Source organism: Vibrio sp. 10N.222.49.A3 (assembly GCF_041475145.1).
GTDB classification, from domain to species: domain Bacteria; phylum Pseudomonadota; class Gammaproteobacteria; order Enterobacterales; family Vibrionaceae; genus Vibrio; species Vibrio tasmaniensis_A.
In genome coordinates this window covers 1-52,650 of the sequence record NZ_JBFRVM010000062.1, presented here as the reverse complement: position 1 = coordinate 52,650, position 52,650 = coordinate 1, and the positions used below count along the sequence as shown (strand labels likewise).

The 52,650-nt window shown below is 43.7% G+C and carries 50 protein-coding genes, 1 riboswitch and 1 other annotated feature; of the genes, 27 read left to right on the top strand and 23 right to left on the bottom strand.

The window, feature by feature from the left end; genetic code table 11:
* Positions 1-280: 280 nt before the first annotated feature.
* From purB to mnmA, 3 genes are all read right to left on the bottom strand, one after another.
* Positions 281-1,651: an adenylosuccinate lyase gene (gene purB, locus AB4589_RS12625; protein ID WP_371707367.1), complete on the bottom strand. Its 1,371-nt coding sequence runs from the start codon at positions 1,649-1,651 to the stop codon at positions 281-283.
* Positions 1,652-1,794: 143 nt separating this feature from the next.
* Positions 1,795-2,412 (bottom strand): high frequency lysogenization protein HflD, encoded by a 618-nt coding sequence (gene hflD / locus AB4589_RS12620; protein ID WP_009848813.1) that lies wholly within the window; start codon positions 2,410-2,412, stop codon positions 1,795-1,797.
* 46 nt (positions 2,413-2,458) lie between these two features.
* Positions 2,459-3,595 carry a tRNA 2-thiouridine(34) synthase MnmA gene (gene mnmA, locus AB4589_RS12615; protein WP_009848812.1) on the bottom strand — a complete coding sequence of 379 codons (1,137 nt, stop codon included), beginning with the start codon at positions 3,593-3,595 and terminating at the stop codon, positions 2,459-2,461.
* 203 nt (positions 3,596-3,798) lie between these two features.
* On the opposite strand from mnmA, the gene AB4589_RS12610 reads away from it, so the two are divergent.
* A complete protein-coding gene (locus tag AB4589_RS12610; protein WP_004734567.1) occupies positions 3,799-4,068 on the top strand; it encodes a hypothetical protein in 270 nt (89 codons plus the stop codon).
* Positions 4,069-4,170: 102 nt separating this feature from the next.
* Positions 4,171-5,475 carry an inosine/guanosine kinase gene (locus tag AB4589_RS12605; protein WP_009848810.1) on the top strand — a complete coding sequence of 435 codons (1,305 nt, stop codon included), beginning with the start codon at positions 4,171-4,173 and terminating at the stop codon, positions 5,473-5,475.
* Positions 5,476-5,642: 167 nt separating this feature from the next.
* Here AB4589_RS12605 and AB4589_RS12600 read toward each other — a convergent pair whose 3' ends face one another.
* On the bottom strand, positions 5,643-6,053 hold the full coding sequence (locus AB4589_RS12600) for an H-NS family nucleoid-associated regulatory protein (protein WP_012604381.1): 411 nt from the start codon (positions 6,051-6,053) through the stop codon (positions 5,643-5,645).
* Positions 6,054-6,431: 378 nt separating this feature from the next.
* Positions 6,432-6,609, top strand: a riboswitch (Lysine riboswitch).
* Between the two features lie 112 nt (positions 6,610-6,721).
* Between AB4589_RS12600 and AB4589_RS12595 the strand changes: the two genes are divergently transcribed.
* The 9 genes from AB4589_RS12595 (at position 6,722) to hisIE (ending at position 15,999) form a co-directional block, all read left to right on the top strand.
* Positions 6,722-8,314, top strand: coding sequence for a Na+/H+ antiporter NhaC family protein (locus AB4589_RS12595; RefSeq protein ID WP_029223134.1), 1,593 nt, complete (start codon positions 6,722-6,724; stop codon positions 8,312-8,314).
* A gap of 189 nt (positions 8,315-8,503) precedes the next feature.
* Positions 8,504-8,639 (top strand) — a sequence feature (His leader region).
* Positions 8,640-8,692: 53 nt separating this feature from the next.
* Positions 8,693-9,589, top strand: a complete 897-nt coding sequence (gene hisG, locus AB4589_RS12590; RefSeq protein ID WP_029223133.1) for an ATP phosphoribosyltransferase — start codon at positions 8,693-8,695, stop codon at positions 9,587-9,589.
* A complete protein-coding gene (gene hisD / locus AB4589_RS12585) occupies positions 9,589-10,908 on the top strand; it encodes a histidinol dehydrogenase (RefSeq protein ID WP_017098157.1) in 1,320 nt (439 codons plus the stop codon). The genes hisG and hisD overlap by 1 nt, the downstream gene beginning before the upstream one ends.
* A gap of 9 nt (positions 10,909-10,917) precedes the next feature.
* Positions 10,918-11,958, top strand: a complete 1,041-nt coding sequence (gene hisC, locus AB4589_RS12580; protein WP_372100686.1) for a histidinol-phosphate transaminase — start codon at positions 10,918-10,920, stop codon at positions 11,956-11,958.
* 130 nt (positions 11,959-12,088) lie between these two features.
* Entirely contained in the window at positions 12,089-13,177 is a 1,089-nt protein-coding gene (gene hisB, locus AB4589_RS12575; RefSeq protein ID WP_372100685.1) for a bifunctional histidinol-phosphatase/imidazoleglycerol-phosphate dehydratase HisB, read from the top strand.
* A 24-nt stretch (positions 13,178-13,201) separates the two neighbouring features.
* Entirely contained in the window at positions 13,202-13,816 is a 615-nt protein-coding gene (gene hisH, locus AB4589_RS12570; RefSeq protein ID WP_008223538.1) for an imidazole glycerol phosphate synthase subunit HisH, read from the top strand.
* A gap of 43 nt (positions 13,817-13,859) precedes the next feature.
* On the top strand, positions 13,860-14,597 hold the full coding sequence (gene hisA, locus AB4589_RS12565) for a 1-(5-phosphoribosyl)-5-[(5-phosphoribosylamino)methylideneamino]imidazole-4-carboxamide isomerase (protein ID WP_012604374.1): 738 nt from the start codon (positions 13,860-13,862) through the stop codon (positions 14,595-14,597).
* On the top strand, positions 14,579-15,352 hold the full coding sequence (gene hisF, locus AB4589_RS12560; protein WP_004734577.1) for an imidazole glycerol phosphate synthase subunit HisF: 774 nt from the start codon (positions 14,579-14,581) through the stop codon (positions 15,350-15,352). Before hisA ends, hisF begins: the two co-directional genes overlap by 19 nt.
* The gene (hisIE, locus tag AB4589_RS12555; protein WP_017094419.1) at positions 15,349-15,999 is read left to right on the top strand and encodes a bifunctional phosphoribosyl-AMP cyclohydrolase/phosphoribosyl-ATP diphosphatase HisIE; all 651 of its coding nucleotides are present in this window, start codon (positions 15,349-15,351) and stop codon (positions 15,997-15,999) included. Before hisF ends, hisIE begins: the two co-directional genes overlap by 4 nt.
* Positions 16,000-16,249: 250 nt before the next feature.
* Here the strand turns inward: hisIE and AB4589_RS12550 are convergent, their stop codons facing one another.
* The 4 genes from AB4589_RS12550 to AB4589_RS12535 all read right to left on the bottom strand — a co-directional run bounded on the left by AB4589_RS12550 (position 16,250) and on the right by AB4589_RS12535 (position 19,534).
* Positions 16,250-16,762 (bottom strand): YchJ family protein, encoded by a 513-nt coding sequence (locus tag AB4589_RS12550; protein WP_371727305.1) that lies wholly within the window; start codon positions 16,760-16,762, stop codon positions 16,250-16,252.
* A 117-nt stretch (positions 16,763-16,879) separates the two neighbouring features.
* Positions 16,880-18,097 (bottom strand): EAL and HDOD domain-containing protein, encoded by a 1,218-nt coding sequence (locus AB4589_RS12545; RefSeq protein WP_017098162.1) that lies wholly within the window; start codon positions 18,095-18,097, stop codon positions 16,880-16,882.
* 123 nt (positions 18,098-18,220) lie between these two features.
* Positions 18,221-18,955, bottom strand: coding sequence for a UDP-2,3-diacylglucosamine diphosphatase (gene lpxH, locus AB4589_RS12540; protein WP_017098163.1), 735 nt, complete (start codon positions 18,953-18,955; stop codon positions 18,221-18,223).
* An 84-nt stretch (positions 18,956-19,039) separates the two neighbouring features.
* On the bottom strand, positions 19,040-19,534 hold the full coding sequence (locus AB4589_RS12535; protein ID WP_004734582.1) for a peptidylprolyl isomerase: 495 nt from the start codon (positions 19,532-19,534) through the stop codon (positions 19,040-19,042).
* 190 nt (positions 19,535-19,724) lie between these two features.
* Between AB4589_RS12535 and cysS the strand changes: the two genes are divergently transcribed.
* Together cysS and AB4589_RS12525 are read left to right on the top strand one after the other, a co-directional pair.
* The gene (cysS, locus tag AB4589_RS12530) at positions 19,725-21,110 is read left to right on the top strand and encodes a cysteine--tRNA ligase (protein ID WP_009848796.1); all 1,386 of its coding nucleotides are present in this window, start codon (positions 19,725-19,727) and stop codon (positions 21,108-21,110) included.
* Between the two features lie 97 nt (positions 21,111-21,207).
* The gene (locus AB4589_RS12525) at positions 21,208-21,786 is read left to right on the top strand and encodes a thymidine kinase (protein ID WP_009848795.1); all 579 of its coding nucleotides are present in this window, start codon (positions 21,208-21,210) and stop codon (positions 21,784-21,786) included.
* Between the two features lie 143 nt (positions 21,787-21,929).
* On the opposite strand, the gene AB4589_RS12520 is transcribed toward AB4589_RS12525, so the two are convergent.
* The 3 genes from AB4589_RS12520 to AB4589_RS12510 all read right to left on the bottom strand — a co-directional run bounded on the left by AB4589_RS12520 (position 21,930) and on the right by AB4589_RS12510 (position 23,787).
* Positions 21,930-22,595 carry a YdcF family protein gene (locus tag AB4589_RS12520; protein WP_371709138.1) on the bottom strand — a complete coding sequence of 222 codons (666 nt, stop codon included), beginning with the start codon at positions 22,593-22,595 and terminating at the stop codon, positions 21,930-21,932.
* Positions 22,588-23,442: an NAD(P)H-binding protein gene (locus AB4589_RS12515; protein ID WP_372100682.1), complete on the bottom strand. Its 855-nt coding sequence runs from the start codon at positions 23,440-23,442 to the stop codon at positions 22,588-22,590. Before AB4589_RS12515 ends, AB4589_RS12520 begins: the two co-directional genes overlap by 8 nt.
* A 114-nt stretch (positions 23,443-23,556) precedes the next feature.
* Entirely contained in the window at positions 23,557-23,787 is a 231-nt protein-coding gene (locus AB4589_RS12510; RefSeq protein ID WP_009848792.1) for a TIGR02647 family protein, read from the bottom strand.
* Between the two features lie 259 nt (positions 23,788-24,046).
* Here AB4589_RS12510 and AB4589_RS12505 point away from each other — a divergent pair, with 259 nt between their 5' ends.
* A complete protein-coding gene (locus tag AB4589_RS12505) occupies positions 24,047-25,351 on the top strand; it encodes an ATPase (RefSeq protein ID WP_371709140.1) in 1,305 nt (434 codons plus the stop codon).
* 362 nt (positions 25,352-25,713) lie between these two features.
* The gene (gene focA / locus AB4589_RS12500) at positions 25,714-26,556 is read left to right on the top strand and encodes a formate transporter FocA (protein WP_009848790.1); all 843 of its coding nucleotides are present in this window, start codon (positions 25,714-25,716) and stop codon (positions 26,554-26,556) included.
* A 380-nt stretch (positions 26,557-26,936) separates the two neighbouring features.
* On the opposite strand, the gene AB4589_RS12495 is transcribed toward focA, so the two are convergent.
* The gene (locus AB4589_RS12495) at positions 26,937-27,731 is read right to left on the bottom strand and encodes an ABC transporter permease (RefSeq protein ID WP_012604364.1); all 795 of its coding nucleotides are present in this window, start codon (positions 27,729-27,731) and stop codon (positions 26,937-26,939) included.
* A 436-nt stretch (positions 27,732-28,167) separates the two neighbouring features.
* Here AB4589_RS12495 and torE point away from each other — a divergent pair, with 436 nt between their 5' ends.
* From torE to torA, 3 genes are read left to right on the top strand one after another with little or no spacing between them, the layout of a single operon-like run.
* Entirely contained in the window at positions 28,168-28,350 is a 183-nt protein-coding gene (torE, locus tag AB4589_RS12490) for a trimethylamine N-oxide reductase system protein TorE (RefSeq protein ID WP_008222628.1), read from the top strand.
* A gap of 50 nt (positions 28,351-28,400) precedes the next feature.
* Positions 28,401-29,582 (top strand): pentaheme c-type cytochrome TorC, encoded by a 1,182-nt coding sequence (gene torC, locus AB4589_RS12485; RefSeq protein ID WP_009848788.1) that lies wholly within the window; start codon positions 28,401-28,403, stop codon positions 29,580-29,582.
* A gap of 24 nt (positions 29,583-29,606) precedes the next feature.
* Entirely contained in the window at positions 29,607-32,069 is a 2,463-nt protein-coding gene (gene torA, locus AB4589_RS12480; protein ID WP_017100089.1) for a trimethylamine-N-oxide reductase TorA, read from the top strand.
* A gap of 326 nt (positions 32,070-32,395) precedes the next feature.
* On the opposite strand, the gene AB4589_RS12475 is transcribed toward torA, so the two are convergent.
* Positions 32,396-33,610, bottom strand: a complete 1,215-nt coding sequence (locus tag AB4589_RS12475; protein ID WP_372100679.1) for a putative manganese transporter — start codon at positions 33,608-33,610, stop codon at positions 32,396-32,398.
* A 201-nt stretch (positions 33,611-33,811) separates the two neighbouring features.
* Between AB4589_RS12475 and AB4589_RS12470 the strand changes: the two genes are divergently transcribed.
* Both AB4589_RS12470 and AB4589_RS12465 read left to right on the top strand, forming a co-directional pair.
* Positions 33,812-34,717 (top strand): manganese-dependent inorganic pyrophosphatase, encoded by a 906-nt coding sequence (locus tag AB4589_RS12470; protein ID WP_009848785.1) that lies wholly within the window; start codon positions 33,812-33,814, stop codon positions 34,715-34,717.
* 149 nt (positions 34,718-34,866) lie between these two features.
* Entirely contained in the window at positions 34,867-35,256 is a 390-nt protein-coding gene (locus AB4589_RS12465) for a DUF2750 domain-containing protein (RefSeq protein ID WP_004734596.1), read from the top strand.
* A 93-nt stretch (positions 35,257-35,349) separates the two neighbouring features.
* Here the strand turns inward: AB4589_RS12465 and AB4589_RS12460 are convergent, their stop codons facing one another.
* The 7 genes from AB4589_RS12460 to pspF form a co-directional block, all read right to left on the bottom strand.
* Positions 35,350-36,129 carry a DUF2927 domain-containing protein gene (locus AB4589_RS12460; protein ID WP_017098171.1) on the bottom strand — a complete coding sequence of 260 codons (780 nt, stop codon included), beginning with the start codon at positions 36,127-36,129 and terminating at the stop codon, positions 35,350-35,352.
* A 36-nt stretch (positions 36,130-36,165) separates the two neighbouring features.
* The gene (locus tag AB4589_RS12455) at positions 36,166-36,948 is read right to left on the bottom strand and encodes an ATP-binding cassette domain-containing protein (protein WP_009848782.1); all 783 of its coding nucleotides are present in this window, start codon (positions 36,946-36,948) and stop codon (positions 36,166-36,168) included.
* Complete coding sequence (locus AB4589_RS12450) at positions 36,945-37,946, bottom strand: oligopeptide/dipeptide ABC transporter ATP-binding protein (protein WP_371709141.1); 1,002 nt, start codon at positions 37,944-37,946, stop codon at positions 36,945-36,947. The genes AB4589_RS12455 and AB4589_RS12450 overlap by 4 nt, the downstream gene beginning before the upstream one ends.
* Entirely contained in the window at positions 37,946-38,833 is an 888-nt protein-coding gene (gene sapC, locus AB4589_RS12445; RefSeq protein WP_009848780.1) for a putrescine export ABC transporter permease SapC, read from the bottom strand. The genes AB4589_RS12450 and sapC overlap by 1 nt, the downstream gene beginning before the upstream one ends.
* Positions 38,820-39,782 (bottom strand): ABC transporter permease subunit, encoded by a 963-nt coding sequence (locus AB4589_RS12440; protein WP_009848779.1) that lies wholly within the window; start codon positions 39,780-39,782, stop codon positions 38,820-38,822. The genes sapC and AB4589_RS12440 overlap by 14 nt, the downstream gene beginning before the upstream one ends.
* On the bottom strand, positions 39,782-41,404 hold the full coding sequence (gene sapA, locus AB4589_RS12435; protein WP_371700905.1) for an ABC transporter substrate-binding protein SapA: 1,623 nt from the start codon (positions 41,402-41,404) through the stop codon (positions 39,782-39,784). Before sapA ends, AB4589_RS12440 begins: the two co-directional genes overlap by 1 nt.
* 102 nt (positions 41,405-41,506) lie before the next feature.
* The gene (pspF, locus tag AB4589_RS12430) at positions 41,507-42,529 is read right to left on the bottom strand and encodes a phage shock protein operon transcriptional activator (protein WP_304564505.1); all 1,023 of its coding nucleotides are present in this window, start codon (positions 42,527-42,529) and stop codon (positions 41,507-41,509) included.
* A 316-nt stretch (positions 42,530-42,845) separates the two neighbouring features.
* Here pspF and pspA point away from each other — a divergent pair, with 316 nt between their 5' ends.
* From pspA to AB4589_RS12395, 7 genes are all read left to right on the top strand, one after another.
* Positions 42,846-43,517 (top strand): phage shock protein PspA, encoded by a 672-nt coding sequence (pspA, locus tag AB4589_RS12425; RefSeq protein WP_010440091.1) that lies wholly within the window; start codon positions 42,846-42,848, stop codon positions 43,515-43,517.
* 15 nt (positions 43,518-43,532) lie between these two features.
* The gene (pspB, locus tag AB4589_RS12420; RefSeq protein WP_009848775.1) at positions 43,533-43,766 is read left to right on the top strand and encodes an envelope stress response membrane protein PspB; all 234 of its coding nucleotides are present in this window, start codon (positions 43,533-43,535) and stop codon (positions 43,764-43,766) included.
* Positions 43,759-44,145, top strand: a complete 387-nt coding sequence (gene pspC, locus AB4589_RS12415) for an envelope stress response membrane protein PspC (protein WP_032499058.1) — start codon at positions 43,759-43,761, stop codon at positions 44,143-44,145. The genes pspB and pspC overlap by 8 nt, the downstream gene beginning before the upstream one ends.
* A gap of 157 nt (positions 44,146-44,302) precedes the next feature.
* Positions 44,303-45,337 (top strand): efflux RND transporter periplasmic adaptor subunit, encoded by a 1,035-nt coding sequence (locus AB4589_RS12410; RefSeq protein ID WP_372100676.1) that lies wholly within the window; start codon positions 44,303-44,305, stop codon positions 45,335-45,337.
* A 1-nt stretch (position 45,338) separates the two neighbouring features.
* On the top strand, positions 45,339-46,424 hold the full coding sequence (locus tag AB4589_RS12405; RefSeq protein WP_372100674.1) for an efflux RND transporter periplasmic adaptor subunit: 1,086 nt from the start codon (positions 45,339-45,341) through the stop codon (positions 46,422-46,424).
* Complete coding sequence (locus AB4589_RS12400; protein WP_372100672.1) at positions 46,417-49,527, top strand: efflux RND transporter permease subunit; 3,111 nt, start codon at positions 46,417-46,419, stop codon at positions 49,525-49,527. The genes AB4589_RS12405 and AB4589_RS12400 overlap by 8 nt, the downstream gene beginning before the upstream one ends.
* Before the next feature lie 78 nt (positions 49,528-49,605).
* On the top strand, positions 49,606-50,217 hold the full coding sequence (locus tag AB4589_RS12395) for a DNA-3-methyladenine glycosylase I (RefSeq protein ID WP_372100670.1): 612 nt from the start codon (positions 49,606-49,608) through the stop codon (positions 50,215-50,217).
* On the opposite strand, the gene AB4589_RS12390 is transcribed toward AB4589_RS12395, so the two are convergent.
* The 3 genes from AB4589_RS12390 to AB4589_RS12380 all read right to left on the bottom strand — a co-directional run bounded on the left by AB4589_RS12390 (position 50,154) and on the right by AB4589_RS12380 (position 52,280).
* Entirely contained in the window at positions 50,154-50,705 is a 552-nt protein-coding gene (locus tag AB4589_RS12390) for a DNA-3-methyladenine glycosylase I (protein WP_372100669.1), read from the bottom strand. The two genes, AB4589_RS12395 and AB4589_RS12390, sit on opposite strands and share 64 nt — an antisense overlap.
* A gap of 382 nt (positions 50,706-51,087) precedes the next feature.
* Complete coding sequence (locus tag AB4589_RS12385) at positions 51,088-51,624, bottom strand: toll/interleukin-1 receptor domain-containing protein (protein ID WP_372100667.1); 537 nt, start codon at positions 51,622-51,624, stop codon at positions 51,088-51,090.
* A gap of 119 nt (positions 51,625-51,743) precedes the next feature.
* On the bottom strand, positions 51,744-52,280 hold the full coding sequence (locus AB4589_RS12380) for a recombinase family protein (RefSeq protein ID WP_372100665.1): 537 nt from the start codon (positions 52,278-52,280) through the stop codon (positions 51,744-51,746).
* Positions 52,281-52,650 lie beyond the last annotated feature (370 nt).

Sequence of the window (52,650 nt, the reverse complement as noted above, 5' to 3'; positions counted from 1 at the left end):
AAGTGAACGGCATTATTCCTTCGGGAGGCCTTTTTTGATCTTGGTGTTCAAGACAGTAAGTATCCGAGGGATATGTGTCTGGTGATAGAGGGTTACTGGTGATGAAGCGTTGCGATATTTATTGGTTGATATCGCACAGACTGACATGTGTATGGCAATAAGTAGGGAGTGCTTTGTGTCTTTTGTTGATGGCTCTTGTGCTGAATACACTTTGTTCTACGCAACAAAAAGGCTTCCACATGGGAAGCCTTAGTCTATTCTGTGATTCGAAATTCGAATCTTATAGCTTGTCAGTTAGCTCGATTGCTTGACCGATGTAGTTCGCTGGTGTCATCTCTTTCAGACGAACTTTCTCGTCTGCAGGGATTTCAAGGCCGTCGATGAATGCACGCATGCCTTCGCCATCTACACGTTTACCACGAGTTAGCTCTTTTAGCTTCTCGTATGGCTTCTCGATGCCGTAACGGCGCATTACTGTTTGTACTGGTTCTGCTAGTACTTCCCAGTTCTTGTCTAGTTCAGCAAGTAGCGCTTCACGGTTAACTTCTAGCTTGCTAATACCTTTCAGAGTTGAAGTGTATGCAATGATAGCGTAGCCAACACCAACACCTAGGTTACGAAGAACCGTAGAGTCAGTAAGGTCACGCTGCCAGCGAGAAACTGGAAGCTTTTGTGCAAGGTGGCTGAATACTGCGTTTGCTAGACCAAGGTTGCCTTCAGAGTTTTCGAAGTCAATTGGGTTAACTTTATGCGGCATTGTAGAAGAACCGATTTCGCCAGCAATAGTCTTCTGCTTGAAATGACCAAGAGCGATGTAGCCCCAAACGTCACGGTCGAAGTCTAGAAGGATAGTGTTGAAACGTGCAACTGCATCAAAAAGCTCAGCGATGTAATCGTGAGGTTCGATTTGAGTTGTGTACGGGTTCCAAGTTACGCCAAGAGATTCAGTGATGAACTCTTCGCTGAACTGGTGCCATTCAACTTCTGGGTATGCAGAAAGGTGTGCGTTGTAGTTACCTACAGCACCGTTGATTTTCGCTAGGATCTCAACGTTTTCGATTTGCTTGTATTGACGTTCCATACGGTACGCAACGTTAGCCATCTCTTTACCCATAGTAGAAGGAGAAGCAGGCTGACCGTGCGTACGAGACAGTAATGGAATGTCACGGTACTCGTTCGCAAGCGCTTTGATAGCATCAATTACGTTACGGATTTCTGGAAGAATCACTGTGTCACGAGCTTCTTTAAGCATAAGCGCGTGAGATGTGTTGTTGATGTCTTCAGAAGTACATGCAAAGTGAATAAATTCGTTTACAGCGTGAAGTTCAGGAACGCCAGCAACTTTCTCTTTCAAGAAGTACTCAACCGCTTTAACGTCGTGGTTAGTCGTGCGCTCGATCTCTTTGATACGTAGAGCATCTTCTTCACTGAAGTTAGCAGCTAGTTCATCAAGAAACTGGTTAGCTTCTGCACTGAACGCTGGTACTTCTTTGATTGCATCTGTAACTGCAAGCTTTTGTAACCAACGAACTTCAACGATAGAGCGGTACTTTAGTAGGCCAAACTCACTAAAGATGCTGCGTAATGCAACAGTCTTGCTTCCGTAACGGCCGTCTACTGGTGAAACAGCAGTCAATGCTGACAGTTCCATGGTGTTCTCCTGAATTGAATTTTCTAAATTTTGAGAGGTTTATACCAGTAACAATCTCAATTGTCACGCATATTGCGCAATCGTTTGCGTGAGAGTTGTGTTGGTACAAAAAACAAGCTCGCGACGAGGCGCGAGCTAATAAATCACATGCGAGCTAGCAGGATTTGAGCCTGCTCGATCATCTTCTTGCGACCGAAGATAAGGTGGCGACGTTTACCGCCAACTTGACGCCATAACACAGCGCTTCGAATTCCTGATAACAGCAGGGCACGAACCTTATGCTGGCTCGACGTCTGTTGAAGTACAGCTGGCGTACCAGAAACCTGAATACGCGGGCCGATAGGGCTCACAACATCAAGGTAGATACTGGCTAGGTTGCTGATCATTTGCTCGTCAAACAGATCAAAGTGTTCAGTTTGACGTTCTGCAGTTTGAATACGATCGCCAAGCTGAGACATAGAGTCGTTACGAGAAGATAGCTTACGCTCAAGTGCCATCAAGCTGATGATGTAGCGAGTAATATCGCTACCAGCGGGAGTACTATCGATACCTTTTACTAAGCACTCAAGGCCAAGCTTTAGGTTCGCTTCACGTCCAAAGACACCCACGGTGTTCGCTGGATTGGTATTTAAAATGGCACTGAGTGAAGCTTCGAAGGCATCTTTATCACAATGGCCGTCTTTCGCTACTTGTTGAACCAAAGCCACAGCTTGGCAAATTCCAGCGAAAGCAATAGTACGGTCATAAAGTGTATTAGCCACGTAGTAACTCCTAGTTGTCTTCTATTGTTTGTCGTTCGATTATTGGTTAGATGCGCTTTTCAATGATACCACCACCAAGACATACGTTGTCTAGGTAGAACACTGCTGATTGACCTGGGGTCACCGCAATTTGTGGTTCGTCAAAAATAACCTTAATGTTCTCATCATCAATTGGGATGATTGTACAAGGAATATCGGTCTGACGGTAACGTGTTTTTACCGTGCACGTCATAACTTCAGTAATTGGTGTGCGATTAACCCAATGAAGCTGAGAAGCGATCAAACCTTCTGATTTTAAAAGAGGGTGGTCTTTACCTTGTACCGCGATCAGAACATTACGTTTAAGATCTTTTTCACCAACAAACCATGGTTCTTCATTACCGCCGCCACCTTTGGTGCCACCGATATGCAGGCCTTTACGTTGGCCTAGTGTGTGGTACATCAAGCCTTGGTGTTGCCCAATAACTTGGCCTTCTGGTGTCTCGATGTTTCCCGGTTGAGCGGGTAGGTATTTGCCTAAGAACTCAGTGAACTTGCGCTCACCAATAAAGCAGATGCCTGTTGAATCTTTCTTTTTCGCAGTGATCAAGTCTTGCTCTTCAGCAATACGTCGTACTTCTGGCTTCTCTAATTCACCCACAGGGAATAGGCTGCGTGCCACTTGATCTGAGCTTAGCGTATAAAGGAAATAACTTTGGTCTTTATTGCCGTCTAGGCCGCGTAGCATTTCTGGCTTCGCACCAGCGTCTAGCTCTTCTTGTGTTGGGAAAGTACGACGAACATAGTGACCCATCGCGATGTAGTCTGCGTCTAATACTTCATCCGCAAACTCTAAGAATGCTTTGAATTTGATTTCTTTGTTACAAAGGATATCTGGGTTCGGTGTACGACCCGCTTTGTATTCTTCCAGAAAGTACTCGAATACATTATCCCAGTACTCTGCTGCAAAGTTGATAGTGTGAAGGTGGATACCTAACTTGTCACATACCGCTTGAGCATCAGCAAGGTCTTCAGCTGCCGTGCAGTATTCTTCGTTATCGTCTTCTTCCCAGTTTTTCATGAAAAGGCCTTCTACCTGATAGCCTTGTTGCTGAAGAAGATACGCCGATACTGACGAATCTACACCGCCGGACATACCGACAATTACTTTCTTTTCGCTGTTTCCAGAGCTGATATCTGACATGTCTAAACACCGTTACTATTACTTGGTCGCAGATTCTAACAGAAAGAGAAACACCGTGACAGATCCGAGACCGGAATCACAGTTTCATTTGCACAAATAATGCGCTGACTTCGTTAGAGAATCGCATGAACGCGAGGAGACTCGCTAGGATGTCAGATCTATATGTGGCATAGTCGCTCAAAATCCAAGAGCTGAGATAAAAAATGTCTGAACAAAATGAGTTTATGCAAGAAGAACAGTTGATCGAGATTATCGAGAACCAACTTGAAGATGGACAACCAGTAAAAGTTAAAGAGACGCTAATGCGTTTAATGATGACAGGTACACCTCGTGAAGAGGCAATTGCAGCGATGGCATGTGCACTGGCAATTGAAGTATTTGATGTAATGAAAAACGGCGCAGAGTTTAATCAGAAACGTTACGCCGAGCATTTGGGCATGCTGCCTGATCTTAGCTTTATGGAAGGCGAATAAAAAAATAGCCTAGCAAACGTTTGCTATAGTTTGAAAGATTGCCGCGTTAAATATAGCGCGGTAGAATCCGCCACCTATTTCCCCTTGACTTAGACTAGCCCTATGAAATTCCCTGGACAACGTAAATCAAAGCACTATTTTCCGGTTCACGCTCGTGACCCTTTAGTAAGCCAAGCTCAAACGAGCAAAAGAATGTCACGTACCCATATTATCGGTATTGACCAAACTTTGGTGGATATTGAAGCAAAGGTGAGTTCTGAGCTAATCGAGAAATATGGCTTAAGTAAGGGACACTCTTTGGTTATTGGTGATGAAGCTGCTGAATCTTTGTATCAAGAATTAAAAGAACAGTGCCTGATCACTAATGAATACGCAGGTGGCACGATCGGTAACACATTACACAATTACTCAGTATTGGCGGATGACCGTTCAACACTATTGGGTGTAATGAGCCAAGATATTAAAATTGGTAGCTACGGTTACCGCTATTTATGTAATACATCAAGCAGAATGGATCTGAACCATTTACAAGGGGTAGATGGCGCAATTGGTCGCTGCTTTGCATTAATTACAGAAGATGGTGAACGTACTTTCGCAATTAGCGAAGGACAAATGAACCAATTAAAACCAGAAAGCATTCCTGAGAAAATTTTCAAAAGTGCTTCTGCTTTAGTATTAACGGCGTATTTAGTTCGTTGTAAACCAGGTGACCCTATGCCTGAAGCAACAATGAAAGCTATTGAGTACGCGAAGAAATACGATGTACCTGTTGTTTTAACGCTTGGTACTAAATTCGTTATTCAAGATGATCCAGAGTTTTGGAAAGATTTCCTTGAACAACATGTAACCGTTGTTGCAATGAATGAAGACGAAGCTGAAGCATTAACGGGTGAAAGCGATCCTCTAGCTGCTTCAGACAAAGCACTAGATTGGGTAGACTTAGTTCTATGTACAGCAGGCCCTGTGGGCTTGTTTATGGCGGGTTACACAGAAGATGCAGTGAAGCGTGAAACATCATTACCGTTGTTACCAGGCTCGATTGCTGAATTTAACCGTTATGAGTTTAGTCGTCCCGCACATAAAGATTTATGTGAAAATCCAACGAAAATCTATTCGCATATCGCACCTTACATGGGCGGCCCAGAAAAGATTAAGAATACGAATGGTGCCGGTGATGCTGCGTTGTCTGCTCTATTACATGATATGGCCGCTAATAAGTACCATAAAGAAAATGTGCCTAACTCAAGTAAGCATCAGCATTCATTCTTGACGTATTCTTCGTTCTCACAAGTTTGTAAATATTCAAACCGCGCAAGTTATGAAGTATTAGTTCAGCACTCGCCACGATTATCTCGAGGCCTTCCTGAAAGAGAAGATAGTCTAGAAGAAGCGTACTGGGAAAGATAAGGCATTTTTTTGATTTATATTTCACTATTAGAAATATAAAAAAGGCTCCGAAAGGAGCCTTTTTTGTTTCTGAATATATTGAAGCCGTAAATAATACTTTAGTCGACTTAAATATTAATTCTATTGCTTAGTGGGTTATTGATTATTCACTTAGCAAACTCGATGCCTTAAAGAGCAAACTCTTCTAGAGATTTACCAGCATCTAGTTGTTCTTGGATAGCTGAAGGCGTACGGCCTTGACCTGTCCAAGTTTTCTCGTCGCCATTCGCGTCTACGTATTTGTATTTCGCAGGGCGAGGAGCACGTTTAGATTTTGTTGTTTTAGATTTTGCTTCACCAGAAAGTGCAGCAATAAGATCGGCAACATCGATTCCGTCTTTTGCAATTTGTTCTGCGATAGCAGAAAGTTTAGCTTCTTGCTCTGCTTTTGCTGCGCGTTCTTCAGCTTCAGACTCTTGACGTTCTTGTACAACAATAGTCAGCTTGTCTAGCGCTTCTTCAAGTTGCTCAAGAGTTAATTCACGTGAGAACGCACGAAGGCTACGGATATTTAATAGAGTTTTTGTTAATTCAGACATGATATTTCCCATCAAGGTAAACTAAATAATCCTCCTAATAATAAACAGAGGCTAAGAATAAAACAAATAGTATTTCTTCTATTAGTTATTTAAATAAAAAAATGAGACGAGTGCTTTAAGATGAAAAGATAGACCTCTAATGAACTTATAATAACTATTAAGAATATCTTAAAAAAAAACAGGTGAGATCTGATATGTGTTAAGTGGAGTAATCCGTAAAAGTTGACTATTCTTCTATTGATTACTTCATTAACAAAAAACTATTTTTCTCGGAATGATATGTTGCATTGTTGCTCTTGATGGGTACAATTGCGGCTACCTGATGCGGTGCTTTGGTTAATCTGTTGTTAAACTCTGGTTTACACGGTTAATAATGTTACCGCACGTAGAGGTGCAATTATAAAGAGTAGTTTTCGTTGGGGTGATGCCAATGAACGGGAATGAAAGGTGTAATTGCCGAAGTAAATTGTATATCTAAGCAATTTGCTGGGGTTGTGCTCAATAGGTACAACACTGCCATAGTCTTAATTTTAAACTATGGAGCGCTACTGTAGGGTTGGGTGAAGTGTTCACTTCCCTTTCGCTTAGTTCAACATGAGCTTGATAAGCCGTATCAAGTTTATCTGCAGTAGATCTCTAGCCAAATAAAAAACTGGTTTTTGAAGATCATGAATTTAATAGATTTTGCAACATCGCCTTTATCGCTGCTTCCTCCCTTGGTTGCCTTGACTCTTGCTATTGTTACCCGTCGTGTATTAGTTTCCTTGGGTGTCGGTATCGTCATGGGTGCGATTCTACTTGCTGACTACTCAGTAGGTAACGCAGCTAGCTACGTCTTTACTAAAGTATCTGGTGTTTTCATCGAAGATGGTGGTATTAACACTTGGAACATGAGCATCGTTGCTTTCCTAATTATCCTTGGAATGACAACGGCATTATTAACACTATCTGGCGGTACTCGCGCATTCGCTGAGTGGGCACAGTCTCGTGTTAAGAGCAAACGTGGTTCAAAACTACTTGCTGCATTTTTAGGTGTATTCATCTTTGTTGATGATTACTTCAACAGCTTAGCGGTAGGTGCCATCTCTCGCCCTGTAACTGACCGCTTCTACGTATCTCGCGCTAAGCTAGCTTATATCCTAGATTCAACTGCTGCTCCTATGTGTGTGATCATGCCGGCTTCTAGCTGGGGTGCTTACATAATCACTATCATTGGTGGCATCTTAGTGACACACGGTGTGACAGAGTATTCTGCACTGGGTGCTTACGTTCGCCTTATCCCAATGAACTTCTACGCTGTGTTCGCACTATTAATGGTGTTTGCCGTTGCGTGGTTTGGTTTAGATGTTGGCAAAATGCGCGAGCATGAGATTGAAGCCTCTCAAGGCCGTGGTTTTGAAGGTGATAATGATCAAAAGCAAGCGCACGATCTAAACGAAGAGCTAGATATTCAAGAGAGCGAAAACGGTTCTGTTTCTGATCTCGTTATGCCAATCGTAGCGTTAATCGTCGCGACGGTTGCAGCAATGCTTTACACCGGTGGCCAAGCGCTTACTGCTGATGGTCAAGCATTCAACTTGCTTGGTGCATTTGAAAATACAGATGTAGGTAAGTCTCTGGTTTACGGTGGTGTTATTGGTTTACTCGTTGCGCTAGCAACGGTATTCAAACAGAAACTGCCTATGGCTGATATCACAAGAACAATGTGGATTGGTGCAAGCTCAATGTTTGGCGCTATCCTTATCCTTGTATTTGCATGGACGATTGGTTCTGTTATTGGCGACATGAAAACAGGTTCGTACCTATCCTCTCTAGCAACAGGTAACATCGATTACCACTGGCTACCGGTTATCTTGTTCCTTCTTGCTGGCCTAATGGCGTTCTCGACAGGTACATCTTGGGGTACGTTCGGTATCATGTTACCGATTGCGGGTGACATGGCTGCTGCCTCTGACATCGCGCTAATTCTTCCTATGCTAAGTGCGGTTCTTGCGGGTTCTGTATTTGGGGATCACTGTTCTCCAATCTCGGATACAACGATTCTGTCTTCTACAGGTGCGCGTTGTAACCACATTGACCACGTATCGACTCAACTCCCTTACGCGCTGTCTGTGGCGTTCGTATCGTGTATTGGTTTTATCACCCTAGGAATGACATCATCAACTGGCATTGCATTTGGCGCAGCGTCTCTAACGTTTGTTGCGGTATGTTTTGCATTGGCTTATTTCTCTCGTTGCAAGATAGCAACATGTAAAAGCTAATCATCATTTGATTGAATAATGAGAAGGGAGGCGTTTGCCTCCCTTTTTTTGTGTTCGTTAATTTAATTTTAAATTTCGTGAAAAAAGTTCGAATAAATGGTTGAAAAAGGGTGTCAGCTTAGTTAGTGTGGAGACAAGACAGCAAACAACCTAAGAGCTGATAAGTATGCGTAAATTAGTAATGAACATTCATCACCATCATCACCCTATCTAGTCTTTCGGGGAGATTTACGTATACCCGGGAGCAAGAATTCTCCCGGAGGTTAAGTCAAAGAATTTAGATTTAAACCCTCGGGACGACAAAGTCTTCCGAGGGTTTTTTAGTTTTAGCACTTTTAAATAATCAATAAATTCAAATATTTGCACAGGGATACAGCAATGCAGACACAACGCCTAAGAATCGCAATTCAAAAGAAAGGTCGCTTAAGTAAAGAGTGCCAAGATCTACTTAAAAAATGTGGTGTGAAATTTAACATCATGGGTGAGCGCCTAGTTGTTCATTCACTAAATATGCCAATTGACTTGTTACTCGTTCGTGATGATGACATCCCAGGCCTTATCATGGATGGTGTGGTTGACCTTGGTTTTATCGGTGAGAATGAACTAGAAGAAGTTCGCCTAGACCGTGTCGCTCTAAAGGAGCCTTCAGAGTTTCGTACACTACGTCGTTTAGACTTCGGTGGTTGCCGCCTTTCTATCGCAATCAACAAAGATGAAGAATACAACGGCCCACAAGACCTAGCGGGTAAACGTATTGCGACAACTTACCCACAATTACTAAAAGCCTACATGGACGAGCAGGGTGTTGAATTCAGCGCTTGTATGCTAACTGGCTCAGTTGAAGTTGCCCCTCGCGCAGGTCTAGCAGACGCTATCGCAGATTTAGTTTCTACAGGTGCAACGCTAGAAGCAAACGGTCTAAAGGAAGCAGAGGCTATCTTCCAATCTAAAGCAACACTGATTCAACGTGTTGGTGATTTCGATGCAGACAAAACGGCATTGATTGAAAAACTACTGACTCGTATGCAGGGTGTTCAACAAGCGAAAGAGTCGAAGTACATCATGCTTCACGCACCAACGTCTCAGCTAGAGCAAATCAAAGCTCTACTACCTGGGGCTGAAGATCCTACGGTTCTTCCTCTATCTACAGACAAAGACAAAGTTGCCGTTCACCTCGTAAGTACAGAGAACTTGTTCTGGGAAACTATGGAACAGCTGAAAGAGTTGGGTGCAAGCTCGATTCTAGTATTACCAATCGAAAAAATGATGGGGTAGTGACGATGAGAACCGTTGTTTGGCAATCTTTAAGTGAATCACAGCAAGACTCGGTATTAGAGCGTCCAGCTATTACTGAAGGTGCAAACATCACTGCGACTGTTTCTGATGTTATTGCAAAAGTACGAAATGAAGGCGATGCCGCACTTAAGGAACTGACTGAAAAGTTCGATGGTGTGACTCCAGAATCTATCCGAGTTAGTTCGGGTGAGATCGAAGAGGCATGTGCTCGTCTAACACCAGAGATGAAGCAAGCGTTGGAGCAAGCTTACAGCAACATTGCTAAGTTTCACGAAGCTCAAAAGCCACAGCCAATTAAGGTTGAAACACAGCCTGGTGTTGTGTGTGAGCAGGTGACGCGCGCGATTAATACTGTTGGACTTTATATTCCGGGTGGCAGCGCGCCACTTCCGTCAACGGTTCTTATGTTAGGTGTGCCTGCTCAAATTGCGGGTTGTCGTAAGGTTGTGCTTTGCTCACCTCCGCCAATTGCTGATGAAATCTTGTATGTCGCTAATCTTTGTAAAATCGATGAGGTTTACAATGTTGGTGGTGGTCAAGCGGTTGCTGCGATGGCGTACGGGACCGAGAGCGTGGCTAAGGTTGATAAGATCTTCGGCCCAGGTAACGCTTACGTAACGGAAGCTAAACGCCAAGTAAGTAACGACTTCCGTGGCGCTGCAATTGATATGCCTGCTGGCCCGTCTGAAGTGTTAGTGATTGCAGACGAAACTGCGGATGCTGACTTCATTGCTGCTGATCTACTGAGCCAAGCTGAACACGGGCCAGATTCACAGGTTGTATTAGTAACACCATCACCAGTTATTGCCGACCAAGTAACCGATGCGGTTCAGAAGCAATTGAAAGAGCTGTCTCGTGCGAACATCGCTCAGCAAGCATTGGCTTCAAGTCTAATCATCATTGCTGAATCGATCACTCAAGCGATTGCGATTTCGAATTTCTATGGTCCTGAGCACTTGATTGTTCAGACCAAGAGTCCACGAGAATTACTGCCGTTACTAGACAATGCTGGTTCAATCTTCTTGGGTGACTGGTCTCCAGAATCTGCAGGTGACTACGCATCAGGCACAAACCACGTTCTTCCGACTTACGGCTATACCAAGACTTATTCAAGCCTAGGTTTGGCGGATTTCTCTAAGCGTATGACGGTACAAGAGTTAACAGCTGATGGCTTACAAGGCCTAGCGCCAACGGTAGTCACAATGGCGGAAGCCGAAGGTTTGGACGCACACAAACGTGCGGTGACCATCCGAGTTGAAAAATTAAATCGATTTGAACAGCTAAATAAAGCGAAATAAGGGTAGGGCATGGAAAAGTTAGCAAGAAAACAAGTTCAGGCTCTAACACCTTACTTGTCTGCAAGACGCATTGGTGGCAGCGGAGATGTATGGTTGAACGCCAACGAATCTCCGTTTGATAACGAGTACACCTTAAATCTGACTCGACTTAATCGCTACAGCGAGTGTCAGCCTAAAGAGCTAATCGATGCTTACGCTCAATATGCGGGTGTTGCACCAGAGCAAACGTTGACTACTCGTGGTGCTGACGAAGGCATTGAACTACTGATTCGTGCTTTCTGTGAGCCGAACGAAGACGCTATTCTTTACTGTCCACCCACTTACGGTATGTACGCAATCAGTGCAGAGACGATTGGTGTTGAGCGTAAAGTGGTGCCTCTGACTTCTGAATGGCAATTGGATCTTCCAGCTATTGAAGCTCAACTTGACAACGTAAAAGTGGTGTTTGTTTGTAGTCCAAATAACCCAACAGGTAACTTAGTTAACCGTAAAGACATCGTTAAACTGCTTGAAATGACACAAGACAAAGCGATTGTTGTGATGGATGAAGCGTATATCGATTTCTGCCCTGAAGCATCAACGGTGGATTTGCTTGCTCAGTATCCGAATCTAGCGATTCTTCGAACTCTCTCGAAAGCATTTGCTTTAGCGGGTTTACGTTGTGGCTTTACGCTAGCGAACAAAGAGCTTATCGATGTATTGTTAAAAGTGATTGCTCCTTATCCTGTGCCAATCCCTGTTGCTGACATTGCCGTTCAAGCACTTTCAGAGCAAGGACTAGCGCGTGCTAAGTTCCAAGTTCTGGATTTAAGTGCTAACCGAGCATATTTACAAGCAGGTCTATTAGGCATGCCTCAAGTGACGGTATTTGATGGTTGGGGTAACTACCTACTGGTTAAATTCGCGAACGGCGATGAGTTATTTAAAGCGGCTTGGGATACGGGCATCATTTTGCGTAATTCACCAATTGAAGACTGTGTTCGTATTAGTATTGGTAATCGCGAAGAGTGCGAAAAGACACTTGGATTCATTCGTAACTTTTATCAGTAACGAAAGGTTTACCAGTAATAACATTTGCCAGTTTGAGTGGATTAATTGCAGGCTGGCAAGTGAAACCAATATTTTGGGTTAGCGTTGATTTTAGCTAGGCCAGCAGATTTAAAATTAAAAGGAAGTTCAAGTGAGTAAACAACAGAAAATACTTTTTATAGACCGTGACGGCACCTTAATTGTTGAGCCGCCAGTTGACTTTCAAGTAGACCGTTTAGACAAACTAAAATTCGAACCGCTAGTGATCCCTAGCCTACTGGCATTGCAAGATGCGGGTTACTGTTTAGTGATGGTGACTAACCAAGATGGTCTAGGCACAGATAGCTACCCACAAGAAGAGTTCGATGCTCCGCACAATATGATGATGGAGTTCTTTGAGTCTCAAGGCGTTAAGTTTGACGATGTGCTTATTTGCCCTCACTTTGACGAAGACAACTGTTCTTGCCGTAAGCCTAAACTGGGTATGGTTAAAGAATACCTACAAGGCGGCAAAGTCGACTTCCAACATTCTGTTGTCATTGGCGATCGAATGACGGATCTTCAACTTGCAGAAAACATGGCAATCCGCGGCATTCAATATGGCCCGGATGCAGAAACGGAAGGCACACTCAACTGGCCACAGATCGTTAAAGATTTAACGGTTAATACTCGTGTTGCTGAAGTGGTTCGTACAACGAAAGAAACGGACATTAAGGTAGCCGTAAACCTTGATGAAACCGGTGGTAACAAGATCGATACTGGCATGGGTTTCTTCGATCACATGCTTGATCAAATCGCGACACACGGCGGTTTCCAAATGAACCTGACTGTGAAGGGCGACCTACACATTGATGATCACCACACAATCGAAGACACCGCTCTCGCTTTAGGCCAAGCGCTTAAAGATGCATTAGGCGACAAACGTGGTATTGGCCGCTTTGGTTTCAGCCTACCAATGGATGAGTGTTTGGCTCAGTGTGCGCTAGACCTTTCTGGCCGTCCATACCTGAAGTTCGATGCTAAATTCAGCCGCGAGCAAGTGGGTGACCTTTCAACAGAGATGGTGGTTCACTTCTTCCGTTCTCTAACCGATACATTGGCTTGTACGCTACACCTTTCTTCTGACGGTAATAATGATCACCACATCATTGAGAGCCTATTCAAAGCGTTTGGCCGTACTCTTCGCCAAGCAATCAAAGTTGAAGGTAACGAGTTACCAAGCAGCAAAGGCGTTCTGTAAGGCTAACGTTAGCAAGGAAAAACAATGAAAGATCAAAAAGTCGTTATTATTGATACTGGTTGTGCCAATGTTTCCTCGGTGAAGTTTGCGATTGAACGTCTAGGCTACGCAGTTGAAATTTCAAAAGAACCAGAAGTTGTTCTTGCTGCGGACAAGCTGTTCCTACCGGGTGTAGGTACAGCAAGTGAGGCAATGAAGAACTTGCAAGAGCGCGACCTTGTTTCTCTTGTGAAGCAAGTAGAGAAGCCTTTGCTAGGTATTTGTTTAGGTATGCAGTTGTTAGGCAAATTGTCTCAAGAGAAAGGCCAAAAAGCTGACGAGTTAGTTGAATGCCTAGGATTGTGTGATGGCGAAGTTCGTTTACTTGAAACGGGTGATTTGCCATTACCACACATGGGTTGGAACACAGTAACCGCGACACCTAACCACCCTCTATTCAAAGATATTGAAGAGGGCGAGTACTTCTACTTTGTACACAGCTTCGCAATGCCAGTGGGTGACTACACAATCGCACAATGTGATTACGGCAATCCGTTTACTGCCGCAGTGCAAAGTGGCAACTATTATGGTGTTCAGTTCCACCCAGAACGTTCGTCAAAAGCTGGCTCTAAGCTGATTCAGAACTTCTTGGAATTGTAATAAGGATTTGGCAGCGGCTAACGTTGCCCTATAAGGAATGTAAATGATTATTCCCGCGTTAGATTTAATTGAAGGCCAAGTAGTTCGCTTATTCCAAGGGGACTACGGGCAAGTAACAGAATACAAAGTAGACCCAGCAGAGCAGTTTAATCTGTATCACCAAGCTGGCGCTGGCTGGCTGCACCTTGTTGACTTAACGGGCGCAAAAGACACAACGGCTCGTCAGTTAGACTTGATTGCTAAGCTCCTTGCTAGCACGCCTGCGAACATCCAGATTGGTGGTGGCGTGCGTAACGAACAAGATGTCGTTGATCTACTAGAAGCTGGCGCACAGCGCGTTGTGGTTGGTTCTACGGCAGTTAAGCAACCTGAGTTGGTTAAAGGTTGGATGGAGAAGTACGGTGCGGAAAAAATCGTGCTGGCTCTGGACATCAATATTGACGAAAGCGGCACACGTAAAGTCGCGATTTCAGGTTGGCAAGAAGATTCAGGCGTGACCATTGAAGCGCTAATTGAAGATTACCTCACGGTTGGCCTTAAACACGTTCTGTGTACTGATATTTCACGTGATGGCACGCTAGAAGGATCAAACGTAGAGCTCTATGTTGATCTTTGTAAGCAGTACCCACAAGTACAATTCCAATCATCGGGCGGCATTGGCAGCTTAGCTGATATCGAAGCGCTTAAAGGCAGCGGTGTTGCTGGTGTGATTGTTGGTCGTGCGTTACTTGACGGCAAGTTTACCGCAGAGGAGGCATTTGCATGTTGGCAAAGCGAATAATCCCTTGTTTGGATGTCCGTGATGGACAGGTGGTTAAGGGCGTTCAGTTCCGTAACCACGAAATTATTGGTGACATCGTTCCGTTAGCGCAACGTTATGCGGAAGAGGGCGCTGATGAATTAGTATTTTACGATATCACTGCATCAAGCGATGGGCGTGTAGTCGACAAGAGCTGGGTGAAACGTGTAGCAGAAGTGATTGATATTCCTTTCTGTGTGGCTGGTGGTATTAAGTCTGCGGAAGATGCAGCACGCATTCTTGAGTTTGGTGCAGATAAAGTATCCATCAACTCGCCTGCATTGGCTAACCCACAGCTAATCACTGACCTAGCTGATAAGTTCGGCGTACAGTGTATCGTTGTCGGTATCGATTCATACTTCGATAAAGAGACGGGTAAATATCAGGTTTACCAATTCACAGGCGATGAAGCGCGTACCAAAGCAACCAAGTGGGAAACCAAAGATTGGGTGCAGGAAGTACAGAAGCGTGGCGCCGGTGAGATCGTGTTAAACATGATGAACCAAGATGGCGTTCGCAACGGCTATGATATCGACCAGTTAAATATGGTACGTTCGGTGTGTAATGTACCCCTGATTGCATCAGGTGGCGCAGGTGCAATGGAACACTTTGCTGAAGCTTATAAAAAGACCAACGTGGATGGAGCACTTGCGGCTTCGGTATTCCACAAACAAGTCATCAATATTGGTGAACTTAAACAGTATTTAAAACAACAAGATGTAGAGGTGCGACTATGAGTTTTGAACCCGTAAGCTTATCAAAAACAGAAGTAGGCGCATTGTCAGAGCGTATTGATTGGGAAAAAGTCGATGGCTTAGTGCCAGCGATTGTTCAAGATTACCAATCGAGCCAAGTGCTGATGATGGGATACATGAACCCAGCAGCGCTCGAGAAAACAGGTGAAACTGGCCAAGTGACGTTTTTCTCTCGCACTAAAGAGCGCCTTTGGACCAAAGGTGAAACGTCGGGTAACGTATTGCAACTGCAAAACATGTCATTGGATTGTGACAACGACACCTTGCTGGTTAAGGTTAATCCCATTGGCCCAACGTGCCACACAGGTACAACAACGTGTTGGGATGGAGACAAGCAAGAAGAGTCTCAGATGGTGTGGCTTCATCAGCTTGAGCAGCTACTGGCTGCCCGCAAGGACGCAGACCCTGAGTCTTCTTATACTGCCAGTTTATATGCCCGTGGCACCAAGCGTATTTCGCAAAAAGTGGGCGAAGAAGGCGTTGAAGTCGCGCTTGCGGCGACGTCGGGCGATAAGGCGGAATTAGTGTGTGAATCAGCAGATTTGATTTACCACCTAATGGTTCTTCTTCAAGACCAAGGCTTATCGATGAACGATGTGGTGAACAAATTAAAAGAGCGCCATAAATAAGCCCTCTTTAGATTAATAGAACCGCGTAAAAGACAGGCAAAAGCCCCGCAAACAAACATGTTTACGGGGCTTTTTAGTTTTTTAATTTTCAAGATTTCAAGATTTCAAGATTTCAAGATTTCAAGATTTCAAGATTTCAAGATTTCTAAGCCCTACGTCACTTTTCTAACCTCTGACTTTGCGTCATTCCGAGGAGCCTAAACGACATCAGGAATCTCTTCTCTTAATCTGACTTTTTTGGTCGAACGAGTTACCCGCAGCACTTCTTGTATTTCTTACCACTGCCACAAATACACGGATCATTACGGCCGATTTTAAAGCTCTCAACGGTTTGATTTAAGCGTGGGTCAATTTCTGGTTGTGTAGTTTGTTCCTGCTCTGGGAAGGTACCATCAATGTAGTACCAAAGGCCGTCTTCACGTATAAAGCGAGAGCGTTCTTGCATGCAGTATTGTGCGCCTTCTTCATTGAAGTAAGCTTTAAACTCAACAAAGCCTTCGTCTTGGTGCGAGCCTACCGTAGTATCGATGACTTCTAGTCCTGCCCAATCACTGTTGATAGATTCGGCAATACCTTCTCTTTGCGCTTCTGCGTTGCAGCTAGGGTGGTAAGTCGCAACAACATAGTCAACCAAACCCAACACGTGCGCTGAATAACGAGAGCGCATCAACTGTTCAGGCGTTTCAACAGCACTGTGGTGAAGGTGCGCTGATTCACAGCACTGTTGGTAAGAATTTTTGCTACCGCATGGGCATAAAGACATGGTCAAATCCTGTAAAAATGGCCTCTGTAAGAGGCCATAAATGAATGTGTTGGAGTTTATCGAGAAACGACTGCTCACCAAAGCTGAGTTTCGATTGAAGTTGCTGTGTGACGTGAACTATTTCAAAGTAGGAGACAGCAGGTCTTGGGCCCAAGAAGTTGCTTCGTCATAAGCTTGACCTAGCTCTGCTTCGTTGAGTTTGAGCAGTTTACGAATGCGCGTTGCTTCATCCCAGCGAGCTTGTTCATAAGCTATGACCATCGCCAAAATGGCACCTAATACGCCTTTACGTTGAATCAAGGCTTGTTTAATCTCATCATCGATCGGCACCGAGTCCAGTACTTTTACTAACGGCAGATCGAATAGGGAGTCGAGCAGCGAGAACATGCCAGTTAAAAAGGCTTGCCCGGGCTCAACCTTAACGTTCATTTTCTCGACCAACAGTTCACATTGGCGCGCGCGTATCACGGCTAAACCATAAAGTGAGTCTGGTTTATCTTCTTTCGCGGATGCGATAGCAACCAGTGACACTAGCTTACGTAGTTTTTGTTCACCAAGATAAACAAGCGCTTGGTGGAATGAACGAATCGGTGTTGATGAGCCACCAGCGGAGTTTACGTAAGAGAGCAGCTTATACGACATAGTCATATCAAGGGTAATCAAACGCTCTACTTCGGCAAAGTTGATAGGATCGTTGGCAATCTCTTTCAACAGTTGAACAATGGTTAAAAAAGCAGGGTTTAATGCGCGAGTTTGGATCATCTCCGGCTTACTGAAAAAGTAGCCTTGAAAGTAGTTAAACCCGGCTTGGATTGCTTCTTGGTATTCTTCGTGAGTTTCTACTTTCTCCGCTAGAAACTCGATATTCAAGTCTTTCAGAGTGTTCATGAACATCGCAGCTTTAGCGATTGAGATCAAACGTATGTCGAATTTGATAATTGATACGTAAGGTAAGAAGCGTTTCCATGCTTTGCTAGGCACAAAGTCATCTAACGCGATCGTGTAACCTGCATCATAAATTGTGATGATGGCTTCTAGCAGTTCGTCTGTTGGCTCACAGTCTTCCAGTACCTCGACAACTAAGCTCTCTTTCGGAAATAGAGTCGGGACTAGGTTAACCAAGCTTGCATATGGAAAATTAACGAATCCAAGCTTATCGCCCAATGTATTATAGTGGGTAGATAAGAAGTGGTCGGAAAGCAAACGGCTAGTAGCGAGCTCCGGCTCTACTTCAGGGAAAGTGTTCTTAGGACCATCCCTAAATAGCAACTCGTAACCTATGGTCTTCTTGTCTGCATCGAGTATTGGTTGACGCGCTACGTATGAATATTTCAACTTGGTACTGTGTTCGGTTTATTTTTGATAGACAAATAATAGCTAATTCAGGAGAAATTACCATATACAAGTGAAGAAAATCTGACCGATGATAATAATAAAAGTGAAAGTTTAAGCGTGATGCTAAAAGCGATTGCTAAACTCGCGATTCTGTAGTTCAAAACTTTGCGGAGTGAACACCAGAACTGATCCTTGGGTATACCAATCACCCAGTACGATACGGGTTTTAGTGCAATTGTTAGCACTGAAGGAGTGTATGTCTGGACGGTGAGTATGACCGTGGATCATCAAATCGACGTTGTGTTGTTTCATCACATTTTCGACTTCTTGCTGTGTTACATCCATGATGTCGAGTGACTTTGTCTGCTTATCATCTTTGATATCAGACTGAACCTTGGAGACAATTTTCTTTTTGATAAAAAATGGAATTCTATTAAAGACCCATTGTAACCAGGGCTGATGAACTTTTTCACGAAAGGCGAGGTACTTTATATCTTCGGTACACAGAGTATCACCATGCAATACCACTGCTTTTTGTCCGTAGATATCGATAGTAGAAACTTCATCTAGAAGCTGTACACCTGTTTGTTTCGCAAATTTTTTGCCAACTAAAAAGTCCCGATTGCCTTGTGTGAAATAACAAGGTACGCCAGTGTTAACTAAGTCTATAAACGTTTGGCGAATTGAATTCGCGAACTCGCTTGTATCGTCGTCACCAATCCAGAATTCGAAAAGATCACCCAACACGTAGAGTGCATCCGCTTCTACGGCCTCGTTCTTCATGAAGGTTAAGAAGCAGTCTGTGATGTCTTGTCGCGACGGAGCAAGGTGTAGATCTGATATAAAATATGTTTTCATAGGTCTAAAAAAAGGGAGCGATTCGCTCCCTATATCCTGATTTTATCGGCTCATCAATTATTAATACTAACCGAAAGCAAGTGATTAAGCTTCGATTGTAGTACCAGTGATGATCACTTCTTCTAGAGGTACGTCTTGGTGCATACCCATAGAACCAGTGCTAACACCTTTGATCTTGTTTACGATGTCCATGCCTTCAACAACTTCTGCGAATACACAGTAGCCCCAACCGTCTAGGCTTTCGCTACGGAAGTTTAGGAAAGAGTTGTCGTTAACGTTGATGAAGAACTGAGAGCTCGCTGAATGCGGTTCCATAGTACGAGCCATTGCTAGCGTACCCACTTTGTTCGCTAGGCCGTTGTTTGCTTCGTTCTTGATAGTCGCGCGAGTTGTTTTTTCTTTAAGGCCAGAAGTCATGCCGCCGCCTTGAACCATGAAACCATCGATAACACGGTGGAATAGCGTGTTGTCGTAAAAACCGTCACGGCAATACTGTAGGAAGTTTGCGCTTGTTTCTGGTGCTTTTTCTTCGTTAAGTTGAACTTTGATGTCACCAAAATTTGTGTGAAGGATGATCATGATTGTTACCTTACTGTCTTTTTAATATGAAGTTCGAATTCTAGCGCATGTTGGCGGACTTTCAAATCACCAAATCATTAACTTAACTCGGATGTTTGAGGTAATTCCTGCTTTTGGGGATTACCTATTAAGGTATGACTTGTTATACTGCGATCTTATTTTTGATTAATCCATAAAATAGATAGAGATCATGCTGAAGATATATAACACGCTCACAAGACAGAAAGAGGAATTCAAACCAATTACAGCTGGCAAAGTCGGTATGTATGTCTGTGGGGTAACCATATACGATCTCTGTCATATTGGTCATGGCCGTACGTTCGTTTCATTTGACGTGGTAACTCGTTACCTGCGTTACCTTGGTTACGATTTGAATTTCGTTCGTAATATCACTGATATCGATGACAAAATCATCAAGCGCGCTAATGAAAACGGCGAGTCTTGTGACTCTCTGACTGAGCGTCTGATCGGTGAAATGCACGCGGACTTCGATGCATTGAACATGAAACGCCCAGATGTCGAGCCTCGTGCGACTGAATTCATCACAGAGATCATTGAGTTAGTAGAAAAGCTAATTCAACGTGGCTTTGCTTACGTTGCAAGCAACGGTGACGTGATGTTCGAAGTTAAGAAGTTTGACGAATACGGTAAGCTTTCTAAGCAAGATCTTGAGCAGCTTCAAGCTGGCGCCCGTGTTGACATCGATTCTGCAAAACGTAGCCCGTTAGACTTTGTTCTTTGGAAGATGTCTAAGCCTGGTGAGCCGACGTGGGAATCGCCATGGGGGCCAGGTCGTCCAGGTTGGCACATCGAATGTTCAGCAATGAACTCGTCTATTCTTGGCAATCACTTCGATATTCATGGTGGTGGTTCGGATCTACAGTTCCCGCACCACGAGAACGAAATCGCACAATCTTGCTGCGCACATGGCACCCAGTATGTGAATACTTGGATGCACAGTGGCATGGTGATGGTAGACAGAGAAAAAATGTCTAAGTCACTGGGTAACTTCTTCACTATCCGTGACGTACTTCAGCATTACGATGCAGAGACAGTTCGTTACTTCCTAATGTCTGGTCACTACCGTAGCCAACTAAACTACAGCGAAGATAACCTAAATCAGGCTCGTGCATCACTTGAACGTCTCTATACATCACTTCGTGGTCTAGACGTTACCGCAGCCCCTGCTGGTGGTGAAGAGTATGTGACTCGTTTCTCTACAGCGATGAACGATGATTTCAACACACCTGAAGCTTATTCAGTGTTGTTTGAAATGGCTCGTGAAATCAACCGTATCAAGACTGAAAGCATCGAAAAAGCAAGTGCACTAGGTGCGTTGATGCGTGAACTGGCAGACATCATCGGTATTCTTCACCAAGATCCAGAAGCTTTCTTGCAAGGTGATGCAGCAGGTAACGATGACGAAGTCGCTGAAATCGAAGGCCTAATTAAGCTACGTAATGACTCTCGCGCTTCGAAGGATTGGGCAAATGCCGATCTTGCACGTGATAAGCTGAACGAGCTAGGTATTGTTCTGGAAGATGGTCCAGAAGGTACGACTTGGCGTCGTAAGTAAATCTTATAAAAAGGGCTGATTTTCAGCCCTTTTTTCTAGCAAAAATTCTCTAATTTCACCTTTTTATCTTCAACTTTTAATTAACAGGAATATTTCTGTGGCTCAGATGTATTTTTATTACTCGGCAATGAACGCGGGTAAATCAACAACGCTTCTTCAATCTTCATTCAACTACCAAGAACGTGGTATGACACCAGTGATCTTTACGGCTGCATTAGATGATCGCTATGGTATCGGTAAAGTGAGTTCACGAATTGGTCTTCAATCTGAAGCTCAATTGTTTAAAAACGACACCAATATGTTTGAGGCAATTCAAAAACTCAACGAAGAAGAAAAGCGTCATTGTGTATTGATCGATGAGTGTCAGTTTTTGTCGAAAGAGCAGGTTTACCAACTAACAGAAGTGGTTGATAAGCTGCACATCCCTGTACTTTGCTACGGTTTGCGCACTGACTTCTTGGGTGAACTGTTTGAAGGTAGCCGCTACTTGTTGTCTTGGGCTGACAAATTAGTAGAACTTAAAACAATTTGCCACTGTGGCCGTAAGGCCAATATGGTAATTCGTACAGATGAGCACGGTGTGGCAATTGCTGAAGGTGACCAAGTCGCTATTGGTGGCAATGACCAATATGTTTCGGCTTGCCGTTTACATTATAAAGAAGCGTTAGGTAAATAAGCAGCCTACAAGTCGGCATTGCTAAAACCAATAGCGTTCAAATTAGAAAACGGTGACCTAGTGTCACCGTTTTTGTTTATTGAGCCGAGCTTTTGTTTTATTCCAAGCCGAGCTTCTATTTTATTCTTAGTCGATCTTTTGCTTTATTCGAAACCGAGCCTCTTTAATGCTTGATAGGCATGGTCAACGTCGTCAGGGATGGGCATCTCAATTTGAAAGCCCTGAGCGGGGTAGGATTTGATTCGCTCATAATCAGCAATCAATGCACCTAACACCATGTCTAATGGTAACTCTTCGTTAAAGTAATCAATCCAGTCTTGCCATTGTGAAGTGACTTGAATCTCGGTAACTTCGTCAGGCCACTGTTTAGCAAACGTGGCGTAAGTGCGTTTCTCCATAAAGGGCTTCTGAACTAGGGTCAGCCGTTTAGGTGATAATCCTCGCTGAGCCAGTAGCTCGTAGGTAAACCGTACATTTTCCCCAGTGTTTGTCGCGTGCTTCTCAATGATAATGTCTAAGTCAGGCACACCACAGTCTCGTGCGATAGAAGCGAACGTTTCTGCTTCTGAACGCTCAAAGCTTCCTTCTGTAAAACGTCCCATACCACCAGAAAAAACGATGTATGGCGCTATCTTTTGGTGATAAAGCTCGGCTGCATATTCAGCGACGCGAGTATCGTTGCTACACAATACAAAAATACAGTCTGAAGGCGTAACCTTGTGGCCCATAGACATAAAGTTCCAAAGGGTGTCGACTGAGCGATGCAGTTTTATATTGGGATTTCTCTTAGCTGTAGATTGCTCAGTCATGAAGTGCGTCCAGTGTGGATTCGAATTTAAACGAGTAACCTAAGTCGAGAATCTTTTTCGAAGAGATCAGTTTGTCTGGCGTATCGACAAGAGGGGGAAGTGGTTCGCTGCTATTGGTACTTTTTAGTGCTGCGGCATAGAACTCTGCTTTGCTCACAGTATTCGGTGTGGTGACGTTGACCACTTCGTTGTGCAGTTGACTGATAGCGAAATCGACTGCGCCAATCGCGTCGTTAAGGTGAAGCATGTTGGCAGGAGCTTGAGTACTAACCTGCTTCAATTTACTTGCAAACCTCGATGGGTGACGGTTCGGGCCAATTAATCCACTGAAGCGAAGAATGGTGTAGTCGATGCCTGAATCAATCACTGATTGTTCCGCTCGCAGCATCACTCTCGCGCTATCGGTGAATGAAGACGCGAGCTCGTTGCCTGAGGTTGAAAGGGGGAGTGAAGCATCCAGTTCGTTCAATACGCCAGGTTTAGTTGGGTATACGGTTGTTGAACTGACCATGATGAGCTTCTTAACGTTGGCCTTTTGACACGCATTGGTGAGTTGCTGCCAGTAGTCGGCGTACTCTTGTCCTGCTCCCTTTCTAAAGCCTGGAGGGAAGCTACCAATCACTATCTCAGTGTTGTTTTCGAGTAACAACGAATAGAGTTCACCGATTGTCTCATCTGGCTTTGATGAGTCAAAACTAAACACTTCACATGGAACTCGTTTGTTCCCAACAGCGTCTGCACCTGCTTGGGTCGTTTTCGTGACCACAACTTGGTTACCATGTTTTTCTAAATGTTCAGATAAAGGTGCACCGACCCATCCTGCACCAACAATAAATATAGAAGCCATGTGTTCCTCACAACTGCAAATGACGAATTTACAATAAGCCTAACAAACCTTTGGCCAAAAATGAAAAAACTCCACGGCCGAAGCGAGTGGAGTTTTTACTAGAACCGTGGAGTTTTAGTTCAGTACGCGAAGTAACTTGTCTGCGCGCTCTGCCATCTGGATACCTTCATCTGTTAGGTAACCACCGTCTGGCTGAGTGCAAAGATTCTTTTCGAATAGGCGCTTAACAGCGTCTTGAGTTTCTTGAGCAGCCTCTTGATGAACTTTAATTCCAGTAGCGGCGCTACTTACATCAAATTGAAGAAGGAGGTTTAAATCAGCAATATGTTCAGCGTTGTACTTCATAATTAACCTATATATTCATAACGTTCTCTACCTTCACCTTAGTGCGCATTCACGGCTCAAGCAATAGCAAATAAATAGAATTGATAAGTGATACCAAATTGAATGATTAATCGTCGTATGGTGGGTTTATTTTAGTTAGATTGCGTGATTTGCAGCCACTTAAATTCTGAACGATGTTTATTGGGAAGTGGTTGTAATATATTGTGTTACTAGAAATATATTGCATCCAGCTAATATTGTATAAAAAGGAAACGCATCAGTGAGAGTGAACAAAGTAGCATTAACGATCAGTATGCTATTTGCTATCTCAGGTTGTCAAAGTACACCCTCAGAGCAGACAGGCGCGAACCAAACCACAAATGACAATGAATCAACAGTAGAGGTCCGTTCATTTCAGTCTGTCCAAAGTGTTTACTCCGAGTGGGAGGCTAAGCTTGAAGAACACGCTCAATTGTCTCTCTATGCTCCAGAGAATTACAATGAACTACTAGACGCTTGGGATGATGCTGAAAGCATTTATGCGGACTTAGTGAAAGATCAAACACGGTTAACCAAGAGTTACTCGATTTTTTCTACACTAACTTACGCTGAAGCCTTTGATGAAAAAATTGCGTTGATTCGATCAAATTATGACTCGATCTTAGTGCTAAAGGAAAAGGCTGACAGAGTATTAGCCGACTCGATAGTGCAAATGGATTACTTAAAGTTTCTTGGTGCCGACACTATGTTTGCATCGAGCTACAAGCGCTTGTATTCAGAATACAGCGAGCTGTTTGAGTATGTGCTGGTTGACGAACTTGAAGATGCTCAGGAAGCACAGGTAGAGTTTCTTAATAACGCGAGTTTGTTAGAAGTTAAAGTGGCCCACAAGAAGTACATCGAACCTTTGAAGGATGAGTTGGAGTTCTTGGAAGATGAAGATTTCGACGACGTTGTTCCACTGACGTTTGCTAAAGCGGCATCTCAAATTGCTTTGGCAGAAAGCCAAGTGAAAGCCAGTCCCCGTGAAAAGTCGATCATTGAAGACGCAGTTCACGCTGCAGAGTTCGAATTAAACCACGTGCGCAGTGTTGCTCATGAAGTTAAAGTGCTCGCAAGTATTAAAGGTGACAAATTTGAACAATCGGTTTTAAATGCCGAGAACCAGTTATTGAGCATTTCACGAGTGGTTAATGATGAAGATCACCGTGATGTTGTATTGCGTCTTCAGTCTCAAAAAATTGTAGCGAGTGTTAAAGCGCTGAAAGGCTCAGACATGACGGCGTCATTAAAGTCAGAGATTAAAACTTTGACTGAGCGACTCGCTAAGTTAGAAAGTGAGAATCAGAAACAAACACAGAAATTGGTTGAAGCGACCAAGCACAACCAATTGTTAGATGATCAGGTTGCCAAGAGTGATGCTCATATAAAGAGCCTAGAAGAGTTAGTGGATAGTTTGAAAAGCTTAGGTGGTAAAGTTGCCAGCGAAAGTGGCTCTGATGTGATTCTTCCTAGTATTGAATCTAGCCTAGAGGATGCATCTAACGAACAATCATTAGAAGAAATGGTTGAACCTTCGGTTTAGTAAGACTAATTTCTTTATTTGTGATTGAGTTAAAAGCGCCTAAGGGCGCTTTTTTACGTTCTGTTGATCTATGTCAAAATCTGGAAACAAAACTGTCCATTGAGTCATTATAGTGTACGTTATTCTTTGAGTTTTAACGTAACTTGTTGATATTTATAAATGTGTTGCTTTCTATGCTGATAACTAATCATTCAGCAGAGTTTTATTTTTACTACTAAAGTCGTATGAATTTGGAATAACTTGGACTAATTTCTTTCAACAGGATTGTGAGAGGCATTTCGAGCTTAAAATAGCTCTTGAATTCAGAAATGAAAGAGAGGATTATCGCGCTCCCGACGACATGTTTCAAAATGTAAATCATCATGAATCTAAACCAATTCGACTCATTATTACCGCCACAAATGGCTGAGCGCGCTGCAGATATTGGCGTAGGTAAAGCAACCAAAGATCCAATCAAATCTTTTCTCCTAGCGATTTCTGCTGGCATACATATTGGTATCGCGTTTGTGTTCTACACAATCGTGACTACCGGCGCTGGTGATTTACCGTGGGGTATTACTCGCTTATTGGGTGGTCTAGCTTTTAGCTTAGGATTAATCCTTGTTGTTGTTACTGGTGGTGAACTGTTTACCAGCTCGGTGTTGACGCTTGTTGCTCGCGCAAGTGGCAAGATTACCTGGCGTACATTAGTTAAGAACTGGACCACGGTTTATGTCGGTAACTTAATTGGTGCATTGCTGCTGGTGGCCTGTATGCTTCTGACTAAACAGTACATGTTCGATCATGGGCAAGTGGGTTTGAATGCCATGGCGATTTCCCAACACAAAATGCACCATGATTTTATCCAAGCTATCGCGCTTGGCATCATGTGTAATGTGTTGGTTTGTATCGCGGTATGGATGACGTTTAGTGGACGTACACTGACTGACAAAATCGCAGTTATGATTTTACCTGTTGCGATGTTCGTATCAGCCGGTTTTGAGCACTGTATTGCCAACATGTTCCAAGTCCCTTTAGCTATCGGTATCAAAACATTTGCTCCCGCAGAATTTTGGACAATGACAGGCGCTAACCCTGCGGACTATGTTGATCTGAACATGATGGACTTTTTGATGAACAACTTGCTGCCCGTTACCATTGGTAACATCATTGGCGGTGGTATCTTTGTTGGTATGTGGTACTGGTTGATCTACCTACGTGACTAATAAAGGTAGCGTGATCCACCAAGCGGTTTCGTGATTAATTCCGATTACGCGGTTAATCCAGTTTACGAGTTAACAGGGTAACTTGGACTCAGTGAAAACACTGAACTGACTTATGACATTTACAAGACGGCCTGCATTGCAAGCCGTTTTTATTTGTGGAAAACCTACTTATTCATGTCTTAAATTATCATGTGAACGCTCAATAGCGATGCTCACCGTGTGTGTATATGTCTTTGAAAACGACCAAAGATCAAAGGTAATGATCTTTCCCTAGGTGGGAATGGACAAAAAAGGATCTATATTGATTTGGTTATCCACAATTTCTGTGGATAACCTGTCTCAAATTCAGTGAGTAACCAGATCTAAGTGGAGTGGGGTGGCTATTTCGAAGGCTGTATTTGCACGAGAACTCGGCCTTCTTTAGTTAGAGATGTCTTCAATGAGAGGTGAAGTGCAAGTGCTAAAGAGCAGCTCATCATCACGAAGATAGCTAACATGATCATCAACTGATACTTAATCGCAATCATCGGTGATGCACCTCCTAAGATCTGTCCTGTCATCATTCCCGGTAGCGTGACTAAGCCTGTAGTTGCCATAGAGGCCATAATTGGTGACATCGCCTTCTGTATCGCATTACGAACAAAAGGCGCGGCTGCATAGGAAGGAGATGCGCCCAAAGCGATAGCCGCTTCGTACTCTGATTTCTGCGTTTCAAAAGCCCCAAACAAGTTCTGCAATGCCACGATATTACTGCTTAAGCTATTACCTAACAGCATCCCTGCAATAGGGATAAGGTACTGTGCGTTAAAAACAGGTGTCGGTTTAATGATGAAAAAGCAGATAAACAAGACAATAGGTACACAAGTTACAGCAAGGCTAACGGCTATAGGACCTAAAAGTAGGTTTTTGGAGAGCCTAGATTTTTCAACAATTGAGCTTGCCCCAACGATGATCATTGCAAATAGCCACAGTAAATTGACCCATAAGCTATTTAAGGTGAACAAGTATTCTAGGTAAAGTCCCACTAGAAATAGCTGAACAACCATACGGATTATGCTGACAGAAGCCTCTTTGCCAAGGCCGAGTTTTAACTTGTAGTTGATGGTAATGGGTAGCAAGAGAAGTGAGCTGAAGAACAATAACTGCCACCAAGATATATCAATAACGTCTTGCATAATGATTCCTTTTAAGTGGTCTCCATCATATCTGAAAGTGCCAAATGATGCATTTCAACTGTAAAGTCACCAATTCTAAAAATGATCAATCATTTAACAAACAAAACACAAAATAGTGGTTGTTTGAGGCTTTTTTAGCTACTACTTAGTAGGTAAAAAGTTAAAATTGGTTGTCATATGGTTGCGTATATGTTGGTTTTTAACATTTGTGAAATATACTTAATTCTTCACATTTGTTAATACTTTTTAATAACTTTGTTTAACTGAAAACAAGTTTGGATGACCTCAAAAAAGTATTGATTAGCAAGGGTTATAACGGGGGATTTGATTGAACCCTACTTTGTGTATGGTCTAAAATTTGTTGTTAGATACTCAAGAACTTTAGCCCCATAGAATGGGTTACTCGAAATTACTAAATACAAAATAGGCAAAATGTATGAGTGATGTTAATAAAATTGAAACTGGCGAAAAACGCTCGTTGGAGTGGAAGTCTTTCCTCTTCATCGCGGTGGTTCTCTTTCCAATATTAAGTGTGGCTTTTGTAGGCGGTTACGGCTTCCTAGTTTGGGCACTGCAAGTGTTTGTATTCGGACCTCCTGGTGCTCACGGCGGCATGTAATGCCCTCTAGTAACAACATTTTTTAAAATCAATATTTAAGAGAGCTAAACATGAAATCATTTTTAGTTAAATTATGGCGCACAATGACTCGCCCTGCAGTACACATCAGTCTTGGTGTACTAACTATGGGTGGCTTTATCGCCGGTGTTATTTTCTGGGGCGGTTTTAACACAGCTCTAGAGCACACAAATACAGAAGAGTTCTGTGTAAGTTGTCACACCATGCGTGACAACGTGTACGTAGAACTACAAGAAACGGTTCACTGGAAAAACACTTCTGGTGTACGTGCTACTTGTCCTGACTGTCACGTTCCACATGAATGGACAGCAAAAATCGCTCGTAAGATGCAAGCATCTAAAGAAGTATTCGCTCAAGTATTTGGTGACCTAGATACACCTGAGAAATTCGAAGCTCGTCGTATCGAACTGGCTAAACACGAATGGGATCGTTTCTCTTCGAACAAATCTCTAGAGTGTAAAAACTGTCACAACTACGATTCAATGGACTTCGAGAACATGCGCCCAACAGCGCGTATCCAGATGAAGAATGCAGCAGAACGTGATCAAAGCTGTGTTGACTGTCACAAAGGTATTGCTCACAACCTTCCAATGGATATGGCATCAGCAAGTGGTATTGTTGGCGAGCTAGAAAATGTAGCAAGCAGCACATCTTACGCAAATGGTTCTGACGTGATCTCTATTCGTCACCTCCCAATGTACACGGATGAAACAGCAACAGTTGAAGCGGGTCTACTCAGCCCTGCAAGTAAAGTTGCGGTTATCGACGAAAAAGGCGACATGATCAAGATTCAAATCGATGGTTGGCGTAAAGCGAAAGGCTTCGGACGTGTAATCCAAGAAGACTTCGGTATGAATATCTCAACTGCAATCTTGACCAAAGAAGTATCTCAAAGTGACGTTATCACTGTTGGTGAGAAGAAAGAAGATGAGCTTACTGGCCTTCCATGGGAAGAAGTTAACCTAGCACTTTGGATGAAGAAAGAGTCTATGGTTGATAACTTCGATCCAATCTGGAACGCAGCGGGTCAAGCGTACCAATCTAACTGTTCAACGTGTCACTCACAGCCAGATGAAGCTCACTTCAGCGCTAACGGTTGGGTAGGCATGTTAGATGGTATGATTGCATTCGTTAACTTCGATACAGATACAGAAGCACTTGTTCTTAAGTATCTACAGAAGCACTCATCAGATTTTTCTGAAGGCCATCACTAATAAGACGTCAATTGGAGTAACACAATGGCAATTACAAGAAGAAGTTTTCTGAAAGGTGTCGCGACTACAAGTGCGGCATCGGTTATCGGTCCAAGCTTATTGGCGTCGGCATCAGTGTCTGCAGCAGAAACAGACGGCGCGTGGAAAGTCTCTGGTTCTCACTGGGGTGCATTCCGAGCTCGCGTTTATGCGGGTAAAGTACAAGAGATTAAACCTCTAGAAATCGATCAACACCCAACTGAGATGTTGAAAGGTATTAAAGGTATTATCTACAGCCCATCACGTGTGCGTTACCCAATGGTTCGCCTAGATTGGTTGAAGAAGCATAAATACAGCGCAGACACGCGTGGTAACAACCGTTTTATTCGTGTGACTTGGGATGAGGCACTAGACCTTGTTTACCGCGAACTAGAGCGCGTACAGAAAGATTACGGTCCATGGGCGCTTCACACAGGTCAAACTGGTTGGAGACAAACGGGTCAGTTCCACAGCTGTACTAACCATATGCAACGTGCAATGGCACTTCACGGTTACTCTGTGAAGAAAATCGGTGACTACTCAACAGGTGCTGGTCAAACGATCATGCCTTACGTGCTAGGTTCTACTGAAGTTTACGCACAAGGTACATCTTGGGAACTTATCCTAGAAAACAGTGACAACATTGTTCTTTGGGGTAACGATCCAGTTAAAAACCTGCAAGTAGGTTGGACATGTGAGACTCACGAGTCATTCGCATACTTAGAACAGCTGAAAGAAAAAGTTGCTAAGAAAGAGATCAACGTTGTTTCTGTTGACCCTGTTAAAAACAAAACAGGCCGTTACCTAGAAAACGAGCAAATGTACATCAACCCACAAACTGATGTGGCGTTCATGCTTGGTGTTGCTCACGTTCTTTACAACGAAGATCTATACGACAAGAAGTTCATCGAAACTTACTGTCTAGGTTTTGAAGACTTTATCAAGTACGTTCAAGGTGAAACGAAAGATAAAGTTGAGAAGACACCTGAGTGGGCTTCGGCTATCTGTGGTGCAAGCGCGGACTCTATCCGTGAATTCGCTAAGATGCTGGTTAACGGTCGTACGCAGATTCTTGTCGGTTGGAGTATCCAACGTCAACAACACGGTGAGCAGCCTTACTGGATGTGTGCCGTTATCGCAGCAATGGTTGGCCAAATCGGTCTACCTGGCGGTGGTATCTCTTACGGTCACCATTACTCTGGTATCGGTGTTTCTTCAACTGGCTTCGCTGCTCCGGGTTCATTCCCGTTGAACATCGACCAAGGTCAATCGCCTAAGCACACTAACACTGATTACAACGGTTACAGCCGTGTAATCCCTGTTGCTCGTTGGGTAGATAGCTTGCTAGAGCCAGGTAAGAAGATCAAAGCGAACGGTTCAACGGTTACACTACCGGATATCAAGATGATGGTATTCAGTGGTAATAACCCGTGGCACCACCACCAAGATCGCAACAAGATGCGTAAAGCATTCAAGAGCCTACAAACTGTAGTGGCTGTTGATTTCGCTTGGACTGCAACTTGTCGTCACTCTGATATCGTGCTTCCTGCATGTACTCAGTGGGAACGTAACGATATTGATGGTTACGGCGCGTACTCTGGTCGTGGTTTGATCGCGATGCACAAACTAGTCGATCCTCTGTTCCAGTCTAAAACTGACTTCGAGATTATGTCTAGCCTAACTAAGCGTTGGGGTCGTTACGACGATTATACGCGTGGTATGGACGAAATGCAGTGGGTTAAATCTCTGTATGACGAATGTCGTGCATCAAACGAAGGCAGTTTCGAAATGCCTGAGTTTGCTGAGTTCTGGGAGAAAGGTTTCCTAGACTTCGGTAAAGGTAAGCCATGGACTCGTCACGCTTCATTCCGTGAAGATCCAGAGATCAACGCACTAGGTACGCCTTCTGGTTTCATCGAAATCACAAGCCGTACTGTTGGCAACATGGGTTACGAGCACTGTCAAGAACACCCAATGTGGTTTGAGAAATCTGAACGTTCACACGGTGGTCCAGGCTCTGACAAACACCCGTACTGGCTACAATCTTGTCACCCAGACAAGCGTCTTCACTCTCAGATGTGTGAATCTGAAGAGTGGCGTGCGACTTACGCGGTACAAGGCCGTGAGCCAATCTACATCAACCCAATCGATGCTAAGAAGAAAGGCATCAAAGATGGCGACGTAGTACGTGTGTTCAATGACCGTGGTCAACTACTAGCAGGTGCTGTTCTAATGGATAGCTACGCACCTGGTGTTGTTCGTATCGAAGAAGGAGCTTGGTATGGCCCGATCAACGAGAAAGTGGGGGCGCTAGATACATACGGCGATCCAAACACACTAACTCAAGACATCGGTACGTCTGAACTTGCTCAAGCAACGTCAGCAAACACATGTTTGGTTAACTTCGAGAAGTTCCAAGGCAAACTGCCTCCAGTAACTTCATTCGGTGGTCCAATCGAAGTTTCTTAAGTCTTGTACTTAAGAACCAAGATTAAAGCTTGAATTAAAGCCCCTGTAAGCACTCTTACAGGGGCTTTTTGTTTTTCTAGCCTGTGTGCGGGATTTGTAATTAAGCATTGTCATAGCGCCAACAGGGGGCGTTTTTGAGACCGGCTATAACGACGTGCCGTTTGAGATAGGCTGTAGAACTATGAACTATGAACAATGAACAATGAACTATGAAGCAGGAAGGGAGTGTAAAAAGAATCTGTTGTAAGGACTTAGGCAGACGGAAACAAAAAGGCCGATACAAAGTATCGACCTAATAGAGACCTATGGAATTGAATCAGCTTGAGTTAAATTTCGAACATAAACCAATAACCGTATGCACAGATTAATGCGGGTATGCCTGAATATAATGTGGCCACAAGAGCCGCTTTCGGTGCCATTGCGATAGCAGGGAATAAAGCATCACCATCATTTGAAATTGCGTTACCGACCTGAGCTGAAAGTGGCAGTGCACCTGAAAGGTAAAGGCTAGTGACCAACAATTGTGGACCACACCCCGGCAGTAAGCCCATCAACACACCCGCCAGGGGGAGCATCATCCCCCAGCTTGAGAATAGCGTCGCAAAATCGACATTTGCAAGCACAGAGCCAAACTCGAAGAAAAGAAAAGCCACCACCACCCATGCAGTGACAAAGTTTGTATCTTGAGCTGTTTTTTGTAGTGGGTGAGAACCTATACATTTTTCATCTTCACTTACGGCCGATTTGTAATCATCAATTTCACGAGTAAGCCCCCACAAAAACATCGAGCTGATCAGTAAAATCGTTCCCGTCCATTCCATAGACATCTCAGGCAGTGTCAGCAACTGGTTTACATCGATTTGAAAAGAGCCAAGCAGGGCAACAGCGGCTCCCGGAATAATAAGCACAGACCATAGGTAACCCTGAAGGTTTATCGCTTTTTTAGAGACAGGGCTTTGACCTTGAGGTTGTGAGGTACAGCTGTTTTCCGCTTCATTTCTCTCTGCCTGTTTCGGGCGTAAAAAGTCGTCTGCGTGAAACAAGTTTATGATTCGTCCTGAGGCGGTACCCACGATTACACCCATCGCCATCATGGCTAAACCTGTTTTGGGTTCGCTAGCAATTAACAGGAAGGCCGCGTCACCCATGGTTGAGACGAGTACAGCCACAACCGCACCAAATCCGAGTTTGCCTGAAATAAATTGTGTGGTGACCACAATCGCTCCCCCACAGCCTGGCAATGCGCCCATTAGCGCGGCGAATACAACTTGGTTTGAACGAGATTGATGGACGAGCTTATTGAAGACGTTATCTTTGTTGATGTATAGACTTAACCAGTGGTAAATCGCTAGGGTTAGCGCAACGTAACATGACACTGCCCAGAAGGCGTCAGACAAGGTAGTGACCGTCAATTCTCGCGTAGCAGGAGCTGCAACTAACGCCGCAAGTGAAATAGGTAAAAGCAGGCGCTTAAAAGACAGTGAAAACTGAGTTGTTTTCGCAGCGCTGCTGCTTGGCAAAAAAGAGATTAGTCGATCCATAAGTGTCACTCAAAATTTGTGTATTAAGATAATCATATACGAATGATAATAATTATCAATTGCATTCGTTGTTTTTTTATCTTTTGTTACCATTGGCCAAACCCACGAAACATGACCAATCTAAAAAAATGAGGTAAAGTATGCCTAATAAAGAGAGACTCTAAAGGTAGAGTCATAATTGTTAGTGTAATAGGAAGAAACATGATTTTAGTTGTTGGTCACAAAAACCCTGATAGTGACAGTATTTGTAGTGCGTTAGTTGCAACTGAGCTTCTTAAAGCTCGTGGCGAGGAAGCGACACCAATTCGCCAAGGCGAGATCAACCGCGAAACTCAACACATTCTAGAAGTCGCTGGTGCTGAAAAGCCAGAACTTCGTACTTCTGTTGCTGGTGAGAAAATCTGGCTAGTAGACTACTCAGATCTTGCACAAGCACCAGACGATGTAGCTGATGCTGAGATCGTAGGCATTGTCGATCACCACCGTCTAGGTGACGTGATGACAGTTAACCCTATGGAAGCTTGGATCTGGCCTGTTGGCTGTACAAATACAGTACTTTTCAACATGTTTAAGATTGAAGGTCACGCTATCTCTCAACAAATCGCTAAACTGATGATGTCTGCAATTCTTTCAGACACAGTTGGTTTTGCTTCTCCAACATGTACTCAAAAAGACAAAGACGCGGTTGCTGAGCTTGCTGAAATCGCTGGCGTAACAGACGTTGATGCATTTATCAAAGCGCTTCTAATCGCTAAGACAAACATCGAAGGCCTATCTGCTGCACAGTTAGTAGAAAAAGACCTTAAAGGCTACCCATTCAACGGTCGTGATGTTGTTGTTGGTCAAGTTGAGCTTGCGACTCTTGAGCAAGTAGACGGCATGATCGAAGCTCTAGAAGCTGATCTTGAAGCGCGTTGTGAGAAAGATGGTCTAGCGTTCGCGGCAGTAATGCTGACAGATATCACTACAGCTCAAACTCGTCTTCTATACAAAGGTGAGTGGGCTGATAAGCTGGTTAAATTCGAGAAAGACGGTGTATTGATGATGGAAAATACATTGAGCCGTAAGAAGCAAGGTTGGCCTTGGCTTCAAGGCGAGCTTGTTTAACCAAGTCGCTTAATTATAAACGCCTGCTAATTTAGCAGGCGTTTTTCTTTGAAGTAGGCTTTCTTCTTCATCGATAGTGTTTGAAGTTAAAAACACTCGGCATAAAATAGCTTTAAGAACATAGTTACTGACTAAAGTAGGAAATTGAGATGACTACACAGCTAGACGATAAAAAAATCGCTGAAATCAATAAGTATACGGGTGAGCAACGCCTGAAGTACTGTGTGAAAGAAATCGTAGCGAACCGTGAAGTATGGATCTTAACCGATGAACACGGTTGTGTAATGCTGAACACAGAAGATGAAGACTGTGTTCCTGTATGGCCAAATCAAGAGTTTGCGGAGTCTTGGGCGACGGGTGATTGGTCTGAGTGTAAAGCTGAGTCTATTTCACTAAACAAATGGCATAGCCGTTGGACTAACGGTCTAGAAGACGACGAGCTTGCAGTTGTTGTGTTCCCGAACGAACAGGAAGAAGGTGTTATCTTGTTCCCGGATGAGTTCGACTTCGAGCTGAAGAAGCAGGCTGCTAAGCGCTAATTCTCTCGTCAAATTGTAAGCCAGCGTTGTCTTACCTCGGGCAACGCTGTTGTTCTATTCTTCCCTTCTAAGCTACTTTCCAACGTATTTTCGTCAATACCCAATAAGTTGATACAAAGGCGCTTGCTGTGCTGCTTTAGAAGCTTGCTGAAGTACACCTGTTTTGCTGTATCTTTTCAGTATTTTTCGCACAACTGGTTTTGCCTGTTCTTTTGTCATTCCCACTTTCAATTGAGGCTCATACAGTAGCTTTAGCAGCACTACATCTAAGGGGGATAACAAGTCTTCTGGCGTGTGATCATTGAAAATAGAAGGGTAGGCTTTATCTGAGTCATTGGGTAACCCAAGTACCTGTGTGATCTCTTCAACAATACATGCGACCAGCTTTCCTCTTGCTCTCGCTTGATCTACTGGGATCACAATTCCTGCATATACAATCTCCCCTTTGGAATTAGTTCGATAACCTGCAGTGCAGATAGCGCTGTTTAGATGCTGTGTCGATTTCAGTTTGAGTACAGTTTTGGCTTCAGCTATCCACTGACTCTGCCTTGTGTATATCCATTTAACGTTTGCATCCGATTCTCGTGTGACGATTTTAATCGGATGTTGGGTGACTTGCGATAGGTGCTGGACGTGTAATTCGGTGAGTTCTTGATGAAGCTCTTCGTCGCCGACTCGGTGATCGATCCATATCTTAATAGGTTGTTTCCATTTAGCGAGGAGCTTGTCGCCTTGTGAATATTCGTGTTGAAGTGCGACGTGATAAAAGGCAGTTTCGACGAAGGTTCTATCTAGCCATGTGAGTGGTGTGCTTGCTGCATTAAAGGACAGCAGCGCCAACAAGAGGGAAAGCATTGAAGCTCTTGGTAACATATCTTTCCCCTTTGCGGAATATAGCGCGATCACCGATTAATGGCTTGGTGCTTTATAGAAGTGGCTCTCAACTAACCTTTGTGTGATTTGGTGAGTTGGGTTAGTCAGTACTTCATGTGTTTCGCCACTTTCAACCACATTGCCTTCGTGCATGACGATGATCTTATCTGTGATGTGTTTAACAATGCCGATGTGTTGAGAAACATAAACGAACGATACGCCCATCTCTTCTTGAAGTTCTAGGAACAGATTGATGATTTGCGAACGCATCGCCATATCCAAACCATTCAACGCTTCATCAGCAACAATGATGGAAGGCTGAAGTATCAAAGCGCGAGCCAAACAAACCCTCTGCTTCTGGCCTGCAGCAAGCATCTGAGGATAGAAGTAAGCATGTTCTGGTAGAAGCCCAACACGTAATAATGTGTCCTTTACGCGGCGCATGCGGGCTTCTGGTGGCATGTTGGTATTTCGCTTCAATGGTCCTTCAAGGATTCGACCAATCTGGATGCGTGGGTTTAGCGAGGTGTTCGGATCTTGGAAGATCATTCGAATCAGTTTGCAGCGAGTTGAGTAGTCTTTGTGCTCTAGCTTTTCACCGTTCACTCGGATCTCACCTGCTGTTGGTTCCACCATACCCGCTAGCATTCTTGCTAATGTCGATTTCCCCGACCCATTCTGACCGATAAAACCAATAGTCTGTCCCGCTTCAAGGGAAAAGCTGACTGGCTTCACTGCCTGATGAATCTTTTTGCGGAAAAGACCAGAGCGAGTCGTAAAGTCTTTAGATAAATCACTGACCTCTAATAATGCACTCATGATTTCTTTTTCTTCTCCATATTCAGAGGGAAATGACAGTTAAATTTGTGGGTCTTTATACGTTTAGTATGCGGGATCTCGACACACTGTCTTTGCGCGTATGGACAACGTGGTCCAAGTCGACAACCAATCGGAAGGTGCTGCAGCGGCGGAATTGACCCTGGTAAAGATTGCAGTTTTTCTTTATGGGGAATCCAGTCGTTAAAATCGGGCATCGCTTTTAGCAGTGCAACGGTGTAAGGATGCTTTGGTACATCCAACAGTTTTGTCGTATCTGCAGACTCAACGGACTGACCGCAGTACATCACGGTTATTCGTGTCGCCCATTGAGTGATAGTCGTTAAATCGTGCCCAATGAGGAGAATTGTCGTGTTATGAAGTTGATTCATTCGGCTCAATAAGCGCAATATTTGAGACTGCGTAATCGGGTCTAAATCGTTGGTTGGCTCATCGGCAATTAGCACTTTTGGCTTGGCAGCGATCGCCATGGCGATCATGACTTTTTGACACTCACCATCGGTCAACTCATAAGAATAACTGTCCATTAGGTTAGAGTGATTTTTGATCCCCACTTTATGCAGTAATGCTATTGCTTGCTTTTTTCGCCACTTAAACCGTTGCCACCATCGACCTTCAAATGAACGCGAAGGAATCGCCTCTATTAGCTGGCGTCCCACTTTTTCGGAAGGGTCAAGACATGTCGATGGTTCTTGGAAGATCATCGCGATATCGCGAGCGATCACACGGCGTCGTTCTTTGGGCGTTAGTTGTAGCAGGTCGATATTGCCAAGGCGCATTCGGTCGGCAGACACTTTCCAGTTTTCTTTGCAAACACCAACGATCGCTTTTGCAACCAAGCTCTTACCAGAACCTGATTCACCTACTAAGCCACGAATTTCTCCCTCATTGAGGGTAATACTCATTCGATCTACTGCTTTAACCATCCCTTGAGGGGTCTCAATCTCGATGGTTAGATGTCGAATATCAAGTAACGGCATTATTCGATTCCTGCATTTAGCGCTTGGCGAACACCTTCACCGACAAGGTTAATCACGATCACTGTAAACATAATGGCTAAGCCGGGTAGAGTTACTGTCCATGGCGCAAGGTAAATCAGCTCTACAGAATCACCCAAAATTGAGCCCCATTCGGTACTGGGTGCTTGAGCGCCAAGCCCTAAGAAACCCAAGGCCGTGATATCAAGAATGGCGACTGACAATGCCAGTGTAATTTCAAGTGCCACTACAGTAAGAATATTAGGAAGGATTGAATTCCATAACAGGTAGAAGTCATTCGCACCATCAAGGCGAGAAGCCAAAATATAGTCTTTTTCTACTTCTGCATGCACGGCAATGTATACCGAACGAATAAAGCGTGGAATCAATGCCAAACATAAGGCTAGCAAGATATTAAACTCGCCAAAGCCAAGAAATGCCACGAAGATAATCGCAAGTAGCAACGACGGAATAGACATTACCGTGTCAAGCAAGTGGTTTAGCGTGCTTGATAGCAACCCACGAGTCATACCTGCAAGTACGCCAATCAGACAACCGATGACTGCTGCGATAAAGGTAATCACTACTGCGGCACCAAATGTCAGCTGAGAGCCAATAATCAGACGGGATAGAATATCTCGCCCTAAATCATCAGTGCCTAGAAAATACTCAACTGTTCCAGCCGGATCCCAAGAAGGAGGTGTTAGTAGGTGCCCCGTCTGCTCTTGAGCATCATGTGGTGCTAGCCATGGTGAAGTGATGGTGATCAAAATGATCAAGACCAAACACCATAGTCCAAACATTGCGAGATTATTGCCACGGAAGCTGCGCCAGAAACGCTCGAATTGGGTTGGAATCTGTTCTTCTTGGTAGACGTTATTTGTTAGCATACCATTCCTTCCTTACCAGAGGATTGACCATCGCGCCCAGTAGATCGGACAGTATATTCGCGGTCAAAACCAAGGTTGCTACCACAATTACACCAGCTTGAATTGAAACGTAATCTTGATTGGATAATGCATCCAGCAACCAGCGGCCAATACCCGGCCAGTTAAAGATAGACTCGGTGATGATAGCGAGCGTTAACATACTGGAGAGTTGAACGCCGACCTTAGGAATAATCGGTGGTATTGCATTTCTTAATACGTGTTGAGTGACGATCTCTCTTGTTGAAAGACCTTTGATTCGTGCGGCACGGATGTAGTTTTGAGCCATCACTTCAGCCACTGACGCTCTCATTAGTCGGATAACCTGGGTTGTTGGAGCGAGCGCCAAAACAAGACAAGGTAACGCCATATGGTCTATTACGCTCTGTAGGGCGTGTGCTCGATAGTTACCTTCGGCAAAGAAGGCATCAATCATTGCAAAGCCAGTCACGTGTTCAATTTCGTAAAGTAGATCGTATCGCCCCCCAACAGGGAACATCTCGAAGTGCAGTGAAAACACCATGATCATTAGCAATGCGACCCAAAAAATAGGTGCTGAGTAGCCTGCCATTGAAGTAAACGATATGGTGGTATCAACAAATTTTCCTTGTCTCATACCGGCTATTGTGCCGAAAGGGATGCCGATAAACAGTGCGAGTAAAAAAGCAAAGAAGCACAATTCTAACGTCGCAGGGAATACCACGACAAGCTCTTCGATGATAGGAACACCGTGTTTGCTCAGGCCGAAATTCAGCGTCGATAATTCGGTGACGTAGCTAAGCCAGCCGGGCCAAAAATCTTGAATTGCCCAAGGTGAGGTTTGGTCTAATCGAAGTAGAGCAAAGCCCACTAAAGTCAGAATTCCAAGTGTAATAATGAATAAGTTTACACGTCTTAATGTATACCAAAACATCAGTTCACCTCCCTTCTGACTTGATCAAAAGGTTGAGCATTAAAAGGACTGCGTTTAAAACCTGTTAGCGAACGATCGTGCACACGGAATTGCACGCCATGAGCGAGAGGTATCACAGGAACTTCTTCATTAAGAATGTTTTGGGCTTGTCGATACAAGTTCACGCGATGCCTTTGTTGATTAATCTCTAATGCCAAGTCGAGAAGGAAATCAAAGTCTGAGTTGCACCACATAGAGACGTTTAATCCCGCGCGTTCCGAACTACATGAGAGAAGTGGACGCAAGAAGTTGTCTGGGTCGCCCGTACTGCCAATCCAACCTGTGAGTAACAAATCTGTTGAGGAAATTGAAGACAGCTGTGTTCGGTCAAATCGGTCGTCGGTATAGAGTTTCAATTCAATACCAATATCAGCCAAGTTTGCTTGGATCAGTTCTGCCGTTTTTCTTGGACTTGGATTGTATGCGCGTGGCTCTAGTGGCACCCACATTGAAAGCTCTAACCCTGGTTCTACACCGGCCTCTCTAAGAAGTGCGATCGCATAGTTTCGATCATAGCGAACTTGAACGCTGTCTTTTTGATAAGCCCAAGAAGTAGGGGGAAGTAACGTGTAGGCTTTTGTACCTGTACCGTAGTACACAGAATCAAGAATGTTCTGACGGTTAATAGCCAAGTTCAATGCTTTACGTACTCGTGAGTCACGCAATGCAGGGTGTTCTGTGTTTAGCGCGATGAAAGAGACATTTACGGCAGGTGTGGCAGAAATCTTCAACTCTTCATGAGCTTGAATAATAGGGATCTGGCTAGAAATTGGTGAGTTCAACACGTCACACTCACTGCGGAGAAGCTTGGCAAGTGTGCCTGTCCCGCGTTGTGAAGTATCAAATACAACTTGGTCCATTTGTACTTCACCCTTCCAGTAATGCTTGTTCTTTTTCAAGCGTACAAGATCATTAATTTGATATTCATCCAAGTAGAAAGGGCCTGTGCCTACGGGCTTGGAGTCTATTTCATTTTTTTCATCTGTGGTAATCAGCTTGTTGGCATACTCTTTGGAGTGAATGACCGCATAGCTGGTGGCGATATTGTTAAGAAATGAATTATCTGGGCGACTTAACTGGAACTTCACCGTTAGGTCATCCACCGCTGTGATTTCAACAATCAGGTTTTGAAAGTCGATGCCAGCGAACCATGGATATAAACCGCCACCCACATAATGAAATGGGTTTGAACTATCAATGATACGTTCAAAACTAAAGACCACATCCTGTGCATTCATGCTGCGGGTTGGGGTAAACCAATCTGTGGTTTGAAACGCAACATTTGGGCGCAGCTTGAAAGTGTACTCTGTACCTGATTTATCGACAGACCAGCTTGTTGCCAAGTTCTGTTTTGGTCGGTAAGTCATAGGATCAAGAGTGAGCAGGGTATCGAAAATTTGAGGGCTCAGCGATTCTGAGGTAATGCCACTATCAACCAATTGTGGATTGAAGGTACTAGGATTACCTTGGCCGCAATAAATGAAGCCTTTTTCACGGATTTGCTCGTGAGTGACACTTTCACCACATCCAGCTAAAAAGCCAAGCGTGCAGATGCTAAGTGATAGTCTTATTAGTGCTTTCATAAAAAGAAATACTTTTCGAAACGAGGCGTTAGAGGAGCCTCAAGATCCCGACAATTTAACATTTTATTTATTCGGCTCCAAATAATAATCAAGTGTGGACAGCTATTTATCGTTCGCTTGTCCTACAATCGCGTACTTCCTCACCATTCCACGTAATTGGTTGTAGGTTAACCCAAGTAATTCTGCTGCTTGCTTCTGGTTGTACTTGCTCTGTTTTAGAGCTTGATTGAGTAATTTAATGTCTTGCTGCTCTTGCCATGCTTTATAATCAAGCGGCAAAGAAAATGAGTGCTCTAATGGAGTATGGCTGTTGGACAGATCATTGCCAGTTTCGTGCGTGGAATCTTGATCTATTTTCCATGTTGGTTTGAAGGGGTTAAACACCAAAGATTCAATAGGATATGGATCTTTACCGTGCTGGTAGATAGCTCGTTCAACGACGTTTTTGAGTTCTCTCACATTTCCCGGCCAAGAATAATCCAATAGTGCCTCAACAGCAGATGGAGCAAAACCGACAAACAGCTCCAATTCTAACTCTCGACACATCTTAATGGCGTAGTATTCTGCTAGCAGCGTGATGTCTTCTTTTCGTTCGCGAAGAGGTGGGATAGTAATGACATCAAACGCCAGTCTATCTAATAAATCGGGTCTGAATTCGCCTTTTAACGCCATGTCTGGTAAGTCAGCATTGGTCGCACACACCAGTCTTACATTGGCACTTAGCGCCTTTTGTCCGCCAACACGCTCATATTGCCCGTATTCAATAACACGCAATAGCTTCTCTTGAACGGCAAGGGGGGTGGTCGCTAGTTCATCTAAGAACAGAGTTCCACCTTCAGCCCTTTCAAAACGACCTTGATGACGACCTTTTGAACCGGTAAAAGAACCTGATTCATGACCAAACAACTCTGAATCAATCAACCCTTCGCTAAGGGTTGAGCAGTTCAGTGAGATCAATGGCTGGTCCCAGCGCCTTGAAAGGTAATGCAGCCTTTGAGCGATTAACTCTTTACCTGTACCACGCTCCCCGATGATCAGAATCGGTCTTTCGATTGGTGCGAGTTGAGACACTTTATCCAAAACAGAGAGAAAACTAGGGGATTCACCAATGAGATTCTGCTGCATAAATGGGTCCTTGTATGGTCTGATTTCCAATGGGCATGATATAGAGAGCTTTATTTACATCACTTGATGTAAATAGCATTAATCACAAAGTTGTAGTGGTGAAAAATACCAACACTTGGCTAAATTCATCATAGCATGGTTCGGGTTAATCAACATTTTATTGTAAGTATTTGATAAACAATGGCTTAAAAGTTGGCACGCTACTTGGATTACTTATGGTAGGTTTAACAACAGACGTAGATTTTTGAGCAAGTGGATTGAGAAATCGAAAACGATTTAAAACCTATTTGCCATTATTGCAATTAAGGAGTTTCTTATGGGTATTTTTTCTCGCTTTGCAGACATTGTAAATTCAAACATCAGTGCACTATTAGATAAGGCTGAAGATCCTGAAAAGATGATTCGCCTCATTATTCAAGAAATGGAAGACACGCTGGTTGAGGTTCGTACTAACTCAGCAAAAGCCATTGCAGACAAGAAAGAGCTAGCACGTAAAGTTGAAGCTATCGAAACTCAGATTCTAGATTGGCAGAATAAAGCGACATTAGCCCTGACTAAACAACGTGAAGATCTGGCTAGAGCGGCACTAATCGAAAAGCAAAAACTTGAAGATATCATCAAGAGTCTTCATACCGAGCAAACCTTGGTTCATGAAACCATCGAAAAACTAACCAGTGAGATCGGTAAGCTTGAAACTAAAATTGCAGAAACTCGTGCAAAACAGCAAGCACTAATGATTCGTAATAATGCAGCAAGCAATCGTCGCGATGTTCAAAAACATCTGCATTCAAGCAAAACCAACGAAGCAATGGCGAAGTTTGAGCAATTCTCACGTAAAGTGGATGAATTAGAAGCTGAAGCTGACGTTTACGCAAAAACCGGTAACGCAAAATCTTTAGACCAAGAGTTTGCAGAGCTACAAGCTCAAGACGAGATTGAAAAAGAGCTGGCGAAACTGAAGCAACAAGTTGAAAACCGCGATAAATAATTTTAGGAGTTGTCTATGTCAACATTTCTAATTGCAGGTCCACTGATTGTCTTTTTGATCTTCGTGGCACCGCTATGGTTATTCTTACACTACCGCAGCAAGAAGAAATCCAGCAATGGTCTTTCAGAAACGGATCTTCAGCGTCTGCATAAGCTTTCTGAGCAAGCTGAGTCGATGCAAGACCGAGTGAAAACGTTAGAAAAAATACTGGATGCGGAGTCACCTAATTGGAGACGAAACTATGAGTAGAGAACTGTATCGCGATCCGATTAACGGTAAATTGTCTGGCGTGTGTGCCGGATTAGCGAACTATTTTGGCCTTGAAGTTTGGTTGGTTCGTATCTTAGTGATCTCAGCCGCACTGCTAGGTGGTAGCTTTTTGGTGTTATTAGCGTATTTAGCTTTGACATTTATGCTGGAAAAACAACCACCTCAATATGTCGATCAGATGAAAGCCAAACAAGAGCACACACTCAAGCAAAAACCCTGGGAAAAAGGGCAAACAGCAGAGTCTTTGTTGGGCACTTTAGAGGGTGATTTTCAGACGTTAGAGACCAGTGTACGCAATATGGAAGCTTATGTGACTTCGGACACTTTTAAAGTCGACCGTGCATTTAAGAACATGTAGTGGTCAAGCCTCAAAAAGATTAGATAACGGTTTAGGAAAGTTTATCCCAAGCCGTTATTTTTTTTAATAATTTTGTCTAAATAAATCTTACGATAACTGGTAAGTTACATGTGATTAATCTATGTTAATAAAATATTTATAGATATGGATGATCGCAATGTACAAAGCCTCCCTAGTCCTATTGGTGACCTTATCCGGGTTGTCTGGGTGTGGTAAGGAGCTCCCTCCGGTTCCAGAACCCGAATCACGACCAGCCAAACTCTTCACCGTCTCGGTCGGTAACAATGCCTTCGAACGAAATTTTCCTGCGACTACTGAAGCGGGCGATAAAGCCGTATTGGCATTTCGAGTCCCCGGTTTACTAAAAACGATTGACGTCACTGCGGGGCAACAGGTCTCCAAAGGTGATGCATTGGCAACGCTTAATCCTGATGAGTATCAGTTGCTAGAAAGGCAGGCAAGAGCTAACTTCAAACTTGCCGATGTGCAATACCAACGTTCCATCAAGCTACGTAAGGATAGAGTGGTTTCTGAGCAAGATTTTGACCAAGCGAAAGCAAATCATAACTCTGCGAGAGCGGTTTTAAATCAAGCAAAAGCTAATCTTCGCTACACCACACTTGTTGCGCCTTATGAGGGTACTATTTCTATTATTCCTGCTGAAAACCACGAATACATCGCGGCTAAGCAAGGTGTAATGAATATCCAAACGAATCAGATCCTCAAAGTTGTCTTCTTATTGCCTGATCAATTAATTGCACGCTTTTCTGCAGGGTTTGAGACAGACGCAACTATGGTATTCGATGCCTTCCCTGAACATTCTTATGTCCTCACCTTTCAAGAAGTCGATACCGAAGCCGATCCTAAAACCGGTTCATACAAGGTCACCATGGTAATGGAGAGACCGACTGATATCGGCATCCTGCCGGGTATGTCTGGCACGGTAAACCTTGTTTCTTCACAAGCAGCGGCGACAAAAATTCCAACCTCAGCAATGATGACCAATGGAGATGATGTCTCAGTATGGCGCGTTAACAACGATGGTATCGTCGAAGAAGTTGCGATAGTCATTGATGAAAAACGTCATATTATTTCGGGTCTTAACGACGGAGATCGCGTTGTGACCTCGGGCGTTAATGGATTAGAAACTGGCGTCAAAGTTCGTGAGTGGATCAAGGAAAGGGGGCTCTAACATGAAGACAGTATCAAAAGCCATCGGCCTATCATGTTTGGCGTTGTTGACAGCCTGTAAAGACAAAGGTGTCACTGAAGTCGAAAAGCTTCCTCTTGTTAAAGCCATTGAAGTCTCCGTCTTAGACTTTAACGATAAACTCTATTTTCCAGCAGTGGCTAATGCTGCTGAGAAAGCGCACCTAAGTTTCCGTGTCGCTGGTGAGATTTTTAAACTTGATGTCAAAGAAGGTGAACAAGTTAAAAAGGGTGATGTTCTTGCCGAGTTAGATCCAACAGATTATCAGTTGGACGTTGATAACGCTCAAGCTCGATACACAGTGATTAACAGCCAATACAGACGTTCAAGTCCGTTGGTCAAAAAGGGGTTATTGGCTAAGTCTCAATTCGATGAGATTGCCGCTCAGCGTCAAATCGCTTATGCCGAGTTAGAATTGGCAAAACTGCGTTTGTCATTTACTAAGCTTCGCGCACCGGTTGATGGAATTATCTCTCGTGTCAGTGTTGACCAATACGAAAATATTCAGGTTGGCCAACAGATTGTGAATATTCACAGTGTTGAGGATGTTGAAGTTGTTATCCAATTGCCTGACCAAATCTATGTAAATCAACCAAATGAAGCGACTATCTCGAATATTGAGGCAGTAGTTAGAGTTCCAAGTGGGAATGAATACAGTGCGGGGATAAAAGAGTTTACGACTGAACCCGATCCAAACACAGGTACATTTACCGTCACGCTTGCTTTGCCTATGCCAGAAGATGATTTGATTCTTGACGGTATGGCCGTTGAGGTCACGTCAAATGGGCGTGATATCGGGTTGAAATTAAAAGCAGGCGTACTTATTCCTATTGAGGCTGTGTTTAATGCCGATGGGGATGAGTTAACTCGTCAAAACTCTTACGTGTGGATTCTTAATGACGACAATACAGTATCTAAGCAGCAAGTCGTATTAGGCAAAGCGAATCAGAAAACATTGCAGATAATCAAAGGATTAGAAATGGGGCAGCATGTCGTTGTTGCAGGCGTATCGCGATTGCGAGATGGGATGACAGTGGAAGTATTGTCTCAGGAGACGAACAATGAGTGAAGTCAATAGCAAGCCCCAAAGTGACGATCAACAGGGTGATGACCAAATCACTGGAGTGGCGGCTTATTTTATACGAAATAAGGTCATTAGCTGGATGCTATCACTGATCTTTCTTATTGGTGGTGTGTCTGCATTCTTTGGTTTGGGCCGTTTAGAAGATCCTGCCTTTACCATCAAAGATGCCATGGTAGTGACCTCTTATCCGGGAGCGGCGCCTCAGCAAGTGGAAGAGGAAGTGACTTACCCATTAGAGAAAGCGATTCAACAGCTTACCTATGTTGATGAAGTTAACTCTATCTCTAGTCGTGGCCTGTCTCAGGTTACGGTAACGATGAAAAATAATTACGGCCCTGATGATCTTCCACAAATTTGGGATGAACTTCGACGTAAAGTGAATGATTTGAAAGGTCAACTGCCACCCGGGGTAAATGACCCTCAAGTCATAGACGATTTTGGTGATGTTTACGGTATTTTGCTTGCCGTAACGGGGGACGGTTACAGTTACAAAGAGTTACTTGATTACATTGATTACCTAAGGCGAGAGCTAGAACTTGTTGATGGGGTCAGTAAAGTCTCGGTATCCGGCCAACAGCAAGAGCAAGTGTTCATTGAGATATCGATGAAACGGATCAGCTCTCTGGGTTTGTCTCCAAATACTGTATTTAACCTTTTATCCACTCAAAATATTGTTTCAAGTGCAGGTGCTGTAAGGATTGGTGACGAGTACATTCGAATCCATCCAACAGGGGAGTTCCAGAATGTTGAACAGCTCGGTGATTTGATTCTTACGGAAGGTGGCGCTCAAGGGCTTATCTATCTAAAAGATGTGGCGAATGTAACTCGTGGTTATGTTGAAGTGCCTACTAACATCATTGGCTATAACGGGAAGCTCGCACTTAACCTTGGTGTTTCTTTTGCACAAGGCGTGAACGTGGTCGCAGTGGGCGAAGCCTTTGACCGAAGGCTCGCCGAGCTGAAATACCAACAGCCCGTAGGTATTGACATATCTGAGGTTTATAACCAACCCAAAGAAGTCGATAAGTCAGTTAGTGGATTTGTAGTGAGTTTAGGACAAGCGGTTGCGATCGTAATCGTAGTGTTGCTGTTCTTCATGGGATTACGATCGGGTTTGTTGATTGGTTTGATACTGCTATTGACCGTTTTCGGTACCTTCATTTTCATGCAGTACTTCAAAATCGATCTTCAACGTATTTCATTGGGCGCGTTGGTTATCGCGCTGGGGATGCTGGTGGATAATGCCATTGTGGTGGTGGAAGGGATATTGATCGGCACGCAGAAGGGGCGAACCCGAATGCAGGCCGCTACAGATATTGTGACCCAAACCAAATGGCCACTGCTTGGTGCAACGGTTATTGCGGTCACCGCTTTTGCCCCAATCGGTTTGTCTGAAGACTCAACGGGCGAATATTGTGGCACCTTGTTCACGGTTCTACTTATCTCCTTGATGCTGAGTTGGTTTACGGCCATCTCACTCACGCCATTCTTTGCCGATATGTTCTTCAAAGGCCAGAAAGTCGATCCAGATAGTGAAGGTAAAGACCCATACAACGGGATGGTTTTTGTTATCTATAAAAACTTCCTTGAGTTCTGTATGAAGCGTGCGTGGCTCACGATGTTCGTTCTGATTATTGGTTTGGGTGCGAGTGTTTACGGCTTTGGTTTCGTAAAACAAGCCTTTTTCCCATCTTCAACCACGCCGATGTTCCAAGTTGATGTCTGGATGCCGGAAGGTACGGATATTCGAGCGACCAACACCAAACTGAAAGTACTGGAAAGTTGGTTAGCAGAGCAGGACGAAGTTGAACATATCACGACAACGGCGGGTAAAGGTCTGCAACGTTTCATGCTGACTTATGCGCCAGAGAAAAGTTATAGCGCATACGGTGAGATAACGGTTCGTGTGAAGAGTTATGAAGTACTTGAAGGTTTGATGTTGCGCTTTCGTGAGCATGTAAACGGCCAGTTCCCTGAAATTAATTACAAACTTAAGCAGATCGAATTAGGTCCTGGTGGCGGTGCGAAAATTGAAGCGCGAATTGTGGGTTCTGATCCAACGGTTTTACGTTCAATCGCAGCTCAAGTTATGGACATCATGCGTGCTGACAATGGATCGTTTAACGTTCGTCACGATTGGCGTGAAAGAACTAAGGTACTGGAACCTCAGTTCAACGAAAGCCAAGCGCGTCGTTATGGTATTACCAAATCTGATGTGGATGATTTCCTAGCGATGTCTTTCTCTGGTAAATCGATCGGTGTGTACCGTGATGGGACGACGCTGATGCCTATTGTGGCTCGTTTACCTGAAGATGAACGTGTCGATATACGTAACATCGAAGGCATGAAGATTTGGAGCCCAGCATTAAGTGAATACATCCCACTACAACAAGTAACACTAGGCTACGAATTGGAATGGGAAGACCCACTGATCATCCGTAAGAACCGTAAGCGTATGCTGACGGTAATGGCGGATCCTGACCTACTGGGTGAAGAGACAGCGTCAACTTTACAAAAACGCTTACAGCCACAAATAGAAGCAATTGAGATGCCTCCGGGTTACTCATTGGAATGGGGTGGTGAATACGAGTCATCAGCTGACGCTCAAGCGTCACTGTTCACAACTATGCCGTTAGGCTACTTGTTCATGTTCTTAATCACGGTTTTCTTGTTTAATTCGGTGAAAGAGCCTCTGATTGTTTGGTTAACGGTACCACTCGCCTTGATAGGAGTAACGACAGGCTTGCTAGCCTTGAATACACCGTTCGGTTTTATGGCGCTTCTGGGCTTCTTGAGTTTGTCTGGAATGCTTCTGAAGAACGGTATCGTACTGCTTGATCAAATTGAGATTGAGATGAAGTCAGGTAAAGACCCATATATAGCGGTTGTTGATGCGGCATTGAGTCGTGTACGTCCTGTATGTATGGCGGCTATCACAACGATTCTCGGTATGATTCCATTGTTACCGGATATCTTCTTCAAGCCAATGGCGGTAACCATCATTTTTGGTTTGGGCTTCGCCACCGTACTGACGCTAATCGTGGTACCTGTGCTGTATCGTCTATTCCATAAAATTGAAGTCTCGTAAGACGAGTGAGTCTTTGAATTAATGCCCCTGTTTAGGGGCATTATCATTTCTGAGTGATTTAAAATAGGTAGCAATAACATGGAAACAAACACTGAAGGTAGAACGTGTGCATGGGCACTGAAGCACGAACTGGAAAGGGAGTACCACGACGCAGAGTGGGGCGTGCCTGTTTATGATGACCAAGTTTTGTTTGAGTTCATTACTTTAGAAGGCGCTCAGGCGGGCCTGAGTTGGATTACGATCCTTAAAAAGCGCGAAGGCTATCGTGCTGCCTTTGATAATTACGATCTAAACAAGTTAGCCGAATTGAATGAAGACAATGTGCCACACGTCATAGAGAACTTTGATGTGGTTAAGCATAAAGGCAAGATTGCCTCTGTGTATAACAACGCTCGAGCAACGCTTGAACTGCAGAAAGAGTTTGGTTCTCTTTCAAACGCCTTATGGCAATTTGTCGATAACAAGGTGATCGAAAACCACTGGATTGAGATGACTCAAGTTCCAGCTTCTACCGAGCAATCCAAAGCGATGAGTAAGTTTTTGAAGAAGAGAGGCTTTAAGTTTGTTGGGGAAACAATCTGTTATGCGTTAATGTATATGTACTTTCTAGGTGTATTTACAATAAATCATCTCTTGAAGCAATCTTCGCTATGGTCATTAACTAACCCACAAGCTTGCATGAAAGCGTAAATCGTTGTTGTACCAAGGAATTTAAAGCCTCTCTTCTTGAGGTCTTTCGCTAAAGCATCTGATTCTTTAGTTGTAGCAGGAGGCATCTCACCTTCAGTATAGGTATTAATCAATGGCTTCCCACCAACAAACTCCCATACGTAATTATTAAAGCTATCGAACTCTTTCTGTATCTCTAGGAAGCGTTGGGCGTTGTTAATAGCAGCTATTATCTTTGCTCTGTTACAAATGATACCAACATCTTGCATCAACTCTTCTACCTTGCTCTCATCAAACTGAGATACCTTGATAGGGTCAAACTCTGCAAAGGCATTTCTATAGCCCTGTCTACGTTTAAGAATTGTGTACCAGCTCAAGCCTGCTTGTGCTGATTCAAGTACTAAGAACTCGAAGAACACCTTATCGTCATAGACAGGTTCTCCCCACTCTTTATCGTGGTACTCAAGATAGTCAGGTTTAGCACCTTCAACCCATAGGCAACGTTTCATAATAGAGCCTTCATAACAGTGAGTGATTAGCTTAACATATGTGTTAATTAAAGAATGCCAATACTCATATTTACCACATGTATATAAACCAAAGCCCCAAGGTGTATGTGTTATGGGGCTTAACTAAGAAGTGTAAAAGGGGGAAGGCGTTACTCTGTAACCCAACCGAATTTCATTGCCATTTTTTTAGCATTACTCGTTAGGCTGTACACAGTAACACTGCCACTAATTGGGCTACGCTGTATCGACGAATTGATAAGATTCTTCTCTAGTAGATTTTCCACATGTCCCTCTGCGAACATCCTAGAACAGTTAAGCATGTTGTGTAAGTCTTGAAAGTAGAAGTTGCTAGTACCAAGCTCGTATCTTTCAACCATCGCCTTTAATAGTTCAGTCTGTTTATCAGTTTACTTTCAGCTGGCTTCGATTCTGCGGTTTGATAGGGGTTAGAACCTAATTCAGGCTTTTTATATAAAGGTGAGCCATGCACTGCTCTCATAAGGTCATCTATAACAGCTTCAAATTCTTTATCATTAGAGAAATCAATATAGAGCTTCGACTTCAAAAATGTGGGTACATCGTTAGTCCCTTGTTGACGGATGATAGGGATTATCTTGTTGTCATCAATTCTAGACATCAGCGAAGACGTCACAATCATCTTCTCATAACCTACACCACCTGTACCTTTGTTGGCTTTATTTACGTAATTGCTTGTACAGACCATTATAACTCGGTCTACCTCCGCTAGTTGAGTTTCCATGAAATGGGGTAAGTCATCACCAGCCCCTAAACTCCACGCATCAATTCGAGCATCGATACCACCATTAACTAACCTAGTAGCAAGGTCGAGAACCCACTGTTTATGCTCAGCATTGTCATGGGAGTATGATAGAAAGACTTTAGGTACTGAAGTGCTCATAAATATATCCTGATAATATTCAATCACTATAATATGAAGGGTACACAAGGCAGTATCAATAGTTACACTCTATATTTTATCGCTAACCAATTGACCTAAATCACAATTAGTCTAATTCATTACTTCTGTAACCTGTTAACTGTTGCTGGCGATATGCCTAGTTGCTTTGCTGTTTGAGCAATAGACAGTGTCTGGCGTAGTTCCTTAACTTGCTCAGAGGTAGCCTTTGAAGGTCTACCAAATTTCTTACCTTTGGCTTTAGCTGCTTCTATACCTTCACGCTGGCGCTCTTTGATTAGCTCTCGCTCCATTTGTGCCACTGAAGCAAGAATGCCTAAGACGCCTTTCTGAGCGGCTGACATCGTAGAGTTGAAGCTTAGACCTTCTTTGATGAACTCAATTGATACTTGTTTAGTCGTTAGCTGTTCAACAATAACAACAGCGTCACCAGCCCCAGAACGGCATACACGGTCTAATGAGTGAATATAGAGCTTATCTCCTTCTCTAAGGTAATTAAGGCACTCAGACCATACAGGGCGGTCTATCGTAGAAGCGCTGCAATGCTCTTCAAATACCTTATCAAACTCCATACCTACTAACTGACGGTCAGTGTTTTGGTCTGTTGTTGATACTCGCTTATAACCTATCGTTGCCATTATTCTATCTCATAAAGTCTTAGGATATATGACTTGTACTATATCAAAAGTCGTTAATCAAGGTTTTGAGATAGAAAATAAAACCTATCTTAAAAGGTATACATATGAGACAGGCGCTAATCATGCATTAAAACATAGCATTAAATGCAGAAACTGTAGATTAGACATAGGATTGCAATTCTATATGCAATTAGAATAGAGCTAGATTAAGTTTGTGAGGAAATGTAGTGATAGCTGACGCTGTAACGTCCATTAGGGCATATTTGTACGAGAAAAATAGTAGCCCATTGCTAGGTAGTGTGGTTGTCTCTTGGCTATTCTGGAACGTATCCGCCCCACGAACCCACGGGGCGACTTGTCAGTGTTTGAA

Excerpts from the sequence above, each read along its gene's own strand:
- hisF (WP_004734577.1), top strand. The coding sequence starts at position 14,579 with ATGTTGGCAAAGCGAATAATCCCTTGTTTGGATGTCCGTGATGGACAG.
- hisG (WP_029223133.1), top strand. The coding sequence starts at position 8,693 with ATGCAGACACAACGCCTAAGAATCGCAATTCAAAAGAAAGGTCGCTTA.
- cysS (WP_009848796.1), top strand. The coding sequence starts at position 19,725 with ATGCTGAAGATATATAACACGCTCACAAGACAGAAAGAGGAATTCAAA.
- AB4589_RS12455 (WP_009848782.1), bottom strand. The coding sequence starts at position 36,948 with ATGAGTGCATTATTAGAGGTCAGTGATTTATCTAAAGACTTTACGACT.
- pspC (WP_032499058.1), top strand. The coding sequence starts at position 43,759 with ATGAGTAGAGAACTGTATCGCGATCCGATTAACGGTAAATTGTCTGGC.
- AB4589_RS12600 (WP_012604381.1), bottom strand. The coding sequence starts at position 6,053 with ATGTCTGAATTAACAAAAACTCTATTAAATATCCGTAGCCTTCGTGCG.
- torC (WP_009848788.1), top strand. The coding sequence starts at position 28,401 with ATGAAATCATTTTTAGTTAAATTATGGCGCACAATGACTCGCCCTGCA.
- AB4589_RS12385 (WP_372100667.1), bottom strand. The coding sequence starts at position 51,624 with ATGAGCACTTCAGTACCTAAAGTCTTTCTATCATACTCCCATGACAAT.
- AB4589_RS12440 (WP_009848779.1), bottom strand. The coding sequence starts at position 39,782 with ATGTTTTGGTATACATTAAGACGTGTAAACTTATTCATTATTACACTT.
- torA (WP_017100089.1), top strand. The coding sequence starts at position 29,607 with ATGGCAATTACAAGAAGAAGTTTTCTGAAAGGTGTCGCGACTACAAGT.
- sapC (WP_009848780.1), bottom strand. The coding sequence starts at position 38,833 with ATGCTAACAAATAACGTCTACCAAGAAGAACAGATTCCAACCCAATTC.
- AB4589_RS12520 (WP_371709138.1), bottom strand. The coding sequence starts at position 22,595 with ATGACTGAGCAATCTACAGCTAAGAGAAATCCCAATATAAAACTGCAT.
- AB4589_RS12405 (WP_372100674.1), top strand. The coding sequence starts at position 45,339 with ATGAAGACAGTATCAAAAGCCATCGGCCTATCATGTTTGGCGTTGTTG.
- sapA (WP_371700905.1), bottom strand. The coding sequence starts at position 41,404 with ATGAAAGCACTAATAAGACTATCACTTAGCATCTGCACGCTTGGCTTT.
- lpxH (WP_017098163.1), bottom strand. The coding sequence starts at position 18,955 with ATGAAAACATATTTTATATCAGATCTACACCTTGCTCCGTCGCGACAA.
- AB4589_RS12390 (WP_372100669.1), bottom strand. The coding sequence starts at position 50,705 with ATGAAACGTTGCCTATGGGTTGAAGGTGCTAAACCTGACTATCTTGAG.
- AB4589_RS12605 (WP_009848810.1), top strand. The coding sequence starts at position 4,171 with ATGAAATTCCCTGGACAACGTAAATCAAAGCACTATTTTCCGGTTCAC.
- AB4589_RS12470 (WP_009848785.1), top strand. The coding sequence starts at position 33,812 with ATGATTTTAGTTGTTGGTCACAAAAACCCTGATAGTGACAGTATTTGT.
- AB4589_RS12595 (WP_029223134.1), top strand. The coding sequence starts at position 6,722 with ATGAATTTAATAGATTTTGCAACATCGCCTTTATCGCTGCTTCCTCCC.
- AB4589_RS12550 (WP_371727305.1), bottom strand. The coding sequence starts at position 16,762 with ATGTCTTTATGCCCATGCGGTAGCAAAAATTCTTACCAACAGTGCTGT.
- AB4589_RS12610 (WP_004734567.1), top strand. The coding sequence starts at position 3,799 with ATGTCTGAACAAAATGAGTTTATGCAAGAAGAACAGTTGATCGAGATT.
- AB4589_RS12475 (WP_372100679.1), bottom strand. The coding sequence starts at position 33,610 with ATGGATCGACTAATCTCTTTTTTGCCAAGCAGCAGCGCTGCGAAAACA.
- AB4589_RS12410 (WP_372100676.1), top strand. The coding sequence starts at position 44,303 with ATGTACAAAGCCTCCCTAGTCCTATTGGTGACCTTATCCGGGTTGTCT.
- pspF (WP_304564505.1), bottom strand. The coding sequence starts at position 42,529 with ATGCAGCAGAATCTCATTGGTGAATCCCCTAGTTTTCTCTCTGTTTTG.
- torE (WP_008222628.1), top strand. The coding sequence starts at position 28,168 with ATGAGTGATGTTAATAAAATTGAAACTGGCGAAAAACGCTCGTTGGAG.
- focA (WP_009848790.1), top strand. The coding sequence starts at position 25,714 with ATGAATCTAAACCAATTCGACTCATTATTACCGCCACAAATGGCTGAG.
- AB4589_RS12515 (WP_372100682.1), bottom strand. The coding sequence starts at position 23,442 with ATGGCTTCTATATTTATTGTTGGTGCAGGATGGGTCGGTGCACCTTTA.
- hisIE (WP_017094419.1), top strand. The coding sequence starts at position 15,349 with ATGAGTTTTGAACCCGTAAGCTTATCAAAAACAGAAGTAGGCGCATTG.
- hisH (WP_008223538.1), top strand. The coding sequence starts at position 13,202 with ATGAAAGATCAAAAAGTCGTTATTATTGATACTGGTTGTGCCAATGTT.
- hisA (WP_012604374.1), top strand. The coding sequence starts at position 13,860 with ATGATTATTCCCGCGTTAGATTTAATTGAAGGCCAAGTAGTTCGCTTA.
- pspA (WP_010440091.1), top strand. The coding sequence starts at position 42,846 with ATGGGTATTTTTTCTCGCTTTGCAGACATTGTAAATTCAAACATCAGT.
- purB (WP_371707367.1), bottom strand. The coding sequence starts at position 1,651 with ATGGAACTGTCAGCATTGACTGCTGTTTCACCAGTAGACGGCCGTTAC.
- AB4589_RS12510 (WP_009848792.1), bottom strand. The coding sequence starts at position 23,787 with ATGAAGTACAACGCTGAACATATTGCTGATTTAAACCTCCTTCTTCAA.
- AB4589_RS12400 (WP_372100672.1), top strand. The coding sequence starts at position 46,417 with ATGAGTGAAGTCAATAGCAAGCCCCAAAGTGACGATCAACAGGGTGAT.
- pspB (WP_009848775.1), top strand. The coding sequence starts at position 43,533 with ATGTCAACATTTCTAATTGCAGGTCCACTGATTGTCTTTTTGATCTTC.
- AB4589_RS12395 (WP_372100670.1), top strand. The coding sequence starts at position 49,606 with ATGGAAACAAACACTGAAGGTAGAACGTGTGCATGGGCACTGAAGCAC.
- mnmA (WP_009848812.1), bottom strand. The coding sequence starts at position 3,595 with ATGTCAGATATCAGCTCTGGAAACAGCGAAAAGAAAGTAATTGTCGGT.
- AB4589_RS12460 (WP_017098171.1), bottom strand. The coding sequence starts at position 36,129 with ATGTTACCAAGAGCTTCAATGCTTTCCCTCTTGTTGGCGCTGCTGTCC.
- AB4589_RS12495 (WP_012604364.1), bottom strand. The coding sequence starts at position 27,731 with ATGCAAGACGTTATTGATATATCTTGGTGGCAGTTATTGTTCTTCAGC.
- AB4589_RS12450 (WP_371709141.1), bottom strand. The coding sequence starts at position 37,946 with ATGCCGTTACTTGATATTCGACATCTAACCATCGAGATTGAGACCCCT.
- AB4589_RS12380 (WP_372100665.1), bottom strand. The coding sequence starts at position 52,280 with ATGGCAACGATAGGTTATAAGCGAGTATCAACAACAGACCAAAACACT.
- AB4589_RS12465 (WP_004734596.1), top strand. The coding sequence starts at position 34,867 with ATGACTACACAGCTAGACGATAAAAAAATCGCTGAAATCAATAAGTAT.
- hisC (WP_372100686.1), top strand. The coding sequence starts at position 10,918 with ATGGAAAAGTTAGCAAGAAAACAAGTTCAGGCTCTAACACCTTACTTG.
- AB4589_RS12535 (WP_004734582.1), bottom strand. The coding sequence starts at position 19,534 with ATGATCATCCTTCACACAAATTTTGGTGACATCAAAGTTCAACTTAAC.